The 55,834-nt window shown below is 73.7% G+C and carries 55 protein-coding genes and 1 riboswitch (2 of these 56 only partly in view); of the genes, 29 read left to right on the top strand and 26 right to left on the bottom strand.

Features of this window, described 5'->3' with window-relative positions:
• Positions 1-855 carry the 5' portion of a cation acetate symporter gene (locus tag ACIQGV_RS30610; RefSeq protein WP_402500098.1) on the bottom strand. The gene continues 765 nt to the left of window position 1, outside the view, so 855 of the gene's 1,620 nt are visible here — the first part of the coding sequence; its start codon is at positions 853-855; its stop codon lies beyond the left edge, outside the window.
• On the bottom strand, positions 852-1,208 hold the full coding sequence (locus tag ACIQGV_RS30605) for a DUF485 domain-containing protein (protein WP_402500095.1): 357 nt from the start codon (positions 1,206-1,208) through the stop codon (positions 852-854). Before ACIQGV_RS30605 ends, ACIQGV_RS30610 begins: the two co-directional genes overlap by 4 nt.
• A gap of 413 nt (positions 1,209-1,621) precedes the next feature.
• Here ACIQGV_RS30605 and ACIQGV_RS30600 point away from each other — a divergent pair, with 413 nt between their 5' ends.
• Together ACIQGV_RS30600 and ACIQGV_RS30595 are read left to right on the top strand one after the other, a co-directional pair.
• The gene (locus ACIQGV_RS30600) at positions 1,622-3,148 is read left to right on the top strand and encodes a S8 family peptidase (RefSeq protein ID WP_402500093.1); all 1,527 of its coding nucleotides are present in this window, start codon (positions 1,622-1,624) and stop codon (positions 3,146-3,148) included.
• Between the two features lie 108 nt (positions 3,149-3,256).
• On the top strand, positions 3,257-4,231 hold the full coding sequence (locus tag ACIQGV_RS30595) for a CopD family protein (protein WP_402500091.1): 975 nt from the start codon (positions 3,257-3,259) through the stop codon (positions 4,229-4,231).
• Positions 4,232-4,234: 3 nt separating this feature from the next.
• Here ACIQGV_RS30595 and ACIQGV_RS30590 read toward each other — a convergent pair whose 3' ends face one another.
• Together ACIQGV_RS30590 and ACIQGV_RS30585 are read right to left on the bottom strand one after the other, a co-directional pair.
• Positions 4,235-5,278 carry a zinc-dependent alcohol dehydrogenase family protein gene (locus ACIQGV_RS30590; protein ID WP_402500088.1) on the bottom strand — a complete coding sequence of 348 codons (1,044 nt, stop codon included), beginning with the start codon at positions 5,276-5,278 and terminating at the stop codon, positions 4,235-4,237.
• A gap of 129 nt (positions 5,279-5,407) precedes the next feature.
• On the bottom strand, positions 5,408-6,118 hold the full coding sequence (locus tag ACIQGV_RS30585; protein ID WP_402500086.1) for a VIT family protein: 711 nt from the start codon (positions 6,116-6,118) through the stop codon (positions 5,408-5,410).
• Between the two features lie 134 nt (positions 6,119-6,252).
• Here ACIQGV_RS30585 and ACIQGV_RS30580 point away from each other — a divergent pair, with 134 nt between their 5' ends.
• The 5 genes from ACIQGV_RS30580 (at position 6,253) to ACIQGV_RS30560 (ending at position 11,033) form a co-directional block, all read left to right on the top strand.
• Entirely contained in the window at positions 6,253-7,245 is a 993-nt protein-coding gene (locus ACIQGV_RS30580) for a DEDDh family exonuclease (RefSeq protein WP_402500084.1), read from the top strand.
• A gap of 80 nt (positions 7,246-7,325) precedes the next feature.
• Positions 7,326-7,559: a hypothetical protein gene (locus ACIQGV_RS30575; RefSeq protein ID WP_078633039.1), complete on the top strand. Its 234-nt coding sequence runs from the start codon at positions 7,326-7,328 to the stop codon at positions 7,557-7,559.
• A gap of 49 nt (positions 7,560-7,608) precedes the next feature.
• Positions 7,609-8,397 carry an SURF1 family protein gene (locus tag ACIQGV_RS30570; protein ID WP_402500081.1) on the top strand — a complete coding sequence of 263 codons (789 nt, stop codon included), beginning with the start codon at positions 7,609-7,611 and terminating at the stop codon, positions 8,395-8,397.
• A 91-nt stretch (positions 8,398-8,488) separates the two neighbouring features.
• Entirely contained in the window at positions 8,489-10,273 is a 1,785-nt protein-coding gene (locus ACIQGV_RS30565; RefSeq protein WP_402500079.1) for a glycoside hydrolase family 15 protein, read from the top strand.
• A gap of 4 nt (positions 10,274-10,277) precedes the next feature.
• Positions 10,278-11,033: an SDR family oxidoreductase gene (locus ACIQGV_RS30560; protein WP_402500077.1), complete on the top strand. Its 756-nt coding sequence runs from the start codon at positions 10,278-10,280 to the stop codon at positions 11,031-11,033.
• A gap of 23 nt (positions 11,034-11,056) precedes the next feature.
• Here the strand turns inward: ACIQGV_RS30560 and amaP are convergent, their stop codons facing one another.
• Genes amaP through ACIQGV_RS30535 form a run of 5 tightly spaced genes read right to left on the bottom strand, consistent with a single transcriptional unit; the run spans position 11,057 to position 13,432 of the window.
• Complete coding sequence (amaP, locus tag ACIQGV_RS30555) at positions 11,057-11,644, bottom strand: alkaline shock response membrane anchor protein AmaP (protein WP_402500074.1); 588 nt, start codon at positions 11,642-11,644, stop codon at positions 11,057-11,059.
• Positions 11,641-12,321 (bottom strand): DUF6286 domain-containing protein, encoded by a 681-nt coding sequence (locus ACIQGV_RS30550; RefSeq protein ID WP_402500072.1) that lies wholly within the window; start codon positions 12,319-12,321, stop codon positions 11,641-11,643. Before ACIQGV_RS30550 ends, amaP begins: the two co-directional genes overlap by 4 nt.
• Positions 12,318-12,728, bottom strand: coding sequence for an Asp23/Gls24 family envelope stress response protein (locus tag ACIQGV_RS30545; RefSeq protein WP_402500070.1), 411 nt, complete (start codon positions 12,726-12,728; stop codon positions 12,318-12,320). Before ACIQGV_RS30545 ends, ACIQGV_RS30550 begins: the two co-directional genes overlap by 4 nt.
• Positions 12,725-12,910, bottom strand: a complete 186-nt coding sequence (locus tag ACIQGV_RS30540; protein WP_402500067.1) for a hypothetical protein — start codon at positions 12,908-12,910, stop codon at positions 12,725-12,727. Before ACIQGV_RS30540 ends, ACIQGV_RS30545 begins: the two co-directional genes overlap by 4 nt.
• A 39-nt stretch (positions 12,911-12,949) precedes the next feature.
• Positions 12,950-13,432 carry an Asp23/Gls24 family envelope stress response protein gene (locus tag ACIQGV_RS30535; RefSeq protein ID WP_402500065.1) on the bottom strand — a complete coding sequence of 161 codons (483 nt, stop codon included), beginning with the start codon at positions 13,430-13,432 and terminating at the stop codon, positions 12,950-12,952.
• Positions 13,433-13,520: 88 nt separating this feature from the next.
• Between ACIQGV_RS30535 and ACIQGV_RS30530 the strand changes: the two genes are divergently transcribed.
• Positions 13,521-14,273, top strand: coding sequence for a nucleopolyhedrovirus P10 family protein (locus tag ACIQGV_RS30530; RefSeq protein WP_402500063.1), 753 nt, complete (start codon positions 13,521-13,523; stop codon positions 14,271-14,273).
• Between the two features lie 436 nt (positions 14,274-14,709).
• Here ACIQGV_RS30530 and ACIQGV_RS30525 read toward each other — a convergent pair whose 3' ends face one another.
• The 3 genes from ACIQGV_RS30525 to ACIQGV_RS30515 form a co-directional block, all read right to left on the bottom strand.
• On the bottom strand, positions 14,710-15,501 hold the full coding sequence (locus ACIQGV_RS30525; protein WP_402500061.1) for an enoyl-CoA hydratase/isomerase family protein: 792 nt from the start codon (positions 15,499-15,501) through the stop codon (positions 14,710-14,712).
• Between the two features lie 164 nt (positions 15,502-15,665).
• Complete coding sequence (locus ACIQGV_RS30520; protein ID WP_018567695.1) at positions 15,666-15,887, bottom strand: helix-turn-helix domain-containing protein; 222 nt, start codon at positions 15,885-15,887, stop codon at positions 15,666-15,668.
• 336 nt (positions 15,888-16,223) lie between these two features.
• A complete protein-coding gene (locus ACIQGV_RS30515) occupies positions 16,224-17,822 on the bottom strand; it encodes an ABC-F family ATP-binding cassette domain-containing protein (RefSeq protein WP_402500059.1) in 1,599 nt (532 codons plus the stop codon).
• Positions 17,823-18,417: 595 nt separating this feature from the next.
• Between ACIQGV_RS30515 and ACIQGV_RS30510 the strand changes: the two genes are divergently transcribed.
• Positions 18,418-18,831 carry a VOC family protein gene (locus ACIQGV_RS30510; protein ID WP_402500057.1) on the top strand — a complete coding sequence of 138 codons (414 nt, stop codon included), beginning with the start codon at positions 18,418-18,420 and terminating at the stop codon, positions 18,829-18,831.
• A gap of 6 nt (positions 18,832-18,837) precedes the next feature.
• Here ACIQGV_RS30510 and ACIQGV_RS30505 read toward each other — a convergent pair whose 3' ends face one another.
• From ACIQGV_RS30505 to ACIQGV_RS30495, 3 genes are all read right to left on the bottom strand, one after another.
• Positions 18,838-20,160 (bottom strand): hypothetical protein, encoded by a 1,323-nt coding sequence (locus tag ACIQGV_RS30505; RefSeq protein WP_402500055.1) that lies wholly within the window; start codon positions 20,158-20,160, stop codon positions 18,838-18,840.
• 231 nt (positions 20,161-20,391) lie between these two features.
• A complete protein-coding gene (locus ACIQGV_RS30500) occupies positions 20,392-21,519 on the bottom strand; it encodes an alpha/beta hydrolase (protein ID WP_402500053.1) in 1,128 nt (375 codons plus the stop codon).
• Positions 21,520-21,612: 93 nt separating this feature from the next.
• The gene (locus tag ACIQGV_RS30495; RefSeq protein ID WP_402500051.1) at positions 21,613-22,272 is read right to left on the bottom strand and encodes a class II aldolase/adducin family protein; all 660 of its coding nucleotides are present in this window, start codon (positions 22,270-22,272) and stop codon (positions 21,613-21,615) included.
• A 254-nt stretch (positions 22,273-22,526) separates the two neighbouring features.
• Between ACIQGV_RS30495 and ACIQGV_RS30490 the strand changes: the two genes are divergently transcribed.
• From ACIQGV_RS30490 to cobI, 9 genes are all read left to right on the top strand, one after another.
• A complete protein-coding gene (locus tag ACIQGV_RS30490) occupies positions 22,527-23,774 on the top strand; it encodes an anion permease (RefSeq protein WP_402500049.1) in 1,248 nt (415 codons plus the stop codon).
• Between the two features lie 34 nt (positions 23,775-23,808).
• Positions 23,809-24,030, top strand: a complete 222-nt coding sequence (locus ACIQGV_RS30485; protein WP_402500047.1) for a hypothetical protein — start codon at positions 23,809-23,811, stop codon at positions 24,028-24,030.
• A 292-nt stretch (positions 24,031-24,322) separates the two neighbouring features.
• A riboswitch (cobalamin riboswitch) is annotated at positions 24,323-24,396 on the top strand.
• A 121-nt stretch (positions 24,397-24,517) separates the two neighbouring features.
• Positions 24,518-25,462, top strand: a complete 945-nt coding sequence (locus tag ACIQGV_RS30480) for a cobalamin biosynthesis protein (protein ID WP_402500045.1) — start codon at positions 24,518-24,520, stop codon at positions 25,460-25,462.
• Positions 25,459-26,967, top strand: a complete 1,509-nt coding sequence (locus ACIQGV_RS30475; protein ID WP_402500042.1) for a cobyric acid synthase — start codon at positions 25,459-25,461, stop codon at positions 26,965-26,967. The genes ACIQGV_RS30480 and ACIQGV_RS30475 overlap by 4 nt, the downstream gene beginning before the upstream one ends.
• Positions 26,964-30,614 (top strand): cobaltochelatase subunit CobN, encoded by a 3,651-nt coding sequence (gene cobN, locus ACIQGV_RS30470; protein ID WP_402500041.1) that lies wholly within the window; start codon positions 26,964-26,966, stop codon positions 30,612-30,614. The genes ACIQGV_RS30475 and cobN overlap by 4 nt, the downstream gene beginning before the upstream one ends.
• Entirely contained in the window at positions 30,611-32,599 is a 1,989-nt protein-coding gene (locus ACIQGV_RS30465) for a putative cobaltochelatase (RefSeq protein WP_402500039.1), read from the top strand. Before cobN ends, ACIQGV_RS30465 begins: the two co-directional genes overlap by 4 nt.
• Positions 32,599-33,198: a cob(I)yrinic acid a,c-diamide adenosyltransferase gene (cobO, locus tag ACIQGV_RS30460; protein WP_402500037.1), complete on the top strand. Its 600-nt coding sequence runs from the start codon at positions 32,599-32,601 to the stop codon at positions 33,196-33,198. Before ACIQGV_RS30465 ends, cobO begins: the two co-directional genes overlap by 1 nt.
• On the top strand, positions 33,192-34,544 hold the full coding sequence (locus ACIQGV_RS30455) for a cobyrinate a,c-diamide synthase (RefSeq protein ID WP_402500035.1): 1,353 nt from the start codon (positions 33,192-33,194) through the stop codon (positions 34,542-34,544). The genes cobO and ACIQGV_RS30455 overlap by 7 nt, the downstream gene beginning before the upstream one ends.
• Positions 34,541-35,272 (top strand): precorrin-2 C(20)-methyltransferase, encoded by a 732-nt coding sequence (cobI, locus tag ACIQGV_RS30450; RefSeq protein WP_402500033.1) that lies wholly within the window; start codon positions 34,541-34,543, stop codon positions 35,270-35,272. The genes ACIQGV_RS30455 and cobI overlap by 4 nt, the downstream gene beginning before the upstream one ends.
• A 23-nt stretch (positions 35,273-35,295) precedes the next feature.
• On the opposite strand, the gene ACIQGV_RS30445 is transcribed toward cobI, so the two are convergent.
• A complete protein-coding gene (locus tag ACIQGV_RS30445) occupies positions 35,296-36,024 on the bottom strand; it encodes a ZIP family metal transporter (protein ID WP_402500031.1) in 729 nt (242 codons plus the stop codon).
• 90 nt (positions 36,025-36,114) lie between these two features.
• Between ACIQGV_RS30445 and cobM the strand changes: the two genes are divergently transcribed.
• The 6 genes from cobM to cobC are packed head-to-tail and all read left to right on the top strand — an operon-like array spanning position 36,115 to position 42,402.
• Complete coding sequence (cobM, locus tag ACIQGV_RS30440) at positions 36,115-36,933, top strand: precorrin-4 C(11)-methyltransferase (protein ID WP_402500029.1); 819 nt, start codon at positions 36,115-36,117, stop codon at positions 36,931-36,933.
• The gene (gene cbiE, locus ACIQGV_RS30435) at positions 36,930-38,162 is read left to right on the top strand and encodes a precorrin-6y C5,15-methyltransferase (decarboxylating) subunit CbiE (RefSeq protein WP_402500026.1); all 1,233 of its coding nucleotides are present in this window, start codon (positions 36,930-36,932) and stop codon (positions 38,160-38,162) included. The genes cobM and cbiE overlap by 4 nt, the downstream gene beginning before the upstream one ends.
• Complete coding sequence (gene cobJ, locus ACIQGV_RS30430; RefSeq protein ID WP_402500024.1) at positions 38,159-39,841, top strand: precorrin-3B C(17)-methyltransferase; 1,683 nt, start codon at positions 38,159-38,161, stop codon at positions 39,839-39,841. Before cbiE ends, cobJ begins: the two co-directional genes overlap by 4 nt.
• Positions 39,838-40,428, top strand: a complete 591-nt coding sequence (locus tag ACIQGV_RS30425) for a precorrin-8X methylmutase (protein ID WP_402500022.1) — start codon at positions 39,838-39,840, stop codon at positions 40,426-40,428. The genes cobJ and ACIQGV_RS30425 overlap by 4 nt, the downstream gene beginning before the upstream one ends.
• Positions 40,425-41,336 carry a sirohydrochlorin chelatase gene (locus ACIQGV_RS30420; RefSeq protein ID WP_402500019.1) on the top strand — a complete coding sequence of 304 codons (912 nt, stop codon included), beginning with the start codon at positions 40,425-40,427 and terminating at the stop codon, positions 41,334-41,336. Before ACIQGV_RS30425 ends, ACIQGV_RS30420 begins: the two co-directional genes overlap by 4 nt.
• Positions 41,326-42,402 (top strand): Rv2231c family pyridoxal phosphate-dependent protein CobC, encoded by a 1,077-nt coding sequence (gene cobC / locus ACIQGV_RS30415; RefSeq protein WP_402500017.1) that lies wholly within the window; start codon positions 41,326-41,328, stop codon positions 42,400-42,402. Before ACIQGV_RS30420 ends, cobC begins: the two co-directional genes overlap by 11 nt.
• Positions 42,403-42,468: 66 nt before the next feature.
• Here the strand turns inward: cobC and ACIQGV_RS30410 are convergent, their stop codons facing one another.
• The 5 genes from ACIQGV_RS30410 to ACIQGV_RS30390 all read right to left on the bottom strand — a co-directional run bounded on the left by ACIQGV_RS30410 (position 42,469) and on the right by ACIQGV_RS30390 (position 47,250).
• Positions 42,469-43,386, bottom strand: a complete 918-nt coding sequence (locus tag ACIQGV_RS30410) for an SCO1860 family LAETG-anchored protein (protein WP_402500015.1) — start codon at positions 43,384-43,386, stop codon at positions 42,469-42,471.
• 287 nt (positions 43,387-43,673) lie between these two features.
• Positions 43,674-44,765 carry an amidohydrolase family protein gene (locus ACIQGV_RS30405; protein WP_402500013.1) on the bottom strand — a complete coding sequence of 364 codons (1,092 nt, stop codon included), beginning with the start codon at positions 44,763-44,765 and terminating at the stop codon, positions 43,674-43,676.
• A 21-nt stretch (positions 44,766-44,786) separates the two neighbouring features.
• A complete protein-coding gene (locus tag ACIQGV_RS30400; protein ID WP_402500011.1) occupies positions 44,787-45,575 on the bottom strand; it encodes an amino acid ABC transporter ATP-binding protein in 789 nt (262 codons plus the stop codon).
• Positions 45,572-46,405, bottom strand: a complete 834-nt coding sequence (locus ACIQGV_RS30395) for an amino acid ABC transporter permease (RefSeq protein WP_402500009.1) — start codon at positions 46,403-46,405, stop codon at positions 45,572-45,574. Before ACIQGV_RS30395 ends, ACIQGV_RS30400 begins: the two co-directional genes overlap by 4 nt.
• Complete coding sequence (locus tag ACIQGV_RS30390; protein ID WP_402500007.1) at positions 46,405-47,250, bottom strand: transporter substrate-binding domain-containing protein; 846 nt, start codon at positions 47,248-47,250, stop codon at positions 46,405-46,407. Before ACIQGV_RS30390 ends, ACIQGV_RS30395 begins: the two co-directional genes overlap by 1 nt.
• A 175-nt stretch (positions 47,251-47,425) precedes the next feature.
• Here ACIQGV_RS30390 and ACIQGV_RS30385 point away from each other — a divergent pair, with 175 nt between their 5' ends.
• From ACIQGV_RS30385 to thpD, 5 genes are all read left to right on the top strand, one after another.
• A complete protein-coding gene (locus tag ACIQGV_RS30385) occupies positions 47,426-48,460 on the top strand; it encodes a pyridoxal-phosphate-dependent aminotransferase family protein (RefSeq protein WP_402500005.1) in 1,035 nt (344 codons plus the stop codon).
• A 280-nt stretch (positions 48,461-48,740) separates the two neighbouring features.
• Positions 48,741-49,256, top strand: a complete 516-nt coding sequence (gene ectA, locus ACIQGV_RS30380; protein WP_402500002.1) for a diaminobutyrate acetyltransferase — start codon at positions 48,741-48,743, stop codon at positions 49,254-49,256.
• 13 nt (positions 49,257-49,269) lie between these two features.
• Complete coding sequence (ectB, locus tag ACIQGV_RS30375) at positions 49,270-50,556, top strand: diaminobutyrate--2-oxoglutarate transaminase (RefSeq protein ID WP_402499999.1); 1,287 nt, start codon at positions 49,270-49,272, stop codon at positions 50,554-50,556.
• A 20-nt stretch (positions 50,557-50,576) separates the two neighbouring features.
• Complete coding sequence (locus ACIQGV_RS30370) at positions 50,577-50,981, top strand: ectoine synthase (protein WP_402499997.1); 405 nt, start codon at positions 50,577-50,579, stop codon at positions 50,979-50,981.
• A 4-nt stretch (positions 50,982-50,985) separates the two neighbouring features.
• Positions 50,986-51,876 carry an ectoine hydroxylase gene (gene thpD, locus ACIQGV_RS30365; protein ID WP_402499995.1) on the top strand — a complete coding sequence of 297 codons (891 nt, stop codon included), beginning with the start codon at positions 50,986-50,988 and terminating at the stop codon, positions 51,874-51,876.
• Between the two features lie 86 nt (positions 51,877-51,962).
• On the opposite strand, the gene ACIQGV_RS30360 is transcribed toward thpD, so the two are convergent.
• From ACIQGV_RS30360 to ACIQGV_RS30340, 5 genes are all read right to left on the bottom strand, one after another.
• Positions 51,963-53,030 (bottom strand): aminotransferase class V-fold PLP-dependent enzyme, encoded by a 1,068-nt coding sequence (locus ACIQGV_RS30360; protein ID WP_402499992.1) that lies wholly within the window; start codon positions 53,028-53,030, stop codon positions 51,963-51,965.
• A gap of 110 nt (positions 53,031-53,140) precedes the next feature.
• Positions 53,141-53,860, bottom strand: a complete 720-nt coding sequence (locus tag ACIQGV_RS30355) for a DsbA family oxidoreductase (protein WP_402500188.1) — start codon at positions 53,858-53,860, stop codon at positions 53,141-53,143.
• Between the two features lie 76 nt (positions 53,861-53,936).
• Complete coding sequence (locus ACIQGV_RS30350) at positions 53,937-54,440, bottom strand: GNAT family N-acetyltransferase (protein WP_402499989.1); 504 nt, start codon at positions 54,438-54,440, stop codon at positions 53,937-53,939.
• A gap of 38 nt (positions 54,441-54,478) precedes the next feature.
• Positions 54,479-55,087 carry a DUF1349 domain-containing protein gene (locus ACIQGV_RS30345; RefSeq protein ID WP_402499986.1) on the bottom strand — a complete coding sequence of 203 codons (609 nt, stop codon included), beginning with the start codon at positions 55,085-55,087 and terminating at the stop codon, positions 54,479-54,481.
• 129 nt (positions 55,088-55,216) lie between these two features.
• On the bottom strand, positions 55,217-55,834 hold the 3' end of the coding sequence (locus ACIQGV_RS30340; protein WP_402499983.1) for an aldehyde dehydrogenase (NADP(+)). Its footprint extends 912 nt past the window's final position; the window shows 618 of its 1,530 coding nt (coding positions 913-1,530); its start codon lies off the right edge, out of view — the gene reads right to left on this strand; the stop codon is at positions 55,217-55,219.

The raw sequence follows: 55,834 nt of genomic DNA, 5'->3' as shown, positions 1-55,834 counted from the left end.
GGCCTTGGCGTTGGGCACCGTGTAGAAGCGGATCAGGATGTGCGGCAGGCCGGCGGTGCCGAGCACCAGGGCGATGCCGAGAGAGATGAAGTCCAGCTTGGAGGTGCCGGTGGCGCCGTACTGGAGGCCGGGCTCCAGGAAGGCGGCGCCCTTGCCGCTGTTGTCGGCGGCCTTGCCGAGCAGGTCCGAGATGTTGAAGTCGAACTTCAGCAGCACCAGGAAGGTGATCAGGAGCGTGCCGCCGATGAGCAGGACGGCCTTGACCATCTGGACCCAGGTGGTGCCCTTCATGCCGCCGATGGAGACGTAGACGATCATCAGGACGCCGACGAGGGCGACGATGCCGACCTTGCCCGCGTCGGAGGTGATGCCGAGCAGCAGCGAGACCAGGACGCCCGCGCCGGCCATCTGGGCCAGCAGGTAGAAGATCGAGACGACGATCGTGGAGGTGCCGGCGGCGGTGCGGACCGGGCGCTGGCGCATGCGGTAGGCGAGGACGTCGCCCATGGTGTAGCGGCCGGAGTTGCGCAGCGGTTCGGCGACCAGCAGCAGGGCCACCAGCCAGGCGACCAGGAAGCCGATGGAGTACAGGAAGCCGTCGTACCCGAACAGGGCGATGGCGCCGGCGATGCCGAGGAAGGACGCGGCGGACATGTAGTCGCCGGAGACGGCGAGGCCGTTCTGGAAGGCGCTGAACTGGCGGCCGCCGGCGTAGAAGTCGGCGGCGTCCTTGGTCTGGCGCCCGGCCCACACGGTGATGACCAGCGTGGCCACCACGAACAGGCCGAAGAGCGTGATGATGAGCGGCCGGTGCTCGCTCGCCTCGTTGGCCGCCAGGGTGATCGCGGGGCTCATGCGCCGCCCTCCATCCGGGACTTGATGGCCTCGGCCTTGGGGTCGAGCTTCGCGGCGGCGTGCCGCGAGTACCACCAGGCGATGAGGAACGTGGTGACGAACTGTGCGAGGCCCAGGACGAAGGCCACGTTGACGTTGCCGAAGAGCTTGGTGCCCATGAAGTCGCCGGCGAAGTTGGAGAGCAGCACGTAGAGCAGGTACCAGGCGATGAAGGCGAGGGTGAGCGGGAAGGCGAAGGAGCGGTAGGAGCGGCGCAGTTCACCGAACTCCGCGCTGGCCTGCACCTCGACGAACTCCTCGGCGGAGGGGAGTTGTCGGGCGGTGTTCGAGGGGGGCGGTGTCTCGGTGGCCACGGAGTCTCCTCGCGTTGCGGGTGCCGGTGCGGTTGCGGCGGCGGTCGGGGGTCTGTCGGAAGCGGGGGACGGATCGGGTACGACGGACATGACGGCTGACCTCACAGTGACGTGGACCACACTGCCGGGCGGCGACAGCAGTGCCTCCCGGGGGGCGGTCCGGCAGGGGGCTCGATGGTGCTCGTGCGCCCTGTTCAACGTCACGGCGCCGCACACGACGCGGTTCAACTCCGTTCGGCGGTTTTCACGGAGGTCGAGGGAAAACCCTTGAAGCGTCGCGACAGGGGCCACGGATCATTGCTGGCCAGCGAGTTCGGGGGATAGCTTCGGCCTTGCACCGCCCCGTCATGTACCTGCCCGAGTGCCCACTGCTGCCTCGGGCCGGTTCCGTTTCAGGATGATGTGGAGACCCCATGGCTCATCTGCCTTCCAGACGCCGACTCGCGCTCGCCGTACCCGTCGCGCTCTCGCTGACCGCCTCGCTCGGCTTCCTGCCGGCCGTCGCCTCCGCCGCCCCGGCCGCGGAGACCGTGGCGCAGGCCGCGGACACCGCGCAGCTGTCGTACGTGGTCAACACGAAGACGGACCGCCGCACGATCGGGTCGGTGAAGAAGGCGATCGCCGCGGCCGGCGGCACCGTCGTGATCGCGTACGAGAAGATCGGCGTGATCGTCGTCCACTCGTCGAACCCGGACTTCGGCAAGCAGATACGCACGGCTCGCGGCGTCCAGTCGGCGGGTGCCACGCGTACGGCTCCGCTGACGCCCGCGAGCACCACGGACGAGGGCGCCGTCGACTACCTGACCGCCGCGGAGGCCAGGAAGGTCGAGGCCGCGGCCGCACCGGGGGCCGAGCCGCTCGAGGCGGACCAGTGGGACCTGCGCGCGATCGGCGCGGACAAGGCCGCCGGGATCAACCCCGGCAGCTCCAGGGTGACCGTCGCCGTCATCGACACCGGCGTCGACGACACGCACCCCGACATCGCCCCGAACTTCTCCCGCTCGCAGTCGGCCAACTGCGACGGCGGTGTCCCGGACACCAGCGAGGGCGCCTGGCGGCCGTACACCGCGGACGACTACCACGGCACGCACGTGGCCGGTGAGATCGCCGCCGCCCGCAACGGCGTCGGGGTCGCCGGTGTCGCGCCGGGCGTGAAGGTGTCCGCGATCAACGTCACCGACCGCAAGAACGGCCTGTTCTACCCGGAGAGCGTGGTCTGCGCCTTCGTGTTCGCCGCCGACCACGGCGTGGAGATCACGAACAACAGCTACTACGTCGACCCGTGGCTGTACAACTGCATGGACGACCCGGACCAGAAGGCGATCGTCGACGCGGTCAACCGGGCCCAGCTGTACGCCCAGACGAAGGGCACGCTGCACCTGGCGTCGGCGGGCAACTCCAACCACGACCTGGACGCCGACGCGATCGTGGACGCCTCCAGCCCGGACGACTCCACCGCGGTCGAGCGCACCATCGACCCGCACGAGTGCTACGACGTGCCGACCCAGCTGCCGGGCATCGTGACGGTCAGCGCGACCGGCGTGCAGAACCTCAAGTCGTACTACTCCTCCTACGGCAAGGGCGTCGTGGACGTGGCCGCGCCGGGCGGCGACCGCCGCTACCAGCTGCCGGACACCCCGTCGAAGGACGGCCGCATCCTGTCCACCCTGCCCAACGGCGCCTACGGCTACCTCCAGGGCACCTCGATGGCCGCGCCGCACGCCTCGGGCGTCGCCGCGCTGCTGAAGTCCAAGCACCCGTGGGCCGGCCCGGCCGCGCTCCAGGCGATGCTCAAGGCGCAGGCGGACAACCCCGGCTGCCCCGAGTCCTACGACCAGGACGGCAACGGCACCCAGGACGCGACCTGCGTCGGCGGGCCGAAGTACAACGGGTTCTACGGCTTCGGCATCGTCAACGCGCTGGACGCGGTGAAGCGGTAGCAGCCGGAACAGGGGCGGTGACTCCCCCGCGGGGCCGGACGGTTCGCCGTCCGGCCCCGTTCCGTTCGGCCCGTGTGCGCCTGTGTGCGTCCGTGTGAAGATCCTGAGGTGACGTTCATACGACTCGCCGGCGAGGCGACCGGCCGGGCGGTCGCCGTTCTCGTGCTGGTGACGCTGGGTGCCCTGATCCCGCTGCTGGGACCGTCGGCCGTGCTGCACGGCACCGGGGAGGCCGCCGCGCCCGGTGACGGCGGCATCGGGCTGCTGCGCACGGTGCTGTTCGCCGCGCTCTGCGTGCCGCTGGGCGAGATGTTCGTGGGCCGGCTGGCCGGCCGGGTGCCGGGTGCGCCCGCCGGACGGCCGCGCGGCTGGGGGCCGTACGCGGCCGCCGCCGGGCTCGTGGCCGCCCTGGGGCTGGCCTCGGTGGTGGCGACGGGCAACCTGGTGCCGGACGATCCGGCGCAGATCGACGTGGGCGGACTGTACGCGTCACGGGACGGCAAACTGGCGCTGCTGGAGGTCAACGCGTTCGCGGCGGCGTGGCTGTGCGCGCTGTCGCGGCGGCCGGGCAGCCAGGTGTGGCCGCTGGCCGCGGTGGCGGCCGCGGAGGCGCTGCGGGCGCATCCGGTGACCGAGCACAGCCCGCTGGCCGGCTCGGCGCTGACGCTGGTGCATCTGACGTGCGCGTCGCTGTGGGTGGGCGGACTGGTGTACGCGCTGCGGCTGCTGCGGCTGTGGGGCGTGCCGCAGGCGGGGGCCGCGCTGCTGGGGCGGTACGCGCGGGCGGCGGCGCTGCTGCTGGCCGCCGTCACCGCGACCGGGGTGTGCAGCACCCTGCGCCGGATGCCCGCCGAAACGGTTCTGGAGCAGCTGACCACGACCGCCTACGGACGTGCCCTGCTGGCGAAGGTGCTGCTCATGGCCGTCGTCGCGGGACTGGCGCTGTGGGCGCGGATCCGGCTGCGCCGCGCCGCCGACCCGCTGACCGCCTGTGTCCCCGCACGCGGGGAGGTCGCCGTGCTGGGCCTGGTGGTCGCGGTGTCGGGGCTGCTGACGGCGCTGCCGGTGCCGATCCGCTGGTGAGGGTCAGGGGGTGACGAGGACCTTCAGGGCGGTGCGCTCGTCCATCGCCCTGTAGCCCTCGGGGACGCCTTCCAGACCCACCGTCAGGTCGAAGACGGGCGAGGGGTCGACGGTGCCGTCCAGGACGTCGGGCAGCAGCTCGGGGATGTAGGCGCGGACGGGGGCGACGCCGCCGCGCAGGGCGATGTTCCGGTCGAACATGACGCCGAGGTCGAGTCCGGTGCCGCTGCCGTGCGGCACGCCGACGAAGCCGATGGCGCCGCCGTCGCGGGTGATGCTCACCGCCGTGCTCATCGACTGCTCGGTGCCCACGGCCTCGACGACGGCGTGCGCGCCCTGGCCGCCGGTGAGTTCACGCAGGGCCTCCACCGCGGCCTCGCCGCGCTCGGCGACGACGTCGGTGGCGCCGAAGCGCCGCGCGATGTCGGTGCGCGCCCGGTGCCGGCCGAGGGCGATGATCCGCTCGGCGCCCAGCCGCTTGGCGGCGAGCACCGCGCACAGGCCGACCGCCCCGTCGCCGACGACGGCCACGGTGGCGCCGGGCCGGGCGCCCGCTCCGAGGGCGGCGTGGTGGCCGGTGCCCATGACGTCGGACAGTGTCAGCAGGGCGGAGAGCAGGTGGTCGTCGGAGGCCGCCTCCTTGGGCAGCCGGACGAGCGTGCCGTCCGCGTGGGGGACGCGCACGGCCTCGCCCTGACCGCCGTCGGAGCCGACCGAGCCCCAGAAGCCGCCGTGCACACAGGACGTCGTCAGGCCCTCGCGGCAGTAGTCGCAGGTGCCGTCGGACCACATGAAGGGGGCGACGACGAGGTCGCCGCGGCGCAGACCCGTCACCTCGGAACCGGTCTCCTCCACCATGCCGAGGAACTCGTGCCCGATGCGCTGTCCCGGCTGCCGGGCCGCCTCACCGCGGTAGGCCCACAGGTCGCTGCCGCAGATGCACGCGCGCAGCACCCGCACCACGGCGTCGGTGGGCTGCTGCACCACGGGCTCGGGCACGTCCTCCACGCGCATGTCGAACGGGGCGTGGATGGTGGTGGCGCGCATGGCGAAGGTCTTTCTGCTCGGCTGCGGGTGCGCTCACAGGGGTGGCGGAGCGCATCCTCACGGTACGTGGTCGGCGCGGCGGGGCGCTCACCGAGGGCGGGGCGCTGCGGGCAGCCGCCCCGGGGTGCCTCACACGCCCGCCGCGCCCAGCAGCGCGCCCGCGGCGTAGGTGACCGCCATGGCCAGGGCCCCGCCCGCGACGTTGCGCAGCACCGCCCGGCCCGGGGCCGCCGCCCCGAGGCGGGCGCTGCTCCAGCCGGTGGCGCACAGGGCGGCGAGGACGGAGAGCACGGTCACGGGCAGCCGCAGGCCGACGGGCGGGAGGACGACGGCGAGCAGCGGGAGCAGCGCGCCGGCCGTGAAGGCGAGGAAGCTCGCCCAGGCCGCGTGCCAGGGGTCGGTCAGCCGGTCCGGGTCGATGCCGAGCTCCACGCGCGCGTGGGCGCGCAGCGCGTCGCGTTCCGTCAGCTGCCCGGCCGCCTCGCGCGCCACCTCGCGGGACAGGCCGCGCCCCTCCAGGAGTCCGGTCAGTTCCTCCAGCTCGGCCTCGGGCCGTTCGCGCAGCTCCCTCTTCTCCATGGCGAGGGCGGCCTTCTCGGAGTCGCGCTGGGTGGAGACCGAGACGTACTCGCCCGCCGCCATCGACATCGAGCCGGCGAGCAGTCCGGACAGGCCCGCGGTGAGGAGGGCCGAGCGGCTGCCGGTCGCGCCGGCCACGCCGACGACCAGGCCGGCCGTGGAGACGATGCCGTCGTTGGCGCCGAGCACCGCCGCGCGCAGCCAGTTGAGCCGCTCCCCCAGGGAGCCTGCGCGGGCCTCGTCGGGCGTCGGTCGTGTCACATCCGGAGGATGGCATCCGCGGGGCGGGCGGCTCCGTACCGACCCGCGTGCGGGGCCCGGTACGCGCACGGCGGCCGGTGGCGGAGCGCCGGGAAGGCGGCCGCTGTCGGTCTCGGCCCGTATCCTCATTGACCATGCTCGAAGACCGTACGACCGCAGCGTCCTCCCCCGCATCGTGGCCGGCCGCGTATCCGCAGGGATACGCGGTCGTCGACGTGGAGACCACCGGCCTGGCCCGCGACGACCGGATCATCTCCGCGGCCGTCTACCGGCTGGACGCACGCGGCGAGGTCGAGGACCACTGGTACACGCTGGTCAATCCCGAGCGTGATCCGGGTCCTGTGTGGATCCACGGTCTGACGAGCGAGGTGCTCGAGGGGGCGCCTCTCTTCGGTGACATCGCCGAGGAGTTCGCGGCGCGGCTGGCGGGCCGGGTGCTCGTCGCCCACAACGCCGTCTTCGACTGGCAGATGATCGCCCGTGAGTACGCGCGCGCGAAGAGCGAGGCACCGGTGCGGCAGCGGCTGTGCACCATCGCGCTCTCCAAGGAGCTGCGCCTTCCGCTGCCCAACCACAAGCTGGAGTCGCTGGCCGCGCACTTCGGCGTCGTGCAGCAGCGCGCGCACCACGCGCTCGACGACGCGCGGGTGCTGGCCGAGGCGTTCCGGCCGAGTCTGCGGGCCGCGGCGCAGGACAGTGTGCGGCTTCCGCTCCAGGAGTGCCGGCCGCTGACGGAGTGGGCGGACCGGCCCGCGCCCCGGAGCGGACAGCAGCCGGGCGGCTACGGCGGCCACCGGGCCACCGGCTGGCGTCCCTCCCGCAAGCGGCCGGCGTGCCCGTATCCCAACCCCGGCCGCTACGAAGCGGGCAAAAGCCTCAAGCAGGGCATGCGGGTCGCCTTCTCGGGGGACACGTCGGTCGAGCGCGAACTGCTGGAGGACCGCGCCGTCGAGGCGGGGCTGCACGTCGCCACCAGCGTGTCCAGGCTCACCAGTCTGCTGGTGACCAACGACCCCGACTCGGGCACCTCGAAGGTCGCCAAGGCCCGGCAGTTCGGCACGCCGGTGGTCGACGAGGCGGCGTTCGGGCAGTTGCTGCGCGATGTGGAGCCGGCCGCGCAGGGGTGAACCGTACGGACGGGTGATTGCCGGGCGACTCGCCCGCCGCCCGCTCGCCCGTCCCCCGGTCACGGCTCACCCTGTGGCGCATGGCGAGATGCGAAGTATGCGGCAACGACTACGGGATGACCTTCGAGGTCCACGCACAGGGCGCTGTCCATGTGTTCGACTGCTTCTCCTGCGCGATCCACCGCATGGCCCCGATCTGCGAGCACTGCCGGGTCCAGATCATCGGACAGGGCGTCGAGGTCGAGGGCCACTGGTACTGCGGCGCCCACTGCGCCCGGGCGGAGGGGAGGGCGGGAATCGTCGACCGGGTCTGACGAGGACCCCTCCGGAAACGCCCCGCGGCCCGCGATGTACGGTCGTGGGGTGTTCCGCTTCCTCTTGTCCCGGCAGTGGGTGATTCTCACCCTCGTCGCCGTCGCGCTCGTCCCGACGATGATCGAGCTGGGCTTCTGGCAGCTGCACCGCCATGAGCACCGGGTCGCGCTGAACCAGGTGATCGCCGGCTCGCTCGCCGCGAAGCCGGTGCCCGCCGAGTCGCTGACCTCGCCCGGCGCGGAGGTGCGCAGCGCGGACCGGTACCGGCGGGTGACCGCCACCGGCCGCTTCGACACCGCGCGCGAGGTCGTCGTACGCCGTCGTACGAACGCCGACGAGACGGTCGGCTTCCACGTCCTGACGCCCCTCGTCCTGGACGACGGCAAGGTCCTGCTGGTCAACCGGGGCTGGATCCCCGCGAACGGCGCGCAGACCGAGTTCCCCGCGGTCCCGGCGCCGCCGAAGGGCGAGGTCACCGTCACCGGGCGGCTGATGCCCGACGAGACGACGGCGGGCAGCGGCATCAAGGACGTCGAGGGACTGCCGGACCGGCAGGTCATGCTGATCAGCAGCGAGCAGGCCGAACAGCGGCTGGGCATGCCCGTCCTCGGCGGCTACATCGACCTGACCGCCCCCGGGCCGCGCGGCGAGCTTCCCGAGCCGGTCCCCGTTCCCGAGCACGACGACATCGGCCCGCACCTGGCCTACGCCGTCCAGTGGTGGCTGTTCTGCGCCGGCGTCCCCGTCGGCTGGGTCGTCCTGGTCCGCCGCGAGGTGCGCGAGCGGCGCGAGGCCGAGCGCGAGGAGAGGACCGAGGCGGAGCCGGCGGCGGTCTGAGCCGGACCCCGCCCGGGCCGGTGCCGGACGGCTGTCACCCGGCCGGCCCTCCGGCGGAATGCCCGCCCGGGTCCACGGGAACCCGCACCTCGTGCACCACCGCATCGAGGACTACGCCCTGATCGGCGACGAGCAGACCGCCGCGCTCATCGGCCGGGACGGCTCCGTCGACTGGCTGTGCCTCCCCCGCTTCGACTCCGGGGCCTGCTTCGCCCGTCTGCTCGGCGGCAAGGAGAACGGCCACTGGCGCATCGCCCCCAAGGGCGCGAAGACGTGCACGCGCCGGGCCTACCGGCCCGACACCCTGGTGCTGGACACCGAGTGGGAGACCGGCGAGGGAGCGGTCCGGGTCACCGACCTGATGCCGCAACGCGACAACGCGCCCGACCTGATCCGTGTCGTCGAGGGCCTGCGCGGCCGGGTCACCGTACGGGGCACCCTCCGGATCCGCTTCGACCACGGCTGGATCGTGCCGTGGGTCCGCAGGAGCGACGGGCACCGCGTCGCCGTCGCCGGCCCGGACTCGGTGTGGCTGCGCAGCGAGCCCCCGGTGCGCATCTGGGGGGAGGACTGCGCGACCCGCTCGGAGTTCACCGTCGCCGAGGGCGAGAAGGTCGCGTTCGTGCTGACCTGGCACCCCTCGCACGAACGGCGTCCGGCGCCGGTCGACCCGTACGAGGCACTGGAGGCGAGCGTCGCCGACTGGCGGGCCTGGGCCGCCCGCTGCCGCTACGACGGTCCGCACCGCGACGCGGTCGTGCGCTCCCTGATCACCCTCAAGGCCCTCACCTACCGGCCGACCGGCGGGATCGTGGCCGCGCCCACCACCTCCCTGCCGGAGGAGATGGGCGGCGTGCGGAACTGGGACTACCGCTACTGCTGGCTGCGCGACTCCACCTTCACCCTCGGCGCCCTGCTGTCCGCCGGCTACCAGGAGGAGGCCGAGGCGTGGCGCGACTGGCTGCTGCGCGCGGTCGCGGGCGACCCGGCCGACCTCCAGATCATGTACGGCGTCGCCGGTGAGCGCCGGCTGCCCGAGGTGGAGGTGCCGTGGCTGGCCGGCTTCGGCGGCTCGTCGCCGGTGCGCACCGGCAACGACGCGGTGCGCCAGCTCCAGCTGGACGTCTACGGCGAGGTCATGGACTCCCTGTCGCTGGCCCGGCGGGCGGGACTGCCCACCGAGCCGCACATGTGGTCGATCCAGACCGCCCTGCTGGAGTGGCTGCGCGCCAACTGGCGGCAGCCGGACGAAGGACTGTGGGAGGTGCGCGGCGGCCGCCGGCACTTCGTGCACTCCAAGGTGATGGTGTGGGTGGCCGCCGACCGCGCGGTGCGCGCGCTGGAGGAGCACCCGGAACTGGACGGCGACCTCGACGGCTGGCGCGCGATGCGCGAGGAGGTCCACCGCGAGGTGTGCGACAAGGGCTTCGACCCCGCGCGCAACACCTTCACGCAGTTCTACGGCTCCCGCGAACTGGACGCCGCGCTGCTGCTCATCCCGCACGTCGGGTTCCTGCCGCCCGACGACCCGCGTGTCACCGGCACGGTCGACGCGGTCCGGGCGGAGCTGGGCCGGGACGGCCTCCTGCGCCGCTACAGCGCCGACGACTCCCCCGTCGACGGGCTGCCCGGCACCGAGGGCACCTTCCTGGCCTGCTCGTTCTGGCTGGCGCAGGCGCTGCATCTGACGGGCCGCCGCGAGGAGGCGCGCGAGCTGTTCGAACGCCTGGTGGGTCTCGCCAACGACGTGGGCCTGCTGGCGGAGGAGTACGACCCGGCGGCCGGCCGCCACCTGGGCAACTTCCCGCAGGCGTTCAGCCACCTCGGTCTGGTCAACACCGCCCTCGCCCTGTTCGGGAACGACCGGGCAGGATAGAGCCATGGATCTTGGACTGAAGGACCGGGTGTACGTCGTCACCGGCGCCACGCGCGGACTCGGCAACGCGGTCGCGCGCGAGCTGGTGGCCGACGGCGCGAAAGTGGTCGTCACCGGGCGGGACGGGAAGCGGGCCGCCGACGCGGCGGCCGAGCTGGGACCGAACGCGGCCGGGGTCGCGGTGGACAACGCCGATCCCGGCGCCCCCGAACAGCTGATCGCGGCCGCGCGCGAGCTGTTCGGCGGCTTCGACGGCATCCTCGTCAGCGTCGGCGGCCCTCCGCCGGGGTTCGTCGCCGACAACACCGACGAGCAGTGGCAGGCGGCGTTCGAGTCGGTGTTCCTCGGTGCGGTGCGGCTCGCCCGGGCGGCGGCGGCCGAGCTGGAGAACGGCGGCGTCATCGGGTTCGTGCTGTCCGGGTCGGTGCACGAGCCGATCGCGGGGCTGACCATCTCCAACGGGCTGCGGCCGGGCCTCGCCGGGTTCGCGAAGTCGCTCTCGGACGAGCTGGGGCCGCGCGGCATCCGGGTGGTCGGGCTGCTGCCGGCGCGGATCGACACCGACCGGGTGAAGGAGCTGGACGGGCTGTCCGCCGACCCCGAGGCCACCCGGGCGGCGAACGAGGCACGGATCCCGCTGCGGCGGTACGGCAGGCCGCAGGAGTTCGGGCGGACGGCCGCGTTCCTGCTGTCCCCGGCCGCCTCCTATCTGACCGGGATCATGGTCCCGGTCGACGGCGGGTACCGGCACGGCTTCTGACGCGCCCCTCCCCCGGCTCCGGGTCAGCTGACCCTCTCCGCACGGTGCTTGACCGACCTCATACGGACCTCCGAGGGCATCGCGTCCAGACGGGCCGAGTCCTTGGCGCGGGCCAGCGCCTGCGCCGTGAGCGTGTGCAGCGTCGTCGAAGGGTCGGCGTGCGGGTCCAGGGCCAGCTGGACCCGGGTCCGGGGGGCGTCCCTGCGGCCCGTCAGCCGCACATGGGCCTTGGCCACGCCGTCCAGGGCGGACGCCTGGGCGGCGAGGACGGACTGCAGGGCGCGGCCGCGCAGCGAGGCGCCCGCGCCGTCGCCGGTGTCGACGAGGACCTCGGCGAGCCTGCGGCGGCGCAGCACGGCGGTCAGCCACCACAGCGCCAGCACGACGAGGACGGTGAGCACGGCGAGGACCACGGGCCACCACCAGCCGGAGTCACGCCAGCGGGTGCGCTCGGCGTCGGAGAGCAGGACGTCGTGGCGTCCGTCGTGGATCCACCACGACGGTGCCGGGGCGCCCAGCCCCACCGCGAGCACCGAGCCGCCCACGACGAGCAGGACCAGACCGGCAAGTCCCAGCAGCACACGGTTGACGGTCCCGAGCACCGGCTTCACCCCTTCCGTCCGGGCCGCCGCACCTGCACGGACAGCGCGAGCGGCCGGGCCAGCCCCAGCGCCCGCACCGCCTCGGCGAGCACGGAGTCCAGGTCCTGCCGTACGTCGTCCAGTTCACGGAAGTGCGCGACCGCGCGGACGTCGGCACGCCGGCGGCGGGCCCGCACCCGCACCGACTGCACACCGGAGACCTCCATGGCCCGGTCGCGCAGCACCATCGCGGCCGCGGCCCGCTCCAGCGCGGCGCGCACATCGGCGTCCGTGCGCCGCATGGGCAGCAGATCGCGCAGACCGGGCGTGACGGCCAGCACGACCAGCCACAGACCGAGCGCGGCGGCCACACCCGCGCCGACGAGCACCCAGGTGTCGTCCAGGGGCCGTTCGGCGAGCTGTCGGGCCAGTTCACGGCGCCAGCTCATGGCGTCCCGGCCGGCCCGTACGGCGGCGACGTCGTAGAGGAAGGCACCCGCGACGACCAGCAGGAGCAGCGCGGTGACGGCAGCGGGGACACGCCGGGCCGACCAGAGGCGGCGGGCGGGAACCTCGTCCGTCGGCGGGACGGGCGGCGCGGCGGGGCCGCCCGGCGGCTCCTCGGGCGGCCCCGGCTCCGGCTTCTCCAGGACCGGCGGGCGCCGCGCGGCGTCCTCGGCCGGCTCTTCGCCCCGGGGCTCGCTCATCGGGTCCTCCCCTGAGCCGCGCCGGTGCCCGAGGCCAGATGCAGCCGCTCGACCTGGACGGCGACCTCGGGCACGAGCATTCCCACCAACGCGCTCACCCGTTCGGTGACATGACGCCGCACCGAGCGGCAGCGGGCGCCGATGTCGGTCGGGTAGTCGAGTTCGAGATGGATGTGCACATGGGCGGCGTCCTGGCCCTCGTGGCCGGGTGCGCGGGACTGCCGTACGGCGACGTCGGCATGCGGACGTGCGGCGTCCGGCGGCAGCGGGCCCAGGGCCTCGCGTGCCGCCTGGGCGGCGATCTTCGCCACGACCCGGTCGGCGATCCGTGTCGCGCCGCGCTCGCCCGGCTCCACCGCGGCGAGCGGTGCGCCGAGCGCGCCGGTGCCCTCGCTCACGGGCGTCACCGCCGGCGGTCGTCACGCGGACGGAAGAAGTCGCCGAGCTCGAAGTCACCCTCCACGAACCGGCCGACGACGAAGCCGACCGCTCCCAGGGCGGCGACGAGCAGGAAGGCGCCGAAGCCGCCGAAGTACCCGGCGAAGCCCAGCGCCATTCCGGCGATCAAGCCGACCACGGCCATGCTCATGGTGCGTTCCCCTCAGCTGTTCGGTTGGCGGGCCGGGCGTCACTGGATCCGGGGCTCCGGCTCCTCTTCCTCCTCGTCCGGCAGCTTCACGTCGCTCACCGCGATGTTGACCTCCACGACCTCCAGGCCGGTCATCCGCTCGACGGCCGCGACGACGTTCTCGCGCACGGCCCGGGCGACGTCGGAGATCGACACGCCGTAGTCGACGACGATCTCAAGGTCGAGGGCGGTCTGCACCTCGCCGACCTCGGCCTTGACGCCGCGCGTCACCGACTTGGCCCCACCGCCGGGGACACGGTCGCGCACGGCTCCGAAGGTACGGCTGAGACCGCTGCCCATCGCGTGGACGCCGAGGACGTCACGGGCCGCGAGGCCGGCGATCTTCTCCACCACACCGTCGGCGATGGTGGTGCGGCCCCGGGTCGCGGGGTCCCCGCCGCCGCGCCTGGTGGCCTTGCGGGTCTGTACCGACGGGTCGTTGTCGCCGTCGGAGGTCTGCGTCCGGTTCGTCGTCTCGGTCATCGCCGTACGTCCTTTTCGGTCGTCGTCCCTTCGACCACGGTAAGTGGGGATGCTCGTCCGCGCGCCACGGATGCGGCAGGCTGGAGGAATGACGGCGGACGGGTGGACGCGGGCGGTACGGCAGCAACTGGGTCTGGGCAGGCTTCTGCCCCTGGGCGGACCGCGTGACGGGGCGTGGATCGCGGAGAGCGCGGCGGAGACGGTGCTGAGGCGGGCGGGTGACGCCGTCGCGGGGGTACGGACGGGCGGGCTGCGGGTCGCGCCCGCGGGTCCGGACTCCGGTCACGAGCCCGCGGTGCCCCCTCCGCCGAGCGCCCTGCCGCCGGGGCCCCTCCGGGTGACGGCCGGCTTCACCGCGAGCGGCACCGAGCCCCTCCCCACGGCGGCCGCCCGTCTTCGTACGGCCCTTGCGGCGACCGCGGCGGACTCCCTCGGCCTGACGGTCACCGAGGTGGACCTCCGGGTGACGGGGCTGTGGGAGCAGGAGGACGAGGGCGAGGGCGAGGACCGGGGTGAGCCCTCGAAGGCGCCGGACAGCGGTGGTGCGGCGCCCTCGGCCGACGTGCCGGAGGGCGGTGACGGGGCCCGGGTGGCCGCCGCCGCGCTGGCCGTCGCGGGGGTGGCCCGGCTGACGGGTGCCCTCGGCGGGCTGGGGCGGGCCGTGCACATCGAGGAACGGCAGGACGGGTCGCCCTCGCTGCCCCGCCGGCACGTCCGCGTGGAACTCGCCGCCCGCCGGGGTCACCGCGCGCTGGCGGTGGCCCGCGAGGTACGCGCCGCCGTCGCCGCGGCACTGCCGGACGCCCCGACGGTGGCGGTCCTGATCACGGCGGTGGACTGACCACCGGCACGGCGCGGGCGGCGCAGCACGGGCGGCACGGCACGGCACGGCACGGCGCAGCACGGCGCAGCACGGCGCAGCACGGCGCAGCACGGCGCAGCACGGCGCAGCACGGGCGGCACGGCGCGGGCGGCGCAGCACGGGCGGCACGGCGCGGCACGGGCGGCACGGCGCGGCACGGGCGGCACGGCGCGGCACGGGCGGCACGGCGCGGCACGGGCGGCACGGCGCGGCACGGGCGGCACGGCGGTCCCACGGCGCACCCGGTCACCCGTGGCGCACGAACGCAGGTGCTCACGAACGCCGGTGCTGCGGCACGCCGAGGACACACCGTGGGCGCGGGGCGGCCCCGCAGGGCACGCGGCCGTCCCGCGGCGCGGTGTCCGGCCGCCCCTCGGGCACGCGTGCGCCGTCGGCCGCCCGGCCCCCCGGAGGGTTACTCGCCGAGGCCGGCCAGGTCGCGCAGGCGGCGGGACTGGGACTGGCGTTCGGCGGCGCGCTGGGCGTCGTAGGTGCGGTCCTGGGCGCCGCGCAGCAGCGCCTTGGTCTCGATGAGGGCGTCGCGGGGCGCGGCGAGGAGCGCCGCGGCGAGGTCGGCCGCCGTGGCGTCAAGCTGGTCCACGGGGACCGCCAGGTTGGCCAGGCCGGTGCTGACGGCCTCCTCGGCCAGGACGAAGCGGCCCGTGGCGCAGATCTCCAGCGCACGGGCGTAGCCGACCAGCGACACCAGCGGATGCGTGCCGGTGAGGTCGGGGACCAGGCCCAGGCCAGTCTCGCGCATCGCGAACTGCACGTCGTCGGCGACGACGCGCAGGTCACAGGCGAGAGCGAGCTGGAAACCCGCTCCGATGGCGTGGCCCTGGACGGCGGCGACGGACACGATGTCGCTCTGCCGCCACCAGGTGAACCCCTCCTGGAACTCGGCGATGGCCGCGTCCAGTTCGGCGTCGCTGCCACGCGCGAGGTCGACGAAGGACAGTTCGCCCTCGATGCCCTCGGGCGTGAACATCTGCCGGTCGAGGCCCGCGGAGAAGGACTTGCCCTCTCCGCGCAGCACCACGACACGGACGGAGCCCGGCAGTGACCGGCCCGCCTCGGCGAGCGTCCGCCACATGGCGGGGCTCTGCGCGTTGCGCTTGGCCGGGTTGGTCAGCGTCACCGTGGCGATCGCGTCGTCGACGGTGAGCCGTACGCCGTCCTTGTCGAGTACCGGGTCGAGCGAAGCCATGGGGCGCCTCCGATGGGTGCGGTCATCGTGGATGCCGTGCACCGGCATCCATAAGTGACTGCACAGTAACCACCCGGTCGGCCTGCGGTCCCCCCGGGCCCCTCAAGGAACCGGGGGGAGGCCGGCCGGGCGGCCACCATCGACGCCGCGGGGCCGCCCGGGGCTCAGGCCGAGGCGGCCTTCTTGCCCCGGGTCGCCCCGCCACGCCCACGGAGCGTGACGCCCGACTCGCTGAGCATGCGGTGCACGAAGCCATACGAGCGGCCGGTCTCCTCGGCCAACGCCCGGATGCTCGCACCGGCGTCGTACTTCTTCTTCAGGTCTGCCGCGAGCTTGTCGCGCGCGGCGCCGGTCACCCGGCTGCCCTTCTTCAGAGTCTCGGCCACCCGTGCCTCCTCATGGGAAGTGCGCTCTGGTCCCCTCATGATCACCCCTCCCGCGCCTCATGGCCACCCATTCGGCAAGGTCCGTGCGACAGGGTTGTGACGACAGGAGCACGTCCCCACATACGGAATCAGGGATTCCATGCCTTGGCGCGCATACCCCTGGACGGGTAATCCTCGCGAAGTACCAGGTCAGTGACGCACGACGGCCGGGCCCCCGGTGTTCGGGGGCCCGGCCGGGAAATCGATGTAGGACACACCTCGATACGAGGAGATCTCACACAGATGGTGGATCACCGATGGGCCGAATGATCCATACCCAGTGGATCACGCATTCGATCAAGCGAGGGCGACGAGGTCCGCGTAGTCGGAACCCCACAGGTCCTCCACGCCGTCCGGCAGCAGAATGATCCGCTCCGGCTGGAGCGCCTCGACGGCGCCCTCGTCGTGGGTGACCAGCACGACCGCACCCTTGTAGGTGCGCAGCGCGCCGAGGATCTCCTCGCGGCTGGCCGGGTCGAGGTTGTTGGTGGGCTCGTCCAGCAGCAGGACGTTCGCCGAGGAGACGACCAGGGTGGCCAGGGCCAGCCTGGTCTTCTCGCCGCCGGAGAGGACCCTGGCCGGCTTGTCGACGTCGTCGCCGGAGAAGAGGAAGGAGCCCAGCACCTTGCGGACCTCGACCAGGTCCATGTCGGGGGCGGCCGAGCGCATGTTCTCCAGGACCGTGCGGTCCGGGTCGAGGGTCTCGTGCTCCTGGGCGTAGTAGCCGAGCTTGAGGCCGTGGCCGGGGAGGACCTCGCCGGTGTCGGGCTGCTCGACGCCGCCGAGCAGCCGCAGCAGCGTCGTCTTGCCGGCGCCGTTCAGGCCCAGGATGACCACGCGGGAGCCCTTGTCGATGGCCAGGTCGACGTCGGTGAAGATCTCCAGGGAGCCGTACGACTTCGACAGGCTCTCGGCCGTCAGCGGGGTCCTGCCGCAGGGGGCGGGCTCCGGGAAGCGGAGCTTGGCGACCTTGTCGGAGGCCCGGACCGCCTCCAGGCCGGAGAGCAGTTTGTCGGCACGGCGGGCCATGTTCTGCGCGGCGACCGTCTTGGTGGCCTTGGCGCGCATCTTGTCGGCCTGGGCGTTGAGCGCGGCGGCCTTCTTCTCGGCGTTCTGCCGCTCGCGCCTGCGGCGCTTCTCGTCGGCCTCGCGCTGCTGCTGGTAGAGCTTCCAGCCCATGTTGTAGACGTCGATCTGGGAGCGGTTGGCGTCCAGGTAGAACACCTTGTTGACGACCGTCTCGACCAGGTCGACGTCGTGACTGATCACGATGAAGCCGCCGCGGTAGGTCTTGAGGTAGTCGCGCAGCCAGACGATCGAGTCGGCGTCGAGGTGGTTCGTGGGCTCGTCGAGCAGCAGGGTGTCCGCGTCGGAGAACAGGATGCGGGCCAGCTCGATGCGTCGGCGCTGACCGCCGGAGAGCGTGTGCAGCGGCTGTCCGAGCACGCGGTCGGGCAGGTTGAGCGCGGCGGCGATGGTGGCGGCCTCGGCCTCGGCGGCGTACCCGCCCTTGGTGAGGAACTCCGTCTCCTGGCGCTCGTACTGCCTGAGCGCCTTCTCGCGGGTGGCGCCCTGGCCGCTTGCGATGCGCTGCTCGTTCTCGCGCATCTTGCGGATCAGGACGTCGAGGCCGCGGGCGGACAGGACACGGTCGCGGGCGAGCACGTCGAGGTCACCGGTGCGGGGGTCCTGCGGCAGATAGCCGACCTCCCCGGAGCGGGTGATGGTGCCGCCGGCGGGCTGGCCCTCGCCCGCGAGGCACTTGGTGAGGGTGGTCTTGCCGGCGCCGTTGCGGCCGACCAGGCCGATGCGGTCGCCCTTGGCGACACGGAAGGTGGCGTTCTCGATGAGGACGCGCGCACCGGCGCGCAGCTCGATACCGGAGGCGGAGATCACGGACAGACTCCAGGGCGGAAGGTTGGCGGGACGGGCGGATCAGTGGCTGCCGCGCGAGGCGTGCCCTTCCGGGCGGCGCCGGTCGGCGTTCCCGCCGTCTAGTGCGCGAGGAGAATGGCCATGGGATTCAGTCTAACGGGCTCGTGCAACCGGATATTCCGGGACCGCCGGGCGAGGACGACGCCGGCGGCGGGGGCCCGGGACCGAGGACGGTGTCCCCGCAGGCCGGCGACGCCCGCCCATGACGTGCCCGAGGCGCGGGACGCACGCGGAGGCGCCGGTCACGACGGGAGGGCGGCCGCGGGCGGCGGCGTCGGGCCGGCCGCGTCCTCGTCCGCCCGGGTGCGGCGGGTGTGCCGGACCGGGCAGGACGCCGCCGGGCGGGAGGACCGCCGGACGGCCGCCGTGACGGACGGCGTGCGGGACCCCCGGGGCAGGTGGTCCCGCGGGCGCGGCAGCGGCGGCGTGGCGCCGTGCGGTGCGGTGCGGCGCCCTCCGGTGAGCCGGGCGACCGGCGGCCGGGGCGCTGTCGGTGGTGGCTGCCACACTGACGGCAGGTGATTCTTCCGGCTCTGATCCCGAAGAGGTGATCGGTATGGCAGGCACGGGCGGTGGGGCTCCGAGCATCTACCCGACGGTGCTCTACGCGGACGCGAAGGCGGCGGTCCGGCAGCTCACGGAGGCCCTGGGGTTCACGGAGCTGTCGCTGTACGAGAGCGAGGACGGGTCGGTGATGCACGCCGAGCTGGCGCAGGGCAACGGAGCGGTGATGATCGGCTCCAAGGGCCGCGGCGGCGTCTTCGACTCCGCGATGAAGGGCGCCGGCCCGGCCGGGGTGTACGTCGTCGTGGACGACGTCGACGCACACCACCGGCGGGCCGTGGACCACGGCGTGGAGGTCCTGATGCCCCCGACCGACCAGGACTACGGCTCGCGCGACTACATGGTCCGGGACGCCGAGGGCAACATCTGGAGCTTCGGCACGTACGTGCCCGCGACAGGCGGCTGAGCCGACTCAGCTCCCCCCGGTGTGGACCTGGAAGGCCGCGCGGCGCACGGCCTTGGCCAGGGCCGGGTCGGGGTGGGCCGCGGCGAGCGCGACCAGGACCTGCACGGTGCGGGGGTGGCCGACCGCACGGACCTCGTCGAGCAGGGCGGGGACCGTCGGCTGCACCGCGGACTCCAGATGGCGCACCAGCATCGGGGCCTCGCCGTGGTCGGCCACGGCCGCGGCGGTGTCGACCCACAGCCAGGTGGCCTCTTCCCGGGTGAGGATCTCGTACGCGTCCTCGGGGTCGGTGCCGTCGTGCTCGGCCAGCCACAGCAGCGCGTAGGGGCGCAGCGTCGGCTCGTCGAGCACGGCGCGCACCTCGGGCTCGGCGGGGGCGCCGACCACGCGCAGCGCCTCGAAGGCGAGGCCGCGCAGCAGGGCGTCCTCCCCGCGGGCGGCGGCCAGCAGTTCGGTCACGGCGCTGCCGACGGGCCGGGCGGCGAGCCAGGCGCGGTACTCGGCGCGGGCGGCGTTGGGGCGCAGCTGGGCGCAGCCGCGCAGCATGTCCTCGGCGGATGCCTCGATGTTGCCGGCGGGGCTCTGCGCGGCGACGCAGATCTGCTCCAGCTTGACCCAGACCGCCCAGCTGCCCAGCGGGGTGAGCGTGGCGTGAGCGGTGTCACAGGTCAGGGCGCCGACCGAGGCGAGGGCGTGCAGGGCCCAGTCCAGGAGGGGGGCCAGCGGGGCGTCGCCGGGCCGGGGTTCGGCGGGCTCGGGCTGCGGGCCGTAGGGGATCTCGCAGCGCTCGGTGCGCAGTTCGGTGACCCGCTGCTCCAGCAGGTCCAGCAGCTGGGCCACGGGGACGGGCCCGGCGGACAGCTGGAGGAAGGAGAGCACCTGCGGCATGGCCGAGACGACCTCGGCGACGGCGGCCGGCTCGTGCCCGGCGGGTTCCGGGTGGGCGAGCGACCAGGCGTCGAAGAGGGCGACCCAGCCGCGCAGGACGGCGCTGTCGTCGCGGTTCCAGGCGCGCAGCCGCCAGCCGGGGCGGGCGGTGTCGCCGTGCACCTCGACGAGTCCGGCGAGCCGGGCGGTGTCCCAGTCGGCGCGGATCTGAGCGGGGCTCAGGCCGAGTTCGGCCGCCGCCCGTTCGGCGGTCGCGTCGGACAGGGTGGCCTTGCCGTCGGCGGGGGTGCCCGCCCGGCCTGGGCGCAGCGCGGCGTCGGCCCAGCGGGCCACCCGGGCGGCACCGGCCAGCTGGGAGCGGGCCGTTTGGGCCAGCTCCGAGGGCGCCGGAGTGCCCTCCGGGGGGCGCGGGGCGTGGCGGCGCGGGCGCCGCTGATCCATCGCTCGGGGGGCGGCGGCCAGGGGTCGCGGGCGGACGAGTCGAAGCCTGGAGTCGCGCGGGATACGGGACGTCACGGGTGCAGTCTTCCGGTTGACGGTCCGAAAACCCAAACGGAATGTCACGGCGGGCGACGGGACTGGCCAACGCAGCGGCTCCGCGGGGCGGCGAGGAGGTGCGATCGGGCCAGTGACGAGAGCGGACGGAACCTCCGCGACCGGTGCGGGAGGACGTCACATCAGCGGGGTCAGGAAGCGGCGCAGGGCCTCCTGGTAGGCCGTGGGGTCCGGGTTCCACATGGCGCCGTGCGGGGCGTTCGGGACGGTGTGCAGGGAGACCAGGCCCGGCCGTCGTTCGGCGAGGCGGCGGGACAGCCGCCAGGGGGCGACGGTGTCGTCGGGTCCGTGGAGGACCAGGGCCGGCACGGCGAGGTCGTCGGCCTCGGCGACGGCCCTGTCCGGGTCGCCGTGCAGGCCCGTGCGGCCCTGGGCGGCCCGGACGGCGAGCGGCAGCACGGCGGCGGGCGTGCGGCGGGCCGCCGCCAGGGCGCGCAGGGTGGTCTGCCAGTCCAGGACCGGGGAGTCCAGCACCAGCCCGCGGATCCGGTCGCGGACCGCCGAGCGCACCGCCGTGTGCAGGCACATCGTGCCGCCGGTGGACCAGCCGTGCAGGACGACCCGCTGGGCGCCGTAGCGCACGGCGTAGCGGATCGCGGCGTCCACGTCGCGCCACTCGGACTCGCCGAGATGGTTCAGGCCGTCCGGGGGGCGGGGGGCGCCGAGGTCGCCCCGGTAGGCGAGGGCGAGGACGGGGAAGCGGAGACGGTGCAGGAAGGCCATGAGGTTCATGGCGAGCTCCCTGGTGGTGCCGAGGCCGTGCACGGCGATCACCCAGGTGTCGCGGGCGCCGGGCACGAACCAGGCGGGCAGGGCGCCCAGCTCGCCGGGGACGTCGATGTCGGCGTGGTCCAGGCCGAGGGCGCTCGCGGGGTCGCCGATGTGCACGTTCGGGGTGAGCCAGACGTGGTCGCCGGTCTCGAGACTGCCGTGGGTGACGCGTTCCAGGCGGCGGACGACGGTGTCGGCGGCGTGCGGGGCGGCCTCCAGGACGGATCCGACCACGGCGTGGCTGGCGTCGCCCGCGAGGCCGTAGGTGCCGGGGCGCAGGGAGGCCAGGTCCCGGGTGAGGGTGATGCGGCCGGGGGCCGTGCCGTGCACGGTGAGCCGGGGCTCGGTGGGCAGGGGGCGGCCGGGCGGCGCCTTGAGTGCGGCGTCGCTGGCGAGGCGTCCGGCGGCGACTCCGGCCGCGCCGGCGGCCAGGGCAACGGTGACGGCGGCGGCCGTCGCTTTGACAGTACGCACGGGTTCAGTGTCCTGGCGGACGGGGCGGGGGGCCAGCGGGCGGGGCCTTTCGGTGCCGCCGCTCGCGCCCGGCCGCCCCTGCCGGCCCGGGCGTCAGGGGGCGGGCTGGCCGTAGCCCTGGAGCCTGTCCTGCACCTCTGCCAGCTGGGCCGGGGTGAGAAGGGTGGGGGTCCGGCCCGGGACCGACGCGGCGGTCAGCCAGAGGCGGCACATCCATTCGAGCTGGGCCGTGCGGTCGTACGCCTGGCCGAGGGTCGCGCCGTGGGCGACGGTGCCGTGGTTCTGGAGGAGGCAGGCGGTGCGGCCGGTGAGGGCCCGGAGCATGTTCCCGGCCAGCTCGTCCGTGCCGTAGGCCGCGTACGGGGCGACCCGGACGGGTCCGCCGAGGGCCGCGGCCATGTAGTGGATCAGCGGCAGCTCGGGGACGAGGGTGGAGACGGCGGTCGCGTGGACGGCGTGGGTGTGCACGACGGCGCGGGCGTCGGTGGTGCCGTACACGGCCATGTGCATGGGCAGCTCGCTGGTGGGGACGAGGGTGCCGAGCACCTGGCGGCCCGCGAGGTCGACGCCGGTGATGTCGTCGGGGGTGAGCCGGTCGTAGGGCACACCGGACGGCGTGACGAGGACGGTGTCGCCGACGCGGACGGAGACGTTGCCGGAGGTGCCGACGACGAGGCCGTCGGCGGCGGTGCGGCGGGCCGTGGCCACCAGGTCGGTCCAGGCCGCGGCCAGGTCGGGGAGCTCTGCGCTCATGCCGTGATCCTGCCAGGCGGCGCCTTCGGGGCGCAGGACTCTTCCGGGTGACCAGGATCTCTTTCGCGGGTCGCCGGTTCGGATGAAGGAGCGCGCGAGGGGTTGCCGGGGCCTGGATACAGGCGTGGCGGGCGGGCAGGGAGTGCCGACCCCCTTTTACCGACACCCTGATGCCCTGCCCAGTTCACCTGGCGTTCACCTGGGTTACCTACGTTCGACCAGCCAATGACCTTCGAACGATTGCCTGGGTCCCCATGGAAAACCTCTCACTGATCCTCGCGATTGTGGTGGTAACCGCACTCGCGTTCGATTTCACGAACGGTTTTCACGACACCGCCAACGCGATGGCCACCACCATCTCGACCGGTGCGCTCAAGCCCAAGGTCGCGGTGGCCATGTCCGCCGTCCTCAACCTTGTGGGTGCTTTCCTCTCCGTCGAGGTCGCCAACACGATCTCCAAGGGTCTGGTCGACGAATCAGGCATCCGCCCCGAGGTGATCTTCGCCGCCCTGGTCGGCGCGATCCTCTGGAACCTCCTGACATGGCTCGTCGGGCTTCCGTCCTCCTCGTCGCACGCCCTGATGGGCGGCCTCATCGGCGCCACCGTCGCCTCGGCGGGCTTCGGCGCCGTGCACGGCGACGTGCTGGTCACCAAGGTGCTGCTGCCGGCGATCGCCGCCCCGCTGGTCGCGGGCCTCGCGGCGATGTTCGCGACGCGCCTGACCTACACCCTGGGCAAGAAGGCCGACGGCAAGGCATCGGCGAAGGGCTACCGCACCGGTCAGATCGCCTCCGCCGGTCTGGTCTCGCTGGCCCACGGCACGAACGACGCCCAGAAGACGATGGGCATCATCACCCTCGCCCTGATCGCCGGCGGCTCCCTCGCCCCCGACTCCGACCCGCCCCTGTGGGTCATCCTCTCGGCGGGCCTGGCCATCGCCCTCGGCACCTATCTGGGCGGCTGGCGCATCATCCGCACCATGGGCAAGGGCCTGACCGACCTCCAGCCGCAGCAGGGCTTCGCCGCCCAGACCAGCGCCGCGACGGTCATCCTGGCCTCCTCCCACCTGGGCTTCTCCCTCTCCACCACGCACTCGGTCTCCGGCTCCGTGATGGGCGCCGGCCTCGGCCGCAAGGGCGGTGTGGTCCGCTGGTCCACGGCGACCCGGATGTTCGTCGCCTGGGGTCTGACCCTGCCGGCCGCCGCGCTCGTCGGCGCGCTCGCCGAGTGGGTCACCGGCTTCGGTTCATGGGGCACCGCGCTCGTGGCCGTCTTCCTGGTCGCCTCCAGCGCCGCCATCTGGAAGATCTCCCGCCGCGAGGTCGTCGACCACACCAACGTCGTGGACGACCACATCGACGAGGAGCCGCCCGGCGTGGTCACCACCGCGATCGCGGTCGTCACCCCGCCTCCCACGGACGCCATGGTCGAGGAGCTGTCGGCCACCATCCACGCGCCCACCGGCACCGCCGACCCGGCCGCCCCCAAGGCCGCGGTCTGAGACCCCCGCACCCAGGTTCTAAGGAAACAGCAGCATGAAGATCGACTGGGCGGCCCTCGGCTCCGTCTTCGGCGTCAGCCTCGTGGTCACGGTGGCCCTCGTGGGCCTGTTCACCCTCGGCATCGTCGGCCTGTCCCGCCAGGAGCGGGCCCAGGCCCAGGGCGGCTCCGCGGCCCTCGCGGTCACCGGCGCGTACGCGGCCTTCGCGGCGTGCGCGGCGGCCGTCGGCTACGGCATCTACCTGATCATGGCGTGAGACCCGGCGTCTGACGCCAGGCTCCGGGAGGGGGCCGTCACGGACGAGGAGAGTCCGTGACGGCCCCCTCCTCGTGCGAGGGTTCCGTGCCCCAGGCGGTCATGACGGGGCGTCACGGACGGCGTTTCCGGGAATGCCGCCCGGCAGAGGGCATTTCACCCGGAGCCGGGCCGCGCGCACGGCCCGGCACAGCAGCGGTGTGGGCCTCGGCACACTCCTGCCCCGCAGGTCAACGGCGAGTTGACGGCCGTTCGCGGGCGTGGTGGACTGCCGGAGCCAATACGGCGGCAGGAGAGGAAGCCGGTGCGAATCCGGCGCGGTCCCGCCACTGTCACCGGGGTAGCCATCCCCGGGAGCCAGGAACTCTCACCGCCGGACTCGTCGAACCAGGGCGCGGACACCCTGAGTGAGGACATATCGCCATGCGCGGCTGCCGATCACGGTTCACCACCCCTGCCCTGCCCGACTCCACGACGGGCTGAGCCCGATGCGTGCCGATCGCGAGTTCGCGTACGGCGCCGCCGCCGGCCTCCTCGGTGACCTCCTCCTCGGCGATCCGCGCCGCGGACACCCCGTCGCCGCGTTCGGCCGTGCCGCCGGTGCCGTGGAGCGGCTGCTGTGGCGCGACCACCGCGGCTGGGGCACCCTGCACACGGCCGTGTGCGTGGGCGGCTCGGCGGCCCTGGGCGCCGTGGCCACCCGTGCCGTGCGCCGCTCCCCCGCCGCCTCCGTCGCCCTGACCGCCGCCGCCACCTGGGCCGTCGTCGGCGGCACCTCCCTGGCCCGCGAGGCCCGCGCCGTCGGCCGGGCGCTGGAAGCCGGTGACGTGGCGGCCGCTCGCGCCCGGCTGCCCCATCTCTGCGGCCGCGACCCGCAGACGCTGGACGCCGACGGGATCGCCCGGGCCGTGGTCGAGTCGGTCGCCGAGAACACCTCCGACGCGGTCGTCGGCGCGCTGGTGTGGGGCGCCCTCGGCGGAGTGCCGGGACTGCTCGGCTTCCGCGCGGTGAACACGCTCGACGCGATGGTCGGCCACAAGTCCCCCCGCTACCGGCGCTACGGCTGGGCCTCCGCCCGGCTGGACGACCTCGCGGGCTGGCCGGGCGCCCGGCTGACCGCCGCGCTCGCCGCCGCCGCGGGACCGGATCCGCGCGGCGCGGTACGTGCCTGGCGGGCCGACGCGGCGAAGCACCCGAGCCCCAACGCCGGTCCCGTGGAGGCGTCCTTCGCGGGTGCCCTCGGGGTGCGGCTGGGCGGAACGCTCTCCTACGGCGGCCGGGTCGAGCACCGGCCCGTGCTGAACGGGGCGACGGGACGGGCCGTCGCCGTGACCGACATCGACCGGGCGGTACGGCTGTCCCGCCGGGTCGGCTGGCTCGCGCTCGGCGTGGGAGTCGCCGCGCGCCTGGTGGTGAAGGGACGGAAGAGATGAGCGGGGGACTCCTCGTCGCGGGCACCACGTCCGACGCGGGCAAGAGCGTGGTCACCGCCGGGATCTGCCGGTGGCTGGTGCGTCAGGGCGTGAAGGTGGCGCCGTTCAAGGCGCAGAACATGTCGCTCAACTCGTTCGTGACCCGGGAGGGCGCGGAGATCGGCCGGGCGCAGGCGATGCAGGCGCAGGCATGCCGGGTCGAGCCGACCGCACTGATGAACCCCGTGCTGCTCAAGCCGGGCGGCGAGCAGAGCAGCCAGGTGGTGCTGATGGGCAAGCCGGTCGGCGAGATGAGCGCCCGCGGCTACCACGGCGGCCGCCAGCAGCAGTTGCTCGGGACCGTGCTGGACTGCCTGGCCGAGTTGCGGGGCACGTATGACGCGGTGATCTGCGAGGGGGCGGGCAGTCCGGCCGAGATCAATCTGCGCCGGACCGACATCGTGAACATGGGGATCGCGCGGGGTGCGCGCCTCCCCGTCCTCGTCGTCGGCGACATCGACCGCGGCGGCGTCTTCGCGTCCTTCTTCGGGACGGTGGCGCTGCTGTCACCCGAGGACCAGGAACTCGTGGCCGGGTTCCTCGTCAACAAGTTCCGCGGGGACGTGTCGCTGCTGGAGCCCGGGATCGACATGCTGCACGGCCTCACCGGGCGGCGGACGTACGGCGTGCTGCCGTTCCGGCACGGGCTCGGCATCGACGAGGAGGACGGACTGCGGGTCTCCCTGCGGGGAGCCGTCCGGGAGTCGCACGTGGCCGCGCCCGTCGGTCAGGACGTGCTGCGGGTCGCCGTGTGCGCGATCCCGCTGATGTCCAACTTCACGGACGTGGACGCGCTCGCCGCCGAACCCGGCGTCGTGGTGCGGTTCGTGGACCGGCCCGAGGAACTGGCCGACGCGGATCTCGTGATCGTCCCCGGCACCCGGGGCACGGTCAGGGCCCTGCGGTGGCTGCGTGAGCGCGGCCTCGCCGACGCCCTCGTCGCAAGGGCCTCCGAGGGCCGGCCCGTCCTCGGCGTCTGCGGCGGCTTCCAGATCCTCGGCGAGCACATCGAGGACGACGTCGAGAGCCGCGAGGGGCATGTCGAGGGGCTCGGCGTCCTGCCCGTGCGGGTGCGGTTCGCCCGCGAGAAGACCCTGACCCGGCCCGTCGGCGAGGCGCTCGGCGAACACGTCGAGGGCTACGAGATCCACCACGGGGTCGCGACCGTCGAGGGCGGCGAACCCTTCCTGGACGGCTGCCGGGCCGGCCAGACCTGGGGCACCCACTGGCACGGCTCCCTGGAGTCGGACGGCTTCCGGCGCGCTTTCCTGCGCGAGGTCGCCGCCGCCGCGGGCCGCCGCTTCGTCCCCGCGCCCGACACCTCCTTCGCCGCGCTGCGCGAGGAGCAGCTCGACCGGCTCGGCGACCTCATCGAACAGCACGCGGACACGGACGCGCTGTGGCGGCTCATCGAGTCCGGCGCGCCGCAAGGACTGCCTTTCATTCCACCGGGAGCGCCCGCATGAGCACAGTGTTGTTGTTGTCGACCGCCGACACCGATCTGCTGGCGGCCCGTGCCTCCGGCGCGTCCTACCGCATCGGCAACCCCACCCGGGTCGACGTCGCCGCGGAGCTGCCCGCGCTGCTCGACGGGGCGGACATCGCCGTCGTACGGCTGCTCGGCGGCAAGCGCGCCTGGGAGGACGGGCTGGCCGCGCTGCGGGCCTCCGGCGTGCCGACCGTGCTGCTGGGCGGCGAGGCCGTGCCGGACGCGGAGCTGATGGCCGAGTCGACCGCGCCCGCCGGTGTCGTGGCGGAGGCGCTGCGGTACCTGGTCGAGGGCGGGCCCGCCAACCTCACCGAGCTGGCGCGGTTCCTGTCCGACACGGTGCTGCTGACCGGCGAGGGCTTCGTCGAGCCGCAGAAGATGCCGGAGTACGGCGTCCACGGCGAGCGCGCCTTCGAGGAGGGCCGCCCGACCGTCGGCGTGCTCTTCTACCGCGCCCACGAGCTCAGCGGGAACACCGCCTTCGTGGACACCCTCTGCGACGCGGTCGAGGCGCTGGGCGCCAACGCCCTTCCCGTGTACTGCGGTTCGCTGCGCGGCGCCGACCCGGCTCTGTACGAGATCCTCGCGCGCACCGACGCGCTCGTGGCCACCGTCCTCGCCGCGGGCGGCACGCACGCCTCGCAGGCATCGGCCGGCGGCGACGAGGAGGCGTGGGACATCGGCGCGCTCGCGGACCTGGACGTGCCCGTGCTGCAAGGGCTCTGTCTGACCTCCTCGCGGGCCGCGTGGGACGACTCCGACGCCGCGCTGTCCCCCATGGACGCGGCGATGCAGGTGGCGATCCCGGAGTTCGACGGACGGCTGATCACCGTGCCGTTCTCCTTCAAGGAGCAGGGTCCGGACGACGTCCCGGTCTACGTCGCCGACCCCGAGCGGGCCGCGCGCGTCGCCGGGATCGCCGTACGGCACGCGCGGCTGGGCCACAAGCCGAACGGGGACAAGCGGATCGCGCTGGTCTTCACCGCCTACCCGACCAAGCACTCGCGTGTCGGCAACGCGGTCGGCCTGGACACGCCCGCGTCGGCGGTGCGGGTGCTGGACGCCCTCCGGGACGCCGGGTACGGCCTCACCGAGTACCCCGACAACGGCGACGAGCTGATCCACCGGCTCATCGAGGCCGGCGGCCACGACGTGGAGTGGCTGACCGAGGAGCAGCTGTCGGCCGCGCCCGCGCGGGTCCCGCTCGCGGACTACCGGGCGTGGTTCGAGAAGCTGGACCCGGCGCTGCGGGACGCCATGCTCCAGGCGTGGGGGGAGCCGCCGGGCTCGCTGTACGTCGACGGGGACGACATCGTGCTGGCGTCCCTGCGGTTCGGGAACGTCGTCGTGATGATCCAGCCTCCCCGCGGCTTCGGCGAGAACCCGATCGCGATCTACCACGACCCGGACATGCCGCCGTCGCACCACTACATGGCGGCCTACCGCTGGCTGGACAACAGCTTCGGCGCCGACGCGATCGTGCACATGGGCAAGCACGGCACGATGGAGTGGCTGCCGGGCAAGGGCCTGGGGCTCTCCGGCGGCTGCGCCCCGGACGCGGTCCTCGGCGACCTGCCGCTGGTCTACCCGTTCATCGTCAACGACCCGGGCGAGGGCACGCAGGCCAAGCGGCGCGGCCACGCCACGGTCGTCGACCATCTGGTGCCGCCGATGGCGCGTGCCGACACCTACGGCGACCTGGCCAAGCTGGAGCAACTGCTCGACGAGTACGCCCTGGTCAGCGATCTCGACCCGACGAAGGCCCCGGCCGTGCGGGCGCAGATCTGGACGCTGGTGAAGGCGGCCGAGCTGCACCACGACCTGCATGTCGACGAGCAGCCGGACGAGGACGGCTTCGACGAGTTCGTCATGCACATCGACGGCTACCTCTGCGAGATCAAGGACGTCCAGATCCGCGACGGTCTGCACATCCTGGGCGGCGGCCCGGTCGGCGAGGCACGGGTGAACCTCGTGCTGGCCGTGCTGCGGGCCTCGCAGGTGTGGGGCGGCAGGGCGAACGCGCTGCCGGGTCTGCGGGCCTCGCTGGCCGCCCACTTCGGGCTGGCCGAGAAGGAGCTGCTGGCCGAGCCGGGCGCCCCGGTGAAGGTGCCGGTGGAGCTGACGGACCTGGTGGACGGCCCGGCGCGGACCGCCTCCGACGCGATCGACCTGCTGGAGCAGCTGTGCCGGCGGATCGCCGAGGGCATGGAGACCCGGGACTGGGCCGCCGCGGCCGGACCGGAGCTGGTGCGGGAGGTGCTCGGCACCGAACTCCCCGACGCCGTCGCGGTGCTGGAGTTCGCGAGCACCGAGGTCGTGCCGCGGCTCGCCCGCACCACGGACGAGATCGGGCACATCCTGAAGGCCCTGGACGGCGGTTACGTCCCCGCGGGCCCGTCCGGCTCCCCCACGCGCGGTCTGGTCAACGTCCTGCCGACCGGCCGCAACTTCTACTCCGTCGACCCCAAGGCCATTCCCTCGCGGCTGAGCTGGGAGGTCGGGCAGTCGCTGGCGGACTCGCTGGTGCAGCGGTACCTGGCGGACAACGGGGAGTACCCGAAGTCCGTCGGCCTGACGGTCTGGGGCACGTCCGCGATGCGCACCCAGGGCGACGACATCGCCGAGATCCTGGCGCTGCTGGGCTGCCGCCCGGTGTGGGACGACGCCTCGCGCCGGGTGACGGGCTTCGAGATCGTCCCCCCGGCCGAGCTGGGCCGGCCCCGCATCGACGTCACGGTCCGCATCTCCGGCTTCTTCCGGGACGCCTTCCCGCACGTCGTCGCCCTGATCGACGACGCGGTGCGGGCGGTGGCCGAGCTGGACGAGCCCGCCGACGCGAACTTCGTGAAGGCCCACGCCGACGAGGACACGGCCGAGCACGGCGACCGCCGCCGCGCGACGGCCCGTGTCTTCGGCTCCAAGCCGGGCGCGTACGGGGCCGGTCTGCTGCCGCTGATCGACGCCCGCAACTGGCGCTCGGACGCCGACCTCGCCGAGGTGTACGCCGTGTGGGGCGGCTACGCCTACGGGCGCGGCCTCGACGGCCGGGCGGCGCGCGGCGACATGGAGACGGCGTTCCGGCGGATCGCGGTGGCCGCGAAGAACGTGGACACGCGCGAGCACGACCTCGTCGACGCGGACGACTACTTCCAGTACCACGGCGGCATGGTCGCCATGGTCCGCCACCTCACGGGCGCCAACCCCGAGGCGTACGTGGGCGACTCGGCCGTCCCGGACCAGGTGAGGACCCGCACGCTGGGCGAGGAGACCCACCGCGTGTTCCGCGCCCGGGTGGTCAACCCGCGGTGGATGGCCGCCATGCGGCGGCACGGCTACAAGGGCGCCTTCGAGATGGCGGCGACCGTGGACTACCTGTTCGGCTACGACGCCACGGCCGGGGTCGTGGACGACTGGATGTACGAGAAGCTGGCGTCCGAGTACGTGTTCTCGCCCGAGAACCAGGAGTTCATGCGGCAGTCCAACCCCTGGGCGCTTCGCGGCGTCACGGAGCGACTGCTGGAGGCCGCCGAGCGCGGTCTGTGGGCGGAGCCGGACGCGGACACCCTGGAGCGGCTGCGGGCCACGTACCTGGAGCTGGAAGGCGACCTGGAGGGCGACCAGTGACGACTCCCTTCCCTTTCACGGCCGTCGTCGGCCAGGACGATCTGCGGCTCGCGCTGCTGCTGAACGCCGTGTCGCCGGCGGTCGGCGGGGTGCTGGTGCGCGGCGAGAAGGGCACCGCCAAGAGCACGGCCGTGAGGGCCCTTTCGGCGCTGCTGCCCGAGGTGCCGGTCGTGCCGGGGTGCCGGTTCTCCTGCGATCCGGCGAACCCGGACGCCTCCTGCCCGGACGGGCCTCACGAGGCGGGCAGCGGCACCGGGCGGCCCGCGCGGATGGTCGAGCTGCCCGTCGGCGCCTCCGAGGACCGGCTGGTGGGCTCGCTCGACATCGAACGCGCCCTGGCCGAGGGCGTGAAGAGTTTCGAGCCCGGCCTCCTGGCGCAGGCGCACCGCGGGATCCTCTACGTCGACGAGGTCAACCTGCTGCACGACCATCTGGTCGACCTGCTGCTGGACGCGGCCGCGATGGGCGCCTCGTACGTCGAGCGCGAGGGCGTCTCCGTGCGGCACGCGGCCCGGTTCCTGCTGGTCGGCACGATGAACCCCGAGGAGGGCGAGCTGCGGCCGCAGCTGCTGGACCGGTTCGGCCTCACCGTCGAGGTGGCCGCCTCGCGGGAGCCCGACCAGCGGGTGGAGGTCGTCCGGCGGCGGCTGGCGTACGACGACGACCCGGCCGGTTTCGCGGTGCGCTGGGCCGGCGAGGAGGCCGCCGTACGGCAGCGGATCGTCGCGGCGCGGGAGCTGCTGCCGCAGGTGCGGCTGGGCGACGGCGCGCTGCGGCAGATCGCTGCGACGTGCGCGGCGTTCGAGGTGGACGGCATGCGGGCCGACATCGTGATGGCGCGCACCGCGACCGCGCTGGCGGCGTGGGCCGGGCGCACCGACGTGCTGGCGGAGGACGTGCGGCAGGCCGCGCTGCTCGCGCTGCCGCACCGCAGGCGCCGTAATCCGTTCGACGCGCCGGGGCTGGACGAGGACAAGCTCGACGAGACGCTGGAGGAGTTCTCCGGCGAGTCTCCCGACGAGGACCCCGATCCCGGCGGCCCCGGTGGCGGGGGCGGCGGGCAGCCGTCCCCGGAGTCCGGGCCGCAGGGCGGGGACACCGCCGCGCGGCCGGAGGCCGGGGAGGGCGGCGAGCCGCAGGCTTCGGGCGCCGGCGAGCAGTCGCCCGTACGGGCCGCCGAGCCGTTCCGGACCAGGGTGCTGAGCGTGCCCGGGATCGGCGAGGGTGCCGCCGGGCGGCGGTCCCGGGCGCGTACCGAGCAGGGGCGGACGACGGGCGCCCGGCGCCCCCGGGGCACGCTGACGAAGCTGCATCTCGCGGCGACCGTGCAGGCGGCGGCCCCGCACCAGCGGGCGCGCGGGCGGTCCGGGCCGGGGCTGGTCGTGCGGCGGGACGATCTGCGGCAGGCGGTCCGTGAGGGACGCGAGGGCAATCTCGTCCTTTTCGTGGTCGACGCCTCCGGGTCCATGGCGGCCCGGCAGCGGATGGGCGCGGTGAAGGGCGCCGTGCTGTCGCTGCTGCTCGACGCCTACCAGCGGCGGGACAAGGTGGGGCTGGTGACCTTCCGGGGTTCGGCCGCGGAGGTGGCGCTGCCGCCGACCTCGTCCGTGGACGCGGCGGCCGCTCGGCTGGAGTCGCTGCCGACCGGCGGGCGTACACCGCTGGCGGCCGGGCTGCTGAAGGCGCACGAGGTGCTGCGGGTGGAGCGGCTGCGGGACGCGGCGCGGCGGGCGCTGGTGGTCGTGGTGACCGACGGGCGGGCCACGGGCGGGCCGGAGCCGCTGTCGCTCGCCTCGAAGGCGGCCGGGCTGTTCGCGGCCGACGAGGTGGCCTCGGTCGTCGTGGACTGCGAGTCCGGGCCGGTGCGGCTGGGGCTCGCAGGGAAGCTCGCGGGCGAGCTGGGCGGCACGGCGGTGACGCTGGAGGAGCTGCGGGCGGACAGCATCGCCGGACTGGTGAAGGACGTACAGAGGAGGGCCGCGTAATGCCTCAGGGACAGCCGAGTGTGATCCCGGACGACGGGCTGACGACACGTCAGCGGCGCAACCGGCCGCTGGTCGTCGTGCACACGGGCGTCGGCAAGGGCAAGTCGACCGCCGCGTTCGGGCTGGCTCTGCGGGCGTGGAACCAGGGCTGGCCGATCGGGGTGTTCCAGTTCGTCAAGTCGGCGAAGTGGAAGGTCGGCGAGGAGAACGCGCTGCGGGTGCTCGGCGCCTCCGGCGAGGGCGGGACCGTCGACTGGCACAAGATGGGCGAGGGCTGGTCCTGGGTGCAGCGCGACGCGCAGATGGACAACGAGGAGAAGGCCCGCGAGGGCTGGGAGCAGGTCAAGCGGGACCTGGCCGCGGAGACCTACAGGCTGTACGTCCTCGACGAGTTCGCGTACCCGATGCACTGGGGCTGGGTCGACACGGACGAGGTCGTCGACGTGCTGCGCAGCCGTCCCGGCACCCAGCACGTGGTGATCACCGGGCGGAACGCGCCGGAGAAGCTGGTGGAGTTCGCCGATCTGGTGACCGACATGTCGAAGGTCAAGCACCCGATGGACACCGGCCAGAAGGGCCAGAGGGGCATCGAGTGGTGACGTCCGTCCCCCGGCTGGTCGTCGCCGCGCCGTCGTCCGGCAGCGGCAAGACCACCGTCGCCACGGGGCTGATGGCCGCGTTCGCCGCGCGGGGGCTCGGCGTGTCCCCGCACAAGGTGGGGCCGGACTACATCGATCCCGGGTATCACGCGCTCGCCACCGGGCGTGCGGGGCGCAACCTCGACGCGTACCTGTGCGGGCCGGAGCTGATGGCTCCGCTGTTCCTGCACGGGTCGCGGGGGTGCGACCTCGCCGTGGTCGAGGGCGTGATGGGGATGTTCGACGGGGCCGCCGGGGAGGGTGAACTGGCCTCCACCGCGCACGTCGCCAAGCTGCTGCGGGCGCCGGTCGTGCTCGTCGTGGACGCGTCGTCGCAGTCGCGGTCCGTGGCCGCGCTGGTGCACGGGTTCGCGTCCTGGGACCCCGGGGTGCGGGTGGCGGGCGTGATCCTGAACAAGGTCGGCTCCGACCGCCACGAGGAGCTGCTGCGGGAGGCGCTGGACTCCGTCGGGGTGCCGGTGTTCGGGGTGCTGAGGCGGGCCCCGCAGGTGGACACACCGTCCCGGCATCTGGGTCTGGTGCCGGTCGCCGAGCGGAGGGCCGCCGCCGTGGAGGCCGTGGCGGCGATGGCCGCGCAGGTGTCCGCGGGATGCGATCTGGAGGGGCTGCTGGCGCTGGCCCGGGGGGCGGGGGCGCTGCCGGACGAGGCGTGGCGGGCGCCTTCCGCCGCGGCGGACGAGGTGCGTCCGGTGGTCGCCGTAGCCGGTGGTGCCGCCTTCACCTTCTCCTACGCCGAGCACACCGAACTGCTCGCCGCCGCCGGGGCGGAGGTCGTCACGTTCGACCCGCTGCGGGACGAGGAGCTCCCGGAAGGGACCCGCGGGCTAGTGATCGGCGGCGGGTTCCCCGAGGTGTACGCCGCCGAGCTGTCCGCCAACGAGCCGCTGCGCAAGGCCGTCGCCGAACTCGCTCTCGGCGGGGCGCCGGTGGCCGCCGAGTGCGCCGGGCTGCTCTATCTGTGCCGGGAGCTGGACGGGCGGCCCCTGTGCGGGGTGCTGGACGCCACGGCCCGGATGTCCGAGCGGCTGACGCTGGGCTACCGGGACGCCGTCGCCGTGTCCGGCAGCGTGCTCGCGGCGGCCGGGACCCGGATGCGGGGGCACGAGTTCCATCGCACGGTCGTCGAGCCGGGCGCCGGGGCGGCTCCGGCCTGGGGGGTGCGCGCCCCTCAACGGCGCGTCGAAGGTTTCGTACAACAAGGTGTGCACGCGAGTTATCTGCACACGCACTGGGCGGCCGAGCCCGGTGTCGCCCGTCGGTTCGTGGAGAGGTGCCGGACGTCATGAGCAGCAGGCTGATCGGAGTCGGGGTGGGCCCGGGCGACCCGGAGCTGGTGACGGTCAAGGGCGTCAACGTGCTGCGGGACGCCGAGGTGGTCGTCGTGCCGGTGATGGACACCGGCGAGCGCGGCCGGGCCGAGGCGACGGTGCTGCACTACGTGCCCGCGGAGAAGGTCGTCCGGATCGTGTTCGCGCTGAACGAGCGGACCGACCGGGCTCGCCGGGAGAGCGCCTGGGACGCGGCCGGCGCCGAGGTCGCCGAGCTGCTGCGGACCCGTGGGAGCGTCGCGTTCGCCACCATCGGGGACCCGAACGTGTACTCGACGTTCACCTATCTCGCGCAGACCATCGGCACGCTCGTGCCCGGTGTGGTGGTGGAGACGGTTCCCGGTATCACCGCGATGCAGGACCTGGCCTCCCGCTCGGGTGCCGTGCTGACGGAGGGCACCGAGCCGCTGACGCTGGTGCCGGTGACCGCGGGGGCGGCCGTGCTGAAGGAGGCCCTCGCCGGGCCCGGCACGGTGGTGGCGTACAAGTTCGGGCGGCAGGCCGCGGAGGTCGCCGAGGCGCTGCGGGAGAGCGGCCGGATCGAGGACGCCGTGTGGGGTGCCTCGCTCGGGCTGCCCGAGGAGACGATCCGGCCGGCCGCCGGGCTCGGGGAGGAGCCCCTCCCCTATCTGTCGACGCTGATCGCGCCCGCGCGGCGCGAGGGCGGCCGGGGCGGCAAGCTGTGACACCCCGTCCGCCGGGGGCCGGGTCACTCGGCCAGGCCCACCACCAGCCAGATGAACCCCGCGCCCGCGACCGTGCACAGCAGCGTCGAGCGGGCCGGGTGGGCGTGATGGGCCTCGGGCAGGATCTCGGCCGCGGCGAGATAGAGCAGCGCGCCGCCGAAGAAGCCGAGATAGCCGCCGAGGACCGGCTCGGGGACGGTGACGAACGAGGCCGCGGCCGCGCCCACCACCGGGGCCGCCGCGTCCGCGACCAGCATCGCGACCGCCCGGCGGCGGGCGTTGCCGTACAGGGTCGTCAGGGTGAAGGTGTTGAAGCCGTCCGCGAAGTCGTGGGCGATCACCGCCACGGCGACGGCCGCTCCCATGCCGCCGCCGACCTGGAACGCCGCACCGATCGCGACTCCGTCCATGGCGCTGTGCAGCACCATCGCGCCGGCCGCCGTCAGCCCCACCTCGGGGGTGCGGTGCCCGTGCTCGTCGGCGCCGTGCGCGGCCGACCGGCCGGCCAGCAGACGTTCCACCGTATGGGCGAACAGGAAACCGGCCACGAACAGCAGCAGGGCCGCGGGGACGGCGAACACCTCGGTGTCCGCCGCCTCCAGTGCCTCGGGCAGCAGATCGAGTCCGACGACGCCCAGCATCAGGCCGCCGGCCAGGCCGAGCACCAGATGACGGCGGTCGGTGACACGGCCCGCCGTCCAGCCTCCGGCCAGCGTCATGAGGAACGCGCCGAGCGCGACAAGGACCGCCATGGCCCCTTGCTACCGGATCGGGCGGCACCGCCGCACATCCGCCACGAACAACCGCAGTGACATCACGTACGCAGGAGAGGACCGATTCCCATGGCCGTAGCCCCCACCGGCAAGGTGACCTTCGTCGGTGCAGGCCCCGGCGCCGCCGATCTGCTGACGTTCCGGGCCGCGCGCGCGATCGCCGAGGCCGACGTCGTGATCTGGGCCGCGAGCCTGGTGCAGGAGGAGGTCCTCGACCACGCGCGTGAGGGCGCGGAGATCCTGGACTCCGCGCAGATGTCGCTGGAGGACGTGGTCGCCGTGTACCGGCGTGCCGCCGCGGAGGGCCTGAAGGTGGCCCGGATCCACTCCGGCGACCCCGCGCTGTGGGGCGGCACCCAGGAGCAGGTCGACCGGTGCGCGGAGATCGGCATCGCGACCGAGATCGTGCCGGGCGTGTCGTCGTTCTCGGCGGTCGCCGCGCTCGCGCAGCGGGAGCTGACCATCCCGGAGGTGGCGCAGTCGGTGGTGCTGACCCGGCTGGGCGGCGGCAAGACGCCGATGCCGCCCGGTGAGGAGGTCCGGGAGTTCGCCCGGCACGGCACCACCATGGCGGTGTTCCTGTCGGCGGCCCGCAGCGGCCAGCTGGTGCGGGAGCTGCTGGAGGGCGGCTACCCGACGTCCACGCCGGTCGTCGTGGCGTACCAGGCGACCTGGCCGGAGGAGCTGGTCGTGAAGTGCACGATCGGCACGCTGGAGGAGACGGTCAAGGAGTACAGGCTCTGGAAGCACACGCTGTTCCTGGTGGGTCCGGCGCTCGACGCGCACGGCACGCGCTCGCACCTGTACCACCCGGGGCACTTCCACGGCTACCGCAAGGCCGACCCGGAGGCCCGCAGGGCGCTGCGCGAGCGGGGTGCCTCCACATGATCAGGGTCGTCGGCACGGGGACCGGGGCCCCGGCCCCCGCGGACGTCCTGGCGGGGGCCGAGCTGGTCGTGGGCGGACGGCGGCATCTGGAGGCGGTCCGGCCGCCCGGGTCGGCCGAGCAGGTGGTGCTGGGCCCGCTGGCCCCGGCGCTGGACACGATCGGGAAGTACGTCGCCGAGGAGCGGCCCGTGGTCGTGCTGGCCTCCGGCGACCCCGGGTTCTTCGGGATCGTACGGGCGCTGGCGGAGCGGTTCGGGCCGGAGCTGCTCGACATCACGCCGGGCGTGTCCTCGGTGGCGGCCGCGTTCGCGCGGGCCGGGCTGCCGTGGGAGGACGCGGTGGTGGTCAGCGCGCACGGGAGGGAGCCGAGGACGGCCGTCAACGTCTGCCGGGCCTTCCCGAAGGTGGCGGTGCTGACCGGGCCGGGGGCCGGGCCGGCCGAGCTGGGTGCGGCGCTGCGGGCGTACGACCGGGTCCTGGTCGTCGCGACCGCGCTGGGCTCCGCCGGGGAACGGCTGGAGCGGGTCACGCCCGCCGAGGCGGCGGCCCGTGACTGGGGGTCCGCGGTGAGTGTGGTGCTGTGCCTGGACGAGCGGCGGGCGCTCGGCCCGGTGCGCGCGCACGCCGGGCTGCCCGTGCCGCCGGCCGGATGGGCGCTGGCGGAGGACGCGTTCGCCCACCGCGACTCGATGATCACGAAGTTCGAGGTGCGGGCGCTGGCCCTGGCCCGGCTGGGGCCGCGGCCGGGCGACCTGGTGTGGGACGTCGGTGCGGGATCGGGGTCGGTGGCCGTGGAGTGCGCGCGGCTCGGGGCCGCGGTGACGGCCGTGGAGAAGACCGTGGACGGGGTGGGGCGCGTGCGCGCCAACGCCGCCGCGCACGGTGTGGACGTGCAGGTGGTGCACGGGGCGGCGCCGACGGTGCTGTCCGATCTGGACGAGCCCGACGCCGTGTTCGTGGGCGGCGGCGGGCAGGAGCTGGCGGCCGTGGTCACCGCGTGCGCGCGGCGGGCCCGGCGGACGGTGGTGGTCGCGCTGGCCGCGCTCGACCGGGTCCCGGCGGCTCGGGCGGCGCTCACAGGTGCCGGTCTCGTCTGCGACGGCGTGCTGCTGCAGTCGTCGCGGCTGGCTCCGCTGCCGGGTGAGGTGACCCGGCTGGCGGCGGCCAATCCCGTTTTCCTGCTGTGGGGCGTGCGTCCCGCGGCCCGTAGTGAAGGAGTTGCCCAGTGATCGGCCTCATTTCCGCCACCGCGGCGGGGGCGGCGGCACGCGACCGGCTGGCCGCGGCGTGGCCGGAGCGGACGCGGGTGTACGACGGTCCCGTCGCCGACGCCGTGCGGCGGGCGTTCGCGGAGTGCGAGCAGCTCGTGTGCTTCCTGGCCACGGGGGCCGTGGTCCGGCTGGTGGCGCCGCTGCTGGGCGGCAAGGCGGCCGACCCGGGTGTGGTGTGCGTGGACGAGGGCGGGCGGTTCGCCGTGGCGCTGCTCGGCGGGCACGGCGGCGGTGCCAACGAACTCGCCCGTGAGGTGGGCGAGTCGCTGGCGGCCGTGCCGGTGGTGACGACGGCGACGGACGCGGTCGGCATCCCGGGCCTGGACACCCTCGGGCTGCCCCACGAGGGCGATGTCGCCGGGGTGACGCGGGCGCTGCTGGACGGTGAGCCGGTCGCGCTGGAGGCGGAGGTGGCGTGGCCGCTGCCGCCGCTGCCGTTCGGGGCCGGGGGGACCCGGCGGGTCCGGGTGACCGACCGGGCGGGCGCGGCGGGGGCCGGGGAGGTGCTGCTGCGTCCGCCGACGCTGGTCGTCGGGGTCGGCGCGTCCAGGGGGGCGCCCGTGGAGGAGGTTCTCGGGCTGATCGCGCAGACGCTCCGGGAGGCGGGGCTGTCGCCGGACAGTGTCGCCGAGCTGGCCACCGTGGACGCCAAGGCGCAGGAGCCGGGCATCGCCCTGGCCGCCGAGCGGCTCGGGGTGCCGCTGGTGACGTACCCGGCGGACGCGCTGGCCGCGGTGGAGGTGCCCAACCCCTCGGACGCGCCGCTGGCCGCGGTGGGGACGCCGTCCGTGGCGGAGGCCGCCGCGCTGATCGGCGGGGGCGAACTGCTGGTGCCCAAGCGGAAGTCCGGGGCGAGCCCGGCGATGGCGACCTGTGCCGTCGTACGGCGGCCGGGGCGCGGGCGGCTCGCGGTGGTGGGGCTCGGGCCGGGCGCCCGGGATCTGCTGACCCCGCGGGCGAAGGCGGAGCTGCGGCGGGCGTCGGTGCTGGTCGGGCTCGACCAGTACGTCGACCAGATCCGCGATCTGCTGCGGCCGGGCACCCGGATCCTGGAGTCGGGTCTCGGCGCCGAGGAGGAGCGGGCCCGCACGGCCGTCGCCGAGGCCCGTCAGGGCCGGGCGGTCGCGCTGATCGGCAGCGGTGACGCGGGCGTGTACGCCATGGCGTCGCCGGCGCTGGCGGAGGCGTCCGACGACATCGACGTGGTGGGGGTGCCGGGTGTGACGGCCGCGCTGGCGGCCGGGGCGATCCTGGGCGCGCCGCTGGGCCACGACCATGTGTCGATCAGCCTCTCCGACCTGCACACGCCGTGGGAGGTCATCGAGCGGCGGGTGCGGGCGGCGGCCGAGGCGGACCTCGTCGTCACGTTCTACAACCCCCGTTCGCGGGGCCGTGACTGGCAGCTGCCGAAGGCGCTGGGCATCCTCGCCGAGCACCGGGCGCCCGCGACACCGGTCGGTGTGGTGCGCAACGCGTCGCGCGCGGACGAGTCGAGCCGGGTCACCGCGCTCGGTGAACTCGACCCGGCGACGGTCGACATGATGACGGTGGTCACGGTGGGCAACACCGCGACCCGGAACATCGCGGGGCGCATGGTGACCCCGCGCGGCTACCGCTGGCAGGAGGAGCCGAAGTGAACCGTGTCGTCCATCCCATCGAGGTGGAGTCCTACCGGCGGCTGCGTGCCCGGCTGGACACCTCGCACCTCGCGCCGCTGACCCGGGCGGTGACGGAGCGGGTGATCCACTCCGCCGCGGACCTGGAGTACGCGGACGATCTCGTCATGGACGAGGGCGAGCTGGAGACGGCGCACGCCGCGCTGCACTCCGGGGCGCCGGTCGTCGTGGACGTGCAGATGGTCGCGGCGGGCATCACCCGCCGCGCGTCGGTGTGCCGGCTCGGGGACGCCGTGGCCGGGCCGGGTCTGACCCGCTCGGCGCACGCGATCCGGCTGGCGTTCGAGCAGGTCGGCCCGGGTGCGCTCTGGGTGATCGGCAACGCGCCGACCGCGCTGGAGGAGCTGCTGGCGCTGGACGCGTCCCCGGCCCTCGTCATCGGGCTGCCCGTCGGCTTCGTCGGCGCGGTCGAGTCCAAGGCCGCGTTGCGCGAGAGCGGGCTGCCCGCTGTCAGCAACGTGTCCGAGAAGGGCGGTTCGGCGGTGGCCTCGGCCGCGCTCAACGCCCTTCTGTACCACCCCGTTCCGCAGTCGAAGGAGACCCTGTGACCACCCCGCCCGCCCTGCTGATCGCCGGCCACGGCACCCGGGACGACGCCGGAGCGGAGGCGTTCCGCGACTTCGTGCGGGAGCTGGGCCGCCGCCACCCCGAACTGCCCGTGGCGGGCGGCTTCATCGAGCTGTCCCCGCCGCCGCTGGGCGAGGCGGTGACCGAGCTGGTCGAGCGGGGCGTACGGCGGTTCGCGGCGGTGCCGCTGATGCTGGTGTCCGCCGGGCACGCCAAGGGCGACATCCCGGCGGCGCTGGCCCGGGAGAAGGAGCGGCACCCCGGGATCTCGTACACCTACGGCCGTCCGCTGGGTCCGCACCCGTCGCTGCTGCGGGTGCTGGAGCGGCGGGTCGAGGCGGTGCTCGGGGACTGGGACCGCTCCGAGGTGACGGTGCTGCTGGTCGGGCGCGGTTCCACCGACCCGGACGCCAACGCCGAGGTGCACAAGGCGGCGCGGCTGTTCTGGGAGGGCCGTGGCTACGCGGGCGTGGAGACGGCGTTCGTGTCGCTCGCGGCGCCGGACGTGCCCGGCGGGCTGGAGCGGTGCCTGAAGCTGGGGGCGCGGCGGATCGTCGTCCTGCCCTACTTCCTGTTCACGGGCATCCTGCCGGACCGTGTGCGGGAGCAGACGCGGGCCTGGGCCGACGCGCACCCGGAGGCCGAGGTCCGTTCGGCCGACGTCATCGGACCGGAGCCGGAGCTGCTGGACCTGGTGACGGAGCGGTACGAGGAGGCGGTGAAGGGCGATCTGCGGATGAACTGCGACTCGTGCGTGTACCGGATCGCGCTGCCGGGCTTCGAGGACAAGGTGGGGATGCCGCAGCAGCCGCACTTCCACCCGGACGACGACGGTCACCACCACGGGCACGGGCATCACCATCACGGTGGGCACGCGCATGCCCACTGAGGACCGGGCGGACTGCGCGGACGGCGCCGGGCACGATCTGCGGCACCACGGGGACGCGGAGGTCCGGGACGGCGGCGCGGGACTGGTGGACCTGGCCGTCAACGTCCGCGCGGACACTCCGCCCGGGTGGCTGCGGGAGGTGATCGCCGGGTCGCTGGCCGGTCTCGCGGCCTATCCCGACGGCCGCGCGGCCCGGGCGGCGGTCGCGGACCGGCACGGGGTCGGGCCGGAGCGGGTGCTGCTCACGGCGGGTGCCGCGGAGGCGTTCGTGCTGCTGGCGCGGGCGCTGAAGGTGCGCCGGCCGGTGGTGGTGCATCCGCAGTTCACGGAGCCGGAGGCCGCGCTGCGGGACGCCGGGCACACCGTGGACCGGGTGCTGCTGCGGGAGGCGGACGGGTTCCGGCTGGATCCGGGTCTGGTGCCGGAGGGCGCGGACCTGGTGGTGATCGGCAATCCGACGAATCCGACGTCGGTGCTGCATCCCGCGGAGACCGTGGTGCGGCTGGCCCGTCCGGGGCGGACGCTGGTCGTCGACGAGGCGTTCATGGACGCGGTGCCGGGTGAGCGGGAGGCGCTGGCCGGGCGGACGGACGTGCCGGGGCTGGTGGTGCTGCGGAGTCTGACGAAGACCTGGGGGCTCGCCGGGCTGCGCATCGGGTACGTGCTGGCGGAGCCGGAGACGGTCGCCGCGCTGGAGCGGGCGCAGCCGCTGTGGCCGGTGTCCTCGCCCGCGCTGGCCGCCGCTCAGGCGTGTGTCGCGCCGCGGGCCCTCGCGGAGGCGGCCCATGCGGCGCATCGCGCCGCGGCGGACCGGGCCCATCTGCTGGCCGGGCTGGCGGAGTTCGCCGGGGCCGGTGTGCGGGTGGCGGGGCCCGCCGAGGGGCCGTTCGTGCTGGTGCGGGTGCCCGGCGCTCCGCGGGTGCGGGCCCGGCTGCGCGAGCTGGGCCACGCGGTGCGGCGCGGCGACACCTTCCCCGGGCTGGACGCCGACTGGCTGCGGATCGCCGTACGGGACCGGGCGACCATGACCGGGTTCCTCGACGCCCTGAGGACCGCCCTGGCCTGAGCCGCCGGGGCGGGGTGCCGCGCCCCCGCCCGCCTGTCGCGGTGGGCAGGGGCGTCGTCCTTGCTGTCAGCCGCGGCGGCGGGACAGCATCACCGCTCCCCCGCCCGCCAGGAGCAGCGCCACCGCGCCGCCCGCCACGTAGGGCGTGAGCGAGCTGCCTCCCGTCTCCGCGAGGCCCGCCTCGTCGGTGCCGCCCTGGGGCTTCGCCTGGGTGACGGGGGACGCCGAAGGGGCCGGGGACGGGTCGGTCTCCCGGACCTGCGTCTGCGGGGTCTCGCAGGTGGACTCGGCGAGGGTCAGGGAGCCCTCGACCTCGGCCACGTTGAGCTTCAGCGGGTCGATGGAGATGTTCAGTTCGAGGGCGGTGGCGGCGGCGGTGCGGGACGTGGTCTCCCGCTTCGACAGGTCCAGGCGGACCTCGCCGACACCGGGCACCTTCACGTCGGTCGTGCCGCCCGCGGTGAGGGTGACCCGCTTGCCGAGGACGGTGACCGAGCCGAGGACGTTCGCCTCGGCGACCGGGGCGCCGCCGCTCGCGCAGACCGCGCTGGAGGTGACGTCCTCCACCTCGATCACGGACAGCAGGGGCAGGCCGGGGACGTGCAGCTTCGCGTGGGCGAGGCGGGTGCGGCCCTCGGCCTTCTGCGCGGTGACGGTCGCCTCGGCCTCGGCGACCTCGGCGCTCAGCACGCTGAAGGGCCTGCCGCCGTCGACGCCGTCCAGCTGCGCCGTCAGCGCGGTCTTCTCGGCGCTCTGCGGCGCCTGCACCTCGTTCAGCGAGACCGCGAGGGGGACGTCCACGGTCTTGTCGAGCAGGGCCACGTCGAGCCCGGTGCGCAGGACGACGGCGCCGGCGCGGCCCTGGTCGGGGGTCGCGTGGGCGGGGCCCGCACCGGCCAGGGCCGCGGGACCGGCGGCCAGGGCGGTGGCCGTCGCGAGGGCGGCGAATCTGCGTGCGGGCATGCGGGCATAGGTGCCGTTCACTGTGTGGGACCCCCAGAGGAGACGTGCTCGGGACCCCGTAAGAATTACGCACTGAGAGTGAACGGGCGGCGATCCTGTGTCACTTCACCCCATCGTGGGGTTTCCGGCCGCGCATTCGATTCCTCCGGTATGGATGTTCCCGGCCGTCACCCACAGGAGCCCGGGAAGCGGACACGCAGGTCGGGCGGGCGGCGCGCGGACGGGGGTGCACAACGACGGCCGCCGGGCCCGGTCACGCACGAACACGGCGCGGCCCGGTCACGCGGGGAGCGGCCCCGCGGTCCGGCTCAGCCCGTCACCCGTCCGTTCAGCACGACCCGTCGCGGCGCGGCGAGCACCCGCACGTCGGCCCGGGGGTCGGAGCCGTAGACGACGAGGTCGGCCGGGGCGCCCTCCTCCAGGCCGGGCCGGCCGAGCCAGGCGCGGGCGGACCAGGCCGTCGCCGCGAGGGCGTCGAGCGGGGGGATGCCGGCGGTGACCAGTTCGGCGACCTCCTCGGCGACCAGGCCGTGCGGGAGGGAGCCGCCGGCGTCGGTGCCGACGTAGACCGGGATGCCGGCGTCGTAGGCGCCGCGGACGGTGTCGTAGCGGCGCTCGTGGAGCCGGCGCATATGGGCCGACCAGCGCGGGAACTTGCTCTCGCCGCCGGCGGCGAGCCGCGGGAAGGTCGCGATGTTGACGAGGGTCGGCACGATCGCGACGCCGCGTTCGGCGAACAGCGGGATCAGGTCCTCGGTGAGACCCGTCGCGTGCTCGATGCAGTCGATGCCCGCCTCGACGAGGTCGCGCAGGGAGTCCGTGGCGAAGCAGTGGGCCGTCACCCGCGCGCCCAGCCGGTGGGCCTCGGCGATGGCCTCCTCCACCGCCCCGCGCGGCCAGCAGGCGGTCAGGTCGCCCGCCTCGCGGTCGATCCAGTCGCCGACCAGCTTCACCCAGCCGTCGCCGCGCCGGGCCTCCCGGGCGACGTACGCGACGAGGTCGCCGGGCTCGATCTCATGGGCGTAGTTGCGGATGTAGCGGCGGGTTCGGGCGATGTGCCGGCCCGCCCGGATGATCTTCGGCAGGTCCTCGCGGTCGTCGACCCAGCGGGTGTCGGAGGGCGACCCCGCGTCACGGATCAGCAGGGTGCCCGCCTCGCGGTCGGTGAGCGCCTGCTTCTCGGCCTCCTCCGCGGGGACCGCGCCGTGGGCGTCCAGGCCCACGTGGCAGTGCGCGTCGACCAGGCCGGGCAGTGCCCAGCCCTCGACGGTGCGCACGTCGCGGGCGCCGGCGGGGCGGTCGTAGGAGATCCGCCCGCCGACGACCCACAGTTCGTCCCGGGCCTCGTCGGGACCGACGAGGATCCGGCCCTTCACGTGCAGCACCGCGTGTTCGCTCATGCACCGCACGATAGTGATGCCTCAGTCGTCCTTGCTCACCCGGTCGCCGGTCTCCTGCACCTCGGCCATCGCCGGGTCGAGCAGCCGGGACAGGAAGTGGCGGGTGCGTTCGTGGCGGGGCCGGGCGACGACCTGCTCGGGGCTGCCGTCCTCGACGATCACCCCGCCGTCCATGAAGACGACCCGGTCGGCGACCTCACGGGCGAACGTCATCTCGTGGGTGACGACCATCATCGTCATGCCCTCGTCGGCGAGCATCCGCATGACCGCGAGCACGTCCCCGACCAGCTCCGGGTCCAGGGCCGAGGTCGGCTCGTCGAAGAGCATCACCTCGGGGCCCATGGCGAGCGCGCGGGCGATCGCCACCCGCTGCTGCTGGCCGCCGGAGAGGGAGGACGGGTAGGCGCCGGCCTTCTCGGCGAGGCCCACCCGCTCCAGGTTCTCGGCGGCGACCCGGGCGGCGTCCGCCTTGCCCCGCCGCAGGACCCGGCGCTGCGGCAGCGTGAGGTTCTCGGTCACCGTCAGGTGCGGGAAGAGGTTGAACTGCTGGAAGACCATGCCGATGCGGCGGCGCACGGCGTCGATGTCGACGTCCGGGTCGGTCACCTCGGTGCCGCCGACGAAGACCTGGCCCCTGCCCGGCTCCTCCAGCAGGTTCACGCAGCGCAGCAGCGTGGACTTGCCGGAGCCGGAGGGGCCGATGACACAGACGACCTCGCCCTGGCGGATCTCCAGGTCGATGCCGCGCAGCACCTCGTTGGTGCCGAAGGACTTGTGCAGACCGCGGATCTCGATCTCGGGTCGGCTCACTTGACGGCCTCCTGGGCCTTGGCCTCCATACGGCGTACGACGAAGCCGAGCGGGACGGTCACCAGCAGGTAGCACAGGCCGGCGACGAGGATCGGGGTGGAGTTGGCGGTCTGGCTGGCCAGGTCCCGGCCGTACTTGGACAGTTCGCGCTCCTCCAGGGTGACGCCGAGGAAGAGCACCAGCGAGGAGTCCTTGAAGAGCAGGACGAGTTCGTTGGTGAGCGGCGGCAGGATGATCCGGAACGCCTGCGGCAGGATGATCGAGACCATGGCCCGGGCGGGCGAGAAGCCCAGCGAGCGGGCGGCCTCCATCTGCCCCTTGGGCACGGCCTGGATGCCCGCCCGGAAGGTCTCCGCCATGTACGCGGCGGCCACCAGGCCGAGCGCGAGGGCGACCTTGCCGTAGGTGCCGCCCGGGATCTCGGTGCCGGGGAAGGCGAGCGGCACCGCCACACCGATGAAGATGAAGATCAGCAGCGCGGGCAGGCCGCGGAAGATCTCGATGTAGACGCCGGCGACCCAGCGGTAGGGGCCCACGGACGACAGCCGCATCAGCGCGACGACCATGCCGAGCACCAGTCCGACGGCGAAGCCGGACAGGGTGTAGAGCACGGTGTTCTTCAGCGCCAGCGTGATGACGTCCGGGAACATCTCCCGGGCGATGTCGCCCTGCGCGAACTGGTTCTTCAGCCGGCCCCAGTCGGCCGCGACCGCGACGGCGACCACGGCCGCGACGAAGAGCACGTACTGCGTGCCCCGTGACAGCCGCTGCTTCTGCCGCCGGGTCAGGCCCTTCTTCCTCGGCTGGAGCTGTACGTCCGTGTCGGCCATCAGGACGCGGCCGGGGAGGCGGCGGAGTCGTCGTACGGGCCGATCCACTGCTCGTAGAGCTTCTTGTAGGTGCCGTCGGCCTTGGCGTCCGCGAGGGCCTTGTCGATGGCCTCGCGCAGCTGGGTGTTGCCCTTCTTCACCGTGAAGCCGTACTGCTCGCCGGTGTTGATCTGCTCGGCGACCTCGAAGGCGTCGGCGTTGGCCTTGTCCTTCAGCCAGCCCTGGACGACGGGGTAGTCGATGACGACGGCCTCGACCTGGCCGGTGCGCAGGCCGTTGATGACGGCGTCGGAGGACTCGAAGGAGACCGGGTCCAGGCCCTTGCTCTTGGCGTAGTCCTCGCCGGTGGTCTGCGCCTGGGCGCCGACCTTGCGGCCCTCCAGGTCCGCGAAGGACCGGATGCCGCTCTTCTTGTCGACCAGGACGGCCTGGGTGGCCTCGAAATAGGGGTCGGAGAAGTCGACGTTCTTCTTGCGCTCGTCGGTGATGGTCATACCGGCCGCGGCCAGGTCGCACTCGCCGGCGTTGAGGAAGGCGCCGGTCTTGAAGTTCTCGAACGGCGTGTCCAGGATCTGCTGCTCGACGCCGAGGTCGGCGGCGACGAGGTCGATCAGCGCGACGTCGAAGCCCTGCACCTTGCCGTCGATCTCCGACTGGAACGGCGGGTAGGGCAGATGGGTGCAGGTGGTGAGCTGTCCGGCCTTGACCAGCTCGACGCCGCCGGCCGCGGTCTTCGAACCGCTTCCGCCGTCGTCGTCGGAGGAGCAGCCGGCCACGAGGACCAGCCCGGCCGTCGCGGTGATGGCGGCCAGGGCGCGGGCCCGGCGGCCGAGGACGGTGTTCACGGGTGGACCTCCTGAGAGAGAACGATGCGTTCCGATTATAAGGAAATGTTTGAGTCTCTCAAATCATTCCCATGGTCCGGCGGCCGTCCGGCCTAAGAACTCCACGGTGACCGGCGGTCCGTCCCACAGGCCCTAGGCTCGACGGAGCCGCCCCTCTAGTGAAGAGAGCCACGCCGTGACCCACCCCTTCCTGGACCTCGCCCCGCTGAGTGCCGAACGGTTCGCCTCGATCGAGGACCGGGTGGCGCGGCTGCTGGAGACCCGGCAGGACGTCGTGATCATGCAGGGCGAGGCGCTGCTGCCGCTGGAGGGCGCGATCCGGGGCACCGCGGGTCCGGGCACGGTCGCGCTGAACGTGATCACCGGCCCGTACGGGCAGACCTTCGGCGACTGGCTGCGGGACTGCGGCGCGACGGTGATCGACCTGGCCGTGCCGTTCCGCACGGCGGTCACCGCCGCGCAGATCCGGGACGCCTTCGCCCGGCACCCGGAGATCGACTTCGTGTCGCTGGTGCACGCGGAGGCGGCGACCGGCAACACCAACCCGGTCGCCGAGATCGGTGAGGCGGTGCGCGAGCAGGGCGCGCTGTTCTACCTGGACGCCGTCGCCTCCGTGGGCGCGGAGCCGGTGCTGCCGGACGCATGGGGCGTGGACCTGTGCGTGATCGGCGCACAGAAGGCGATGGGCGGGCCCGCGGGCGTGTCGGCGGTGTCCGTGAGCGAGCGCGCCTGGGCCCGGATGGCGGCGAACCCGCAGGCGCCGCGCCGCTCCTATCTGTCCCTGCTGGACTGGAAGGAGCGCTGGATCGACGGCGGCCGCAGGGCGCTGCTGCACGCTCCGGCGCAGCTGGAGATGCTGGCGCTGGAGGCGTGTGTCGAGCGCATCGAGACGGAGGGGCTGTACGCGGTGATGGCCCGGCACCGGGACGCGGCGCGGGCGGTGCGCGCGGGGGTGGCGGACCTGCCGGGGCTGGAGCCGTACGTGCACGAGGACCGGGACGCGGCGCCGGTCGCCACCACTCTGCGGGTGCGCGACGGCCTGATCGCCTCGGAGGTCGTCGCCCGGGCGCTGGAGATCGACCCGTCGGCGCCGCTCGCGGCGGGCGGCGGTGCCCTGGCCGCGGAGATGATCCGGGTCAACCACTATGGGCCCTTCGCCGATCCTCAGGCCGTCCAGGCAAGCCTCGGAGCGCTTTCCGAGGCCCTGTAGGAGAAATCGATTCCACCGGATTCCCATAATTCAATTCACCGTGGTCGCCCGTATTCTTCTGCCCGCTCGTCCCGTGGGTAAACGCGAAGATTCTGCGAACGCGACAGACACCTGTTCAGCATGTGATCCGTTCCACAATCGGTCCCATATGTGCGTTTCGTGACGTACATATGGGACCAAACCGCTTTCATCTCGCGCTCGCGTGATAACACGGATGCGGCCGGGACCCAAGGTCTCCCGACGATGCAATTTTGAATTTACGCCGCTAAATTCAATCCGCATGACTGCCCCACCAGCAGACCTGCACATAGACCGACCGGCGGTTTCCGACGGAGCCGCGCTCTGGCGGCTGGCCAAGGAATCCGGGAATCTCGACCTGAACTCGTCCTACAGCTATCTGCTGTGGTGCCGCGACTTCGCCGGCACCTCGGCGGTGGCGCGCGGGGACGCCGGGGAGCCGGTGGGCTTCGTGACCGGGTACCTGCGGCCGGACCGGCCGGGCACCCTGCTCGTGTGGCAGGTGGCCGTGGACCCCGGCCACCGCGGCCGGGGCCTGGCGGCCCGGCTGCTGGACGGGCTGGTCGCACGGGTCGCCGCCGAGCGGGCGGTCGTCCGGGTCGAGACCACCGTCACCCCGGGCAACAGCGCCTCCGAGCGGCTGTTCACCTCGTTCGCCGCGCGCCACGGAGCCCGTGTCGAGCGCGAGGTGCTGTTCGACCGGACCCAGTTCCCGGACGGCCCGCACGACCCGGAAGTCCTTTACCGCATAGGCCCGTTGACCCATCCGTCGCATTGAGGAGCGATTCGTCGTGACCATCACCCAGCCCGACCTCAGCGTCTTCGAGACCCTTGAGTCCGAGGTGCGCAGCTACTGCCGCGGCTGGCCCACCGTCTTCGACCGCGCGCGCGGCAGCCGTATGTACGACGAGGACGGCCATGAGTACCTCGACTTCTTCGCCGGCGCGGGATCGCTGAACTACGGCCACAACAACCCGGTCCTCAAACGCGCGTTGCTCGACTATCTGGAGCGCGACGGCGTCACCCACGGCCTCGACATGTCGACGACGGCCAAACGCGGCTTCCTCCAGACCTTCCAGGACCTGGTGCTGCGGCCGCGCGACCTGCCGTACAAGGTGATGTTCCCGGGGCCGACCGGCACCAACGCCGTGGAGTCGGCGCTGAAACTGGCCCGGAAGGTGAAGGGGCGCGAGGCGATCGTGTCGTTCACCAACGCCTTCCACGGGATGTCGCTCGGCTCGCTCGCCGTGACCGGCAACGCCTTCAAGCGGGCCGGTGCCGGCATTCCGCTGGTGCACGGCACGCCGATGCCGTTCGACAACTACTTCGACGGCACGGTCCCCGACTTCCTGTGGTTCGAGCGGCTGCTGGAGGACCAGGGATCGGGGCTGAACAAGCCCGCCGCGGTGATCGTGGAGACCGTGCAGGGCGAGGGCGGCATCAACGTCGCCCGCCCCGAGTGGCTGCGGGCGCTCGCCGAGCTGTGCGAGCGGCAGGACATGCTGCTGATCGTCGACGACATCCAGATGGGCTGCGGCCGTACCGGCGCCTTCTTCTCCTTCGAGGAGGCGGGCATCGTGCCGGACATCGTCACCGTCTCCAAGTCCATCAGCGGCTACGGGCTGCCGATGTCGCTGTGCCTGTTCAAGCCGGAGCTGGACGTGTGGGAGCCGGGCGAGCACAACGGCACCTTCCGCGGCAACAACCCGGCCTTCGTCACGGCCACGGCCGCGCTGGAGAGCTACTGGGCCGACGGCTCCGCCATGGAGAAGCAGACCCGCGCCCGCGGCGAGCAGGTCGAGCAGGCCCTGATCGGGATCACCGAGGAGAACCTCGCCGACGTGCGCGAGTACCGCGGGCGCGGCCTGGTGTGGGGCATGGAGTTCCACGACAAGGAGCGGGCCGGGCGGGTCGCCCGGCGGGCCTTCGAACTGGGGCTGCTGATCGAGACGTCCGGCCCCGAGAGCGAGGTCGTCAAGCTGCTGCCCGCGCTGACCGTCACCCCGGAGGAACTGGACGAGGGCCTCAGGATCCTCGCCCGGGCCGTCCGGGAGACCGCCCCCGCCATCACCGTCTGACCAGGAGGGACCGCACCACCGTGATCGTCCGTTCGTTCAAGGACATCGAGGGAACCGACCGCCATGTGAAGTCCGCGTCCGGGACCTGGGAGAGCAGACGCATCGTCCTGGCCCGCGAGCGGGTCGGCTTCTCGCTGCACGAGACGGTCCTGTACGCCGGGACCGAGACGTCGATGTGGTACGCCAACCACGTCGAGGCCGTCGTCTGCGTGGAGGGCGCGGCCGAGCTCACCGACCACGAGACCGGGAGGACGTACTCGATCACTCCCGGGACGATGTACCTCCTGGACGGCCATGAGCGGCACTCGCTCCGGGTCCTGGAGGACTTCCGCTGCATCTGCGTCTTCAACCCGCCCGTCACCGGACGGGAGGACCACGACGAGAACGGCGTCTACCCCCTGCTCACCGAACCCGAGGAGGTGTGATCCAGTGACCGCCACCGTCACCGACCTCTACCCCACCCGCGGCACCGCCGAGGTGTCGGCCCCCCGCCAGGACCCCGTCGTCTGGGGCGCGCCCGACACCCCGGGGCCCATCGCGACGGCCGAGCTCCAGACCTTCGAGCGCGACGGCTTCCTCACCGTCGACCAGCTCCTCACGGACGACGAGGTCGCCGTCCACCGGCGGGAGCTGGACCGGCTGGTGACCGACCCGGCGATCCGCGCCGACGAGCGGTCGGTCGTGGAGCCCCGGTCCAAGGAGATCCGCTCGGTCTTCGAGGTGCACCGGATCAGCGAGGTGTTCGCCGCGCTGGTGCGTGACGAGCGGGTCGTCGGACGGGCGCGGCAGATCCTCGGCTCGGACGTGTACGTCCACCAGTCGCGGATCAACGTCAAGCCCGGGTTCGGGGCCAGCGGGTTCTACTGGCACTCGGACTTCGAGACCTGGCACGCCGAGGACGGTCTGCCGAACATGCGGACCGTGTCGGTCTCGATCGCGCTGACCGAGAACCTCGACACCAACGGCGGGCTCATGATCATGCCGGGTTCGCACCGGACGTTCCTCGGCTGCGCCGGGGCCACGCCGCAGGACAACTACAAGAAGTCGCTCCGGATGCAGGACGCGGGCACGCCCTCCGACGAGGCGCTGACCGCGATGGCCTCGCAGCACGGCGTCCGGCTGTTCACCGGACGGGCCGGCTCGGCGACCTGGTTCGACTGCAACTGCATGCACGGCTCGGGCGACAACATCACGCCCTTCCCGCGCAGCAATGTCTTCATCGTGTTCAACAGCGTGGAGAACAAGGCGGTCGAGCCGTTCGCGGCGCCCGTACGGCGGCCGGAGTTCATCGGCGCGCGGGACTTCACACCGGTGCGGTGAGGCCGCGGCCCCCTCGTACGACGAGGACATGCCCGGGGCCCGCCGCCGAGCGGCGGGCCCCGGGCATGTCCGGATCCGGAGAACGGTCAGCCGTCGGCGCCGGCGTCGGCCAGCGCCTCCAGCAGGCGGTCCACGTCGGCCTCGGTGTTGTACAGATGGAACGAGGCACGCAGACTGCCCGCCCGGTCGGACACCTGGATGCCCTGCTCGGCCAGCCGGGCCTGGAGGGCGCCGAGGCCGGGCACGGAGACGACGGCGGAGCCCGGCGAGGGCAGCGGGTCCCGCCCGAGTCGGGCGAGTCCGGCGCGGAAGCGGTCGGCGAGGGCGAGGTCGTGGGCGTGCACGGCCTCCGCCCCGAGTTCCTCGATCAGTTCGAGGGAGGCCCGCAGCCCGGCGTAGCTGAACAGTCCCGGGCTGATGTCGAACCGGCGGGCGGAGCGGGCGAGTTCGGCGACGGGACCGTAGCAGCTCTCCCAGGGCAGTTCCCCGGCGACCCAGCCGGCGAGCAGCGGGGTCAGTCCGCCGAAGTCCTCCGGCACGGTGAAGAACACGGCCCCGTGCGGGCCGAGCAGCCACTTGAAGCCGACGGAGGCGACGAAGTCGTGGGCGCTCGCGTCCAGCGGCAGCCAGCCGGCCGACTGGGAGGCGTCGACGTAGGTGCGCGCCCCGTGGGCGAGAGCGGCCTCGCGCAGCCGGGCCAGATCGGCGATCCGGCCGTCGGCCGACTGGACGGCGCTGACCGCGACGAGCGCGGTCTCCGGGCGCACGGACTCGACCAGCAGCTCCGGCGCGACGGCCCGCACCTTGAGGTCGCCGCGCATGTGGAAGGGGTTGACCAGGGAGGCGAAGTCGGCCTCCGTGGTGAGCACCTCGGCACCGGCGGGCAACGAAGCCGCGACCAGCCCGCCGTACTCGGCGACCGAGGCCCCGGTCGCCACCCGCCCGGCCGGGACTCCCGCCAGCCGGGCGAAGGAGGCACGGGCGGCCTCCACGTCCTCGTAGAGGGGGGTCAGCGTCAGGCCCTGGGCCCGCATCCGCACCGCCCGGTGCAGGGCGGTCACGGTGCGGGCCGGCAGCAGGCCGTTGCTCGCGGTGTTGAGGAAGGTGTTCTCCGGTGCGAACTCGGCGCGGACGAGGCTCTCGAAGGTCTCCATGGGACCACTCTGGTCCCGGTGGACCTGTCAGTCCATTGCGAATTTTTACGTGGTTCCGCGAAGGACTGCTTATAGATCGCCTCTGACCTGCGGCCGGGCGCCGGACCGGATCAGTGCTGCTGCGGCACCGCGCACCCGTCCGGGCCGCAGGCGTCCGCGTCGCCCTGGTCGATCAGGGTCAGCCCGGAGCGCTCGCCCCATGCCTGGGTGAGCGCCTGGGTGAACACGTCGGCGGGCTGGGCGCCGGAGACGCCGTACTTGCGGTCGAGGACGAAGAAGGGCACTCCGGTGGCACCGAGCTGAGCGGCCTCGCGCTCGTCGGCGCGGACGTCGTCGGCGTAGGCGTCCGGGTCGGCGAGCACCGCGCGGGCGGCGTCGGCGTCGAGGCCCGCCTCGACGGCCAGCCCGACCAGCCGCTCCTCGCCCTCGGTGAACACCGAGCGCTCCTCGGCGAAGTTGGCCCGGTACAGGAGCTGGATCAGCTCGTCCTGGCGTCCCTGCTCCTTGGCGAAGTGCAGCAGGCGGTGCATGTCGAAGGTGTTGCCGTGGTCGCGGTCGCGGGTGAGGTAGTCCAGGCCCTCGGCGGCCGCCTGCACCCCGAGGTTGTCCTCGGCCGCCTGCGCCTGTGCCTCGCTGATGCCGTACTTCTGCGCGAGCATCGGGATCACCGGGCCGGCCTCGTCCCGGGCGCGACCGGGGTCGAGCTCGAAGGAGCGGTGCACGACCTCGACCCGGTCGCGGTGCGGGAAGGCCGCGAGCGCCTTCTCGAAGCGGGCCTTGCCCACGTAGCACCAGGGGCAGGCGATGTCGCTCCAGATCTCGACGCGCATGTTCTCGGCTTCCTTCGGGTCGTACGGATGCGGGGACTGTCCCCGCATCCGTGTGTGAACCTTCAACCAGCCGGTTTCATTCCCCGGTGACGTCCCGCCGCAGGAAGAGACGGTGGTCACCCTCGGCCGGGGGCTGCCCGGGGTCGGGGCCCCAGCCGTGCCGGGCGCAGAACGCCTGCGCGCGCAGGTTGTCCCGGCAGACCCGCAGGACGGCGGTGCGGCGGCCGTCGGCCCGCCACTGTTCCAGGCAGGCGGTGTGCAGGGCGGTGCCGATGCCTGCGCGCCAGCGGTCGGGGTCGACATGGAACTGGAGCAGGTGGACCGTCTCCGCCGGTACGGCCTCGACGGTCCGGAAGGAGGCGAGGCCGACGATCCGGCCCTCCTCGACGACGCACAGCACCTGCCGGTCGGGCCGTTCGACGGCGCCGAGCCAGGCGGCCCGCCCGTCGGCGCCGTCGTCCGGATGACCGTCGGGGCAGTACGTCGCCCGGGCCCGGGCGTGCAGCGCGGCGACCGCCTCCGCCTCGGCCCGTACGACGGTCCGGATCACCCGGCTCCCGGTCACTCGCTCACTGATCACTCCGGCAAGGACGCCTTTTCGGCCGCACGGGTTCCCCTTCAGCTGCCGTCCCGCAGGTCGGCGGGCCAGCCCGGCCGGAACTCGATGTGGTCGTACGTCACCACACAGCCCTCCCCCAGGGGTGCCTGCACCATGAATCCGGTGAGCGCGGCGCCGGTCTCCTCCTCCCCTCCCAGGGTGAACAGCCGGACGAAGGTCCACTTCTTCCCGTCCCGGGAGGCGTGGAAGGCGAAGGCCCGTCCGGTGCGGCTCACCCTGAGCCACACCGAGCTGCCCTCCACGGTGAAGGAGTTGGCGTCGTCGGAGTGGCCGCGGGTGACCACCGTGCACACGGTCGGCACGTCCGGGGAGTACTCCAGGCACAGCTTGGCCCAGGCGCGCTCCCCGACATGGACGTAGAGCACGCCGGCGTCGAACGCCCCGTTGAACCCGACGGTGACACGGGCGATCAGCTGGAAGTCCCCCTCGGGCGCCCCGAGCAGCCGCGGCGCGTCGGAGGCGGGGTCCAGCCCCTCGGAGGTGGGCGGCACGAACCGGTCCTGCCGGGGCCCGGCCCATCCGGTGAGCACGCCGTCCTCGTAGGACCAGTGCCCGTCGGGCCCGTACGTCCGCAGGGCGAAGGGCAGTTGGGGGAGAGAAACGTCCATGGACCGATTCTCGCAGCCGGGGTCAGGCCGCCCGGGGGCGCGGGAAGCAGAGCGGGCGAGCACGGCGCACGGCCGGCCCGCACCCGCACCCGCACCCGCACCCGCACCCGCACCCGCACCCCACGGCGATCACCGCTCCAGACGCCCGTTGAACCGCCGGGGAAGCCCCAGCGGATTCCCGTCCCGGAGTTCCTCCGGCAGCAGCGCCGGCGGCGCCCCCTGGTACACGACCGGCCGCAGCCACCGCTCGATCGCGGTCCCGCCCACGGAGGTGGACGTCGAGGTCGTCGCCGGGTAAGGCCCGCCGTGGTGCTGCGCGGGCGCCACGGCGACCCCGGTCGGCCAGCCGTTCACCAGCACCCGCCCGGCCAGCGGCGTCAGCTCCGCGAGCAGCTCGGGTCCGCGCCCCTCCCCCGCGGCCTCCTCGGCGGACAGGTGCACGGTCGCCGTGAGGTTGCCCGGCAGCCGGGACAGGACGGCCCGCGCCTCGTCCTCGTCCTCGTAGCGGGCCACCACCGTGACGGGGCCGAAGCACTCCTCCAGCAGCAGGTCGTGGGCCCCCTCGTTCGCCAGCCGCCCGGCGGGCACCGTCAGGAAGCCGGGGCTCACGGTGTGCTCGCCGCCCGCGCCCGGGGTCACGGGCGACTCCACGCCGGGCAGTCCGCTCCGCTCGGCGACCCCGGCGACGAAGTTGTCGCGCATGCGGTGGTCCAGCAGGACCCCGTCCAGGGTGCCGCCGACCGCGTC

The sequence above is a fragment of the Streptomyces sp. NPDC093094 genome (assembly GCF_044754345.1).
Lineage (GTDB): Bacteria > Actinomycetota > Actinomycetes > Streptomycetales > Streptomycetaceae > Streptomyces.
This window is presented reverse-complemented; position numbering and strand designations above follow the sequence as displayed.

What these genes read in the sequence shown, in the direction of transcription:
- ACIQGV_RS30600 (WP_402500093.1), top strand. Translation starts at nt 1,622, where the DNA reads ATGGCTCATCTGCCTTCCAGACGCCGACTCGCGCTCGCCGTACCCGTC.
- ACIQGV_RS30590 (WP_402500088.1), bottom strand. Translation starts at nt 5,278, where the DNA reads ATGCGCGCCACCACCATCCACGCCCCGTTCGACATGCGCGTGGAGGAC.
- ACIQGV_RS30580 (WP_402500084.1), top strand. Translation starts at nt 6,253, where the DNA reads ATGCTCGAAGACCGTACGACCGCAGCGTCCTCCCCCGCATCGTGGCCG.
- ACIQGV_RS30575 (WP_078633039.1), top strand. Translation starts at nt 7,326, where the DNA reads ATGGCGAGATGCGAAGTATGCGGCAACGACTACGGGATGACCTTCGAG.
- ACIQGV_RS30560 (WP_402500077.1), top strand. Translation starts at nt 10,278, where the DNA reads ATGGATCTTGGACTGAAGGACCGGGTGTACGTCGTCACCGGCGCCACG.
- ACIQGV_RS30550 (WP_402500072.1), bottom strand. Translation starts at nt 12,321, where the DNA reads ATGAGCGAGCCCCGGGGCGAAGAGCCGGCCGAGGACGCCGCGCGGCGC.
- ACIQGV_RS30540 (WP_402500067.1), bottom strand. Translation starts at nt 12,910, where the DNA reads ATGAGCATGGCCGTGGTCGGCTTGATCGCCGGAATGGCGCTGGGCTTC.
- ACIQGV_RS30535 (WP_402500065.1), bottom strand. Translation starts at nt 13,432, where the DNA reads ATGACCGAGACGACGAACCGGACGCAGACCTCCGACGGCGACAACGAC.
- ACIQGV_RS30530 (WP_402500063.1), top strand. Translation starts at nt 13,521, where the DNA reads ATGACGGCGGACGGGTGGACGCGGGCGGTACGGCAGCAACTGGGTCTG.
- ACIQGV_RS30525 (WP_402500061.1), bottom strand. Translation starts at nt 15,501, where the DNA reads ATGGCTTCGCTCGACCCGGTACTCGACAAGGACGGCGTACGGCTCACC.
- ACIQGV_RS30510 (WP_402500057.1), top strand. Translation starts at nt 18,418, where the DNA reads ATGGCAGGCACGGGCGGTGGGGCTCCGAGCATCTACCCGACGGTGCTC.
- ACIQGV_RS30505 (WP_402500055.1), bottom strand. Translation starts at nt 20,160, where the DNA reads ATGGATCAGCGGCGCCCGCGCCGCCACGCCCCGCGCCCCCCGGAGGGC.
- ACIQGV_RS30495 (WP_402500051.1), bottom strand. Translation starts at nt 22,272, where the DNA reads ATGAGCGCAGAGCTCCCCGACCTGGCCGCGGCCTGGACCGACCTGGTG.
- ACIQGV_RS30490 (WP_402500049.1), top strand. Translation starts at nt 22,527, where the DNA reads ATGGAAAACCTCTCACTGATCCTCGCGATTGTGGTGGTAACCGCACTC.
- ACIQGV_RS30485 (WP_402500047.1), top strand. Translation starts at nt 23,809, where the DNA reads ATGAAGATCGACTGGGCGGCCCTCGGCTCCGTCTTCGGCGTCAGCCTC.
- ACIQGV_RS30480 (WP_402500045.1), top strand. Translation starts at nt 24,518, where the DNA reads ATGCGTGCCGATCGCGAGTTCGCGTACGGCGCCGCCGCCGGCCTCCTC.
- ACIQGV_RS30475 (WP_402500042.1), top strand. Translation starts at nt 25,459, where the DNA reads ATGAGCGGGGGACTCCTCGTCGCGGGCACCACGTCCGACGCGGGCAAG.
- cobN (WP_402500041.1), top strand. Translation starts at nt 26,964, where the DNA reads ATGAGCACAGTGTTGTTGTTGTCGACCGCCGACACCGATCTGCTGGCG.
- cobO (WP_402500037.1), top strand. Translation starts at nt 32,599, where the DNA reads ATGCCTCAGGGACAGCCGAGTGTGATCCCGGACGACGGGCTGACGACA.
- cobI (WP_402500033.1), top strand. Translation starts at nt 34,541, where the DNA reads ATGAGCAGCAGGCTGATCGGAGTCGGGGTGGGCCCGGGCGACCCGGAG.
- ACIQGV_RS30445 (WP_402500031.1), bottom strand. Translation starts at nt 36,024, where the DNA reads ATGGCGGTCCTTGTCGCGCTCGGCGCGTTCCTCATGACGCTGGCCGGA.
- cobM (WP_402500029.1), top strand. Translation starts at nt 36,115, where the DNA reads ATGGCCGTAGCCCCCACCGGCAAGGTGACCTTCGTCGGTGCAGGCCCC.
- cbiE (WP_402500026.1), top strand. Translation starts at nt 36,930, where the DNA reads ATGATCAGGGTCGTCGGCACGGGGACCGGGGCCCCGGCCCCCGCGGAC.
- cobC (WP_402500017.1), top strand. Translation starts at nt 41,326, where the DNA reads ATGCCCACTGAGGACCGGGCGGACTGCGCGGACGGCGCCGGGCACGAT.
- ACIQGV_RS30405 (WP_402500013.1), bottom strand. Translation starts at nt 44,765, where the DNA reads ATGAGCGAACACGCGGTGCTGCACGTGAAGGGCCGGATCCTCGTCGGT.
- ACIQGV_RS30395 (WP_402500009.1), bottom strand. Translation starts at nt 46,405, where the DNA reads ATGGCCGACACGGACGTACAGCTCCAGCCGAGGAAGAAGGGCCTGACC.
- ectA (WP_402500002.1), top strand. Translation starts at nt 48,741, where the DNA reads ATGACTGCCCCACCAGCAGACCTGCACATAGACCGACCGGCGGTTTCC.
- ACIQGV_RS30360 (WP_402499992.1), bottom strand. Translation starts at nt 53,030, where the DNA reads ATGGAGACCTTCGAGAGCCTCGTCCGCGCCGAGTTCGCACCGGAGAAC.
- ACIQGV_RS30355 (WP_402500188.1), bottom strand. Translation starts at nt 53,860, where the DNA reads ATGCGCGTCGAGATCTGGAGCGACATCGCCTGCCCCTGGTGCTACGTG.
- ACIQGV_RS30345 (WP_402499986.1), bottom strand. Translation starts at nt 55,087, where the DNA reads ATGGACGTTTCTCTCCCCCAACTGCCCTTCGCCCTGCGGACGTACGGG.